This window comes from Pseudoalteromonas sp. PPB1 (assembly GCF_015356275.1).
Classification (GTDB): domain Bacteria; phylum Pseudomonadota; class Gammaproteobacteria; order Enterobacterales; family Alteromonadaceae; genus Pseudoalteromonas; species Pseudoalteromonas rubra_D.
In genome coordinates, this window is record NZ_JACEQV010000008.1 from 115,343 (window position 1) to 164,352 (window position 49,010).

45 protein-coding genes (1 of these 45 cut by a window edge) are annotated in these 49,010 nt (G+C 48.3%); 31 read left to right on the top strand and 14 right to left on the bottom strand.

From position 1 onward, the window contains the following. The 5 genes from IY568_RS10275 to IY568_RS10295 all read left to right on the top strand — a co-directional run. Nucleotides 1–177, top strand: partial view of a flavin monoamine oxidase family protein gene (locus tag IY568_RS10275; protein WP_138537371.1) — the final stretch only. Its footprint begins 1,734 nt before the window's first position; 177 of the gene's 1,911 nt are visible here — the last part of the coding sequence; its start codon lies beyond the left edge, outside the window; the stop codon is at nucleotides 175–177. A gap of 331 nt (nucleotides 178–508) precedes the next feature. Further along, entirely contained in the window at nucleotides 509–1,198 is a 690-nt protein-coding gene (locus IY568_RS10280) for a DUF3313 family protein (RefSeq protein WP_125558844.1), read from the top strand. Nucleotides 1,199–1,210: 12 nt separating this feature from the next. After that, complete coding sequence (locus IY568_RS10285; RefSeq protein WP_228553263.1) at nucleotides 1,211–2,278, top strand: efflux RND transporter periplasmic adaptor subunit; 1,068 nt, start codon at nucleotides 1,211–1,213, stop codon at nucleotides 2,276–2,278. Next, entirely contained in the window at nucleotides 2,275–5,331 is a 3,057-nt protein-coding gene (locus IY568_RS10290; protein ID WP_138537373.1) for an efflux RND transporter permease subunit, read from the top strand. The genes IY568_RS10285 and IY568_RS10290 overlap by 4 nt, the downstream gene beginning before the upstream one ends. A gap of 159 nt (nucleotides 5,332–5,490) precedes the next feature. Continuing rightward, complete coding sequence (locus IY568_RS10295) at nucleotides 5,491–5,976, top strand: DUF3016 domain-containing protein (RefSeq protein ID WP_194867491.1); 486 nt, start codon at nucleotides 5,491–5,493, stop codon at nucleotides 5,974–5,976. Between the two features lie 27 nt (nucleotides 5,977–6,003). Here the strand turns inward: IY568_RS10295 and IY568_RS10300 are convergent, their stop codons facing one another. Further along, nucleotides 6,004–6,297, bottom strand: a complete 294-nt coding sequence (locus IY568_RS10300; protein WP_010383718.1) for a hypothetical protein — start codon at nucleotides 6,295–6,297, stop codon at nucleotides 6,004–6,006. 72 nt (nucleotides 6,298–6,369) lie between these two features. Between IY568_RS10300 and IY568_RS10305 the strand changes: the two genes are divergently transcribed. Continuing rightward, entirely contained in the window at nucleotides 6,370–6,567 is a 198-nt protein-coding gene (locus IY568_RS10305; RefSeq protein WP_040644570.1) for a hypothetical protein, read from the top strand. A 55-nt stretch (nucleotides 6,568–6,622) separates the two neighbouring features. Here the strand turns inward: IY568_RS10305 and epmB are convergent, their stop codons facing one another. Beyond that, nucleotides 6,623–7,642 (bottom strand): EF-P beta-lysylation protein EpmB, encoded by a 1,020-nt coding sequence (gene epmB / locus IY568_RS10310; RefSeq protein ID WP_194867492.1) that lies wholly within the window; start codon nucleotides 7,640–7,642, stop codon nucleotides 6,623–6,625. 41 nt (nucleotides 7,643–7,683) lie between these two features. Between epmB and efp the strand changes: the two genes are divergently transcribed. Together efp and epmA are read left to right on the top strand one after the other, a co-directional pair. Further along, nucleotides 7,684–8,250: an elongation factor P gene (efp, locus tag IY568_RS10315; RefSeq protein WP_010383714.1), complete on the top strand. Its 567-nt coding sequence runs from the start codon at nucleotides 7,684–7,686 to the stop codon at nucleotides 8,248–8,250. A 104-nt stretch (nucleotides 8,251–8,354) separates the two neighbouring features. Next, complete coding sequence (gene epmA, locus IY568_RS10320) at nucleotides 8,355–9,353, top strand: elongation factor P--(R)-beta-lysine ligase (protein WP_194867493.1); 999 nt, start codon at nucleotides 8,355–8,357, stop codon at nucleotides 9,351–9,353. Nucleotides 9,354–9,373: 20 nt separating this feature from the next. On the opposite strand, the gene IY568_RS10325 is transcribed toward epmA, so the two are convergent. The 3 genes from IY568_RS10325 to IY568_RS10335 form a co-directional block, all read right to left on the bottom strand. Continuing rightward, a complete protein-coding gene (locus IY568_RS10325; protein WP_228553265.1) occupies nucleotides 9,374–10,591 on the bottom strand; it encodes a methyl-accepting chemotaxis protein in 1,218 nt (405 codons plus the stop codon). A 120-nt stretch (nucleotides 10,592–10,711) separates the two neighbouring features. Next, the gene (locus tag IY568_RS10330) at nucleotides 10,712–11,434 is read right to left on the bottom strand and encodes a glycerophosphodiester phosphodiesterase (RefSeq protein ID WP_194867494.1); all 723 of its coding nucleotides are present in this window, start codon (nucleotides 11,432–11,434) and stop codon (nucleotides 10,712–10,714) included. Then, nucleotides 11,431–12,294 (bottom strand): DMT family transporter, encoded by an 864-nt coding sequence (locus IY568_RS10335; RefSeq protein WP_125558855.1) that lies wholly within the window; start codon nucleotides 12,292–12,294, stop codon nucleotides 11,431–11,433. Before IY568_RS10335 ends, IY568_RS10330 begins: the two co-directional genes overlap by 4 nt. Before the next feature lie 232 nt (nucleotides 12,295–12,526). On the opposite strand from IY568_RS10335, the gene IY568_RS10340 reads away from it, so the two are divergent. The 3 genes from IY568_RS10340 (at nucleotide 12,527) to rlmB (ending at nucleotide 18,012) form a co-directional block, all read left to right on the top strand. Beyond that, nucleotides 12,527–14,707 (top strand): ATP-binding protein, encoded by a 2,181-nt coding sequence (locus tag IY568_RS10340; RefSeq protein ID WP_194867495.1) that lies wholly within the window; start codon nucleotides 12,527–12,529, stop codon nucleotides 14,705–14,707. A 66-nt stretch (nucleotides 14,708–14,773) separates the two neighbouring features. Further along, nucleotides 14,774–17,269, top strand: coding sequence for a ribonuclease R (gene rnr / locus IY568_RS10345; RefSeq protein ID WP_194867496.1), 2,496 nt, complete (start codon nucleotides 14,774–14,776; stop codon nucleotides 17,267–17,269). Nucleotides 17,270–17,271: 2 nt separating this feature from the next. After that, nucleotides 17,272–18,012 carry a 23S rRNA (guanosine(2251)-2'-O)-methyltransferase RlmB gene (rlmB, locus tag IY568_RS10350; protein ID WP_010383706.1) on the top strand — a complete coding sequence of 247 codons (741 nt, stop codon included), beginning with the start codon at nucleotides 17,272–17,274 and terminating at the stop codon, nucleotides 18,010–18,012. Between the two features lie 34 nt (nucleotides 18,013–18,046). On the opposite strand, the gene yjjG is transcribed toward rlmB, so the two are convergent. The 3 genes from yjjG to IY568_RS10365 all read right to left on the bottom strand — a co-directional run bounded on the left by yjjG (nucleotide 18,047) and on the right by IY568_RS10365 (nucleotide 20,245). Continuing rightward, nucleotides 18,047–18,742 (bottom strand): pyrimidine 5'-nucleotidase, encoded by a 696-nt coding sequence (yjjG, locus tag IY568_RS10355; RefSeq protein WP_194867497.1) that lies wholly within the window; start codon nucleotides 18,740–18,742, stop codon nucleotides 18,047–18,049. Continuing rightward, nucleotides 18,739–19,272 (bottom strand): inosine/xanthosine triphosphatase, encoded by a 534-nt coding sequence (gene yjjX, locus IY568_RS10360; RefSeq protein WP_194867498.1) that lies wholly within the window; start codon nucleotides 19,270–19,272, stop codon nucleotides 18,739–18,741. Before yjjX ends, yjjG begins: the two co-directional genes overlap by 4 nt. Nucleotides 19,273–19,345: 73 nt before the next feature. Next, nucleotides 19,346–20,245, bottom strand: coding sequence for a phosphoribulokinase (locus IY568_RS10365; RefSeq protein WP_010383702.1), 900 nt, complete (start codon nucleotides 20,243–20,245; stop codon nucleotides 19,346–19,348). 170 nt (nucleotides 20,246–20,415) lie between these two features. Between IY568_RS10365 and IY568_RS10370 the strand changes: the two genes are divergently transcribed. The 9 genes from IY568_RS10370 (at nucleotide 20,416) to IY568_RS10410 (ending at nucleotide 27,466) form a co-directional block, all read left to right on the top strand. Continuing rightward, a complete protein-coding gene (locus tag IY568_RS10370; RefSeq protein WP_194867499.1) occupies nucleotides 20,416–21,279 on the top strand; it encodes a hypothetical protein in 864 nt (287 codons plus the stop codon). Between the two features lie 85 nt (nucleotides 21,280–21,364). After that, complete coding sequence (gene galE, locus IY568_RS10375; protein ID WP_194867500.1) at nucleotides 21,365–22,381, top strand: UDP-glucose 4-epimerase GalE; 1,017 nt, start codon at nucleotides 21,365–21,367, stop codon at nucleotides 22,379–22,381. Nucleotides 22,382–22,589: 208 nt separating this feature from the next. Further along, nucleotides 22,590–23,603 (top strand): tRNA dihydrouridine(20/20a) synthase DusA, encoded by a 1,014-nt coding sequence (gene dusA / locus IY568_RS10380; RefSeq protein WP_125558865.1) that lies wholly within the window; start codon nucleotides 22,590–22,592, stop codon nucleotides 23,601–23,603. 174 nt (nucleotides 23,604–23,777) lie between these two features. Then, nucleotides 23,778–24,443: a PspA/IM30 family protein gene (locus IY568_RS10385; RefSeq protein WP_125558867.1), complete on the top strand. Its 666-nt coding sequence runs from the start codon at nucleotides 23,778–23,780 to the stop codon at nucleotides 24,441–24,443. A gap of 59 nt (nucleotides 24,444–24,502) precedes the next feature. Continuing rightward, nucleotides 24,503–24,709, top strand: coding sequence for a PspC domain-containing protein (locus tag IY568_RS10390; RefSeq protein ID WP_125558869.1), 207 nt, complete (start codon nucleotides 24,503–24,505; stop codon nucleotides 24,707–24,709). A gap of 8 nt (nucleotides 24,710–24,717) precedes the next feature. After that, the gene (locus IY568_RS10395) at nucleotides 24,718–25,041 is read left to right on the top strand and encodes a hypothetical protein (protein WP_125558871.1); all 324 of its coding nucleotides are present in this window, start codon (nucleotides 24,718–24,720) and stop codon (nucleotides 25,039–25,041) included. A gap of 139 nt (nucleotides 25,042–25,180) precedes the next feature. Next, nucleotides 25,181–25,693 (top strand): copper chaperone PCu(A)C, encoded by a 513-nt coding sequence (locus IY568_RS10400; RefSeq protein WP_125558873.1) that lies wholly within the window; start codon nucleotides 25,181–25,183, stop codon nucleotides 25,691–25,693. Nucleotides 25,694–25,701: 8 nt separating this feature from the next. Continuing rightward, a complete protein-coding gene (locus tag IY568_RS10405; RefSeq protein WP_125558875.1) occupies nucleotides 25,702–26,700 on the top strand; it encodes a DUF2333 family protein in 999 nt (332 codons plus the stop codon). Nucleotides 26,701–26,704: 4 nt separating this feature from the next. After that, nucleotides 26,705–27,466: a TIGR04219 family outer membrane beta-barrel protein gene (locus tag IY568_RS10410; protein ID WP_125558877.1), complete on the top strand. Its 762-nt coding sequence runs from the start codon at nucleotides 26,705–26,707 to the stop codon at nucleotides 27,464–27,466. 62 nt (nucleotides 27,467–27,528) lie between these two features. On the opposite strand, the gene IY568_RS10415 is transcribed toward IY568_RS10410, so the two are convergent. Next, entirely contained in the window at nucleotides 27,529–28,410 is an 882-nt protein-coding gene (locus tag IY568_RS10415) for a TIGR03899 family protein (RefSeq protein WP_125558879.1), read from the bottom strand. Then, nucleotides 28,407–28,937 carry a hypothetical protein gene (locus tag IY568_RS10420; protein WP_125558881.1) on the bottom strand — a complete coding sequence of 177 codons (531 nt, stop codon included), beginning with the start codon at nucleotides 28,935–28,937 and terminating at the stop codon, nucleotides 28,407–28,409. Before IY568_RS10420 ends, IY568_RS10415 begins: the two co-directional genes overlap by 4 nt. A 184-nt stretch (nucleotides 28,938–29,121) precedes the next feature. On the opposite strand from IY568_RS10420, the gene IY568_RS10425 reads away from it, so the two are divergent. Next, a complete protein-coding gene (locus IY568_RS10425; RefSeq protein WP_194867501.1) occupies nucleotides 29,122–31,308 on the top strand; it encodes an EAL domain-containing protein in 2,187 nt (728 codons plus the stop codon). 63 nt (nucleotides 31,309–31,371) lie between these two features. After that, complete coding sequence (locus tag IY568_RS10430) at nucleotides 31,372–33,561, top strand: YgiQ family radical SAM protein (RefSeq protein WP_125558885.1); 2,190 nt, start codon at nucleotides 31,372–31,374, stop codon at nucleotides 33,559–33,561. Nucleotides 33,562–33,605: 44 nt separating this feature from the next. On the opposite strand, the gene IY568_RS10435 is transcribed toward IY568_RS10430, so the two are convergent. The 3 genes from IY568_RS10435 to coaBC all read right to left on the bottom strand — a co-directional run bounded on the left by IY568_RS10435 (nucleotide 33,606) and on the right by coaBC (nucleotide 38,462). Beyond that, a complete protein-coding gene (locus tag IY568_RS10435) occupies nucleotides 33,606–36,365 on the bottom strand; it encodes an alpha/beta hydrolase family protein (RefSeq protein ID WP_194867502.1) in 2,760 nt (919 codons plus the stop codon). Nucleotides 36,366–36,515: 150 nt separating this feature from the next. Continuing rightward, nucleotides 36,516–37,106, bottom strand: coding sequence for a nucleoid occlusion factor SlmA (slmA, locus tag IY568_RS10440; RefSeq protein ID WP_010383685.1), 591 nt, complete (start codon nucleotides 37,104–37,106; stop codon nucleotides 36,516–36,518). A gap of 156 nt (nucleotides 37,107–37,262) precedes the next feature. Next, nucleotides 37,263–38,462, bottom strand: a complete 1,200-nt coding sequence (coaBC, locus tag IY568_RS10445; RefSeq protein ID WP_194867503.1) for a bifunctional phosphopantothenoylcysteine decarboxylase/phosphopantothenate--cysteine ligase CoaBC — start codon at nucleotides 38,460–38,462, stop codon at nucleotides 37,263–37,265. A gap of 126 nt (nucleotides 38,463–38,588) precedes the next feature. Here coaBC and radC point away from each other — a divergent pair, with 126 nt between their 5' ends. The 3 genes from radC (at nucleotide 38,589) to rpmG (ending at nucleotide 39,945) form a co-directional block, all read left to right on the top strand. Continuing rightward, the gene (gene radC / locus IY568_RS10450; RefSeq protein ID WP_194867504.1) at nucleotides 38,589–39,263 is read left to right on the top strand and encodes a RadC family protein; all 675 of its coding nucleotides are present in this window, start codon (nucleotides 38,589–38,591) and stop codon (nucleotides 39,261–39,263) included. A 277-nt stretch (nucleotides 39,264–39,540) separates the two neighbouring features. Further along, entirely contained in the window at nucleotides 39,541–39,777 is a 237-nt protein-coding gene (gene rpmB / locus IY568_RS10455) for a 50S ribosomal protein L28 (protein ID WP_010383680.1), read from the top strand. A 12-nt stretch (nucleotides 39,778–39,789) separates the two neighbouring features. Further along, on the top strand, nucleotides 39,790–39,945 hold the full coding sequence (rpmG, locus tag IY568_RS10460; protein ID WP_005493124.1) for a 50S ribosomal protein L33: 156 nt from the start codon (nucleotides 39,790–39,792) through the stop codon (nucleotides 39,943–39,945). Between the two features lie 438 nt (nucleotides 39,946–40,383). Here the strand turns inward: rpmG and IY568_RS10465 are convergent, their stop codons facing one another. Continuing rightward, nucleotides 40,384–41,304 carry a manganese-dependent inorganic pyrophosphatase gene (locus IY568_RS10465; protein ID WP_125558893.1) on the bottom strand — a complete coding sequence of 307 codons (921 nt, stop codon included), beginning with the start codon at nucleotides 41,302–41,304 and terminating at the stop codon, nucleotides 40,384–40,386. A gap of 222 nt (nucleotides 41,305–41,526) precedes the next feature. On the opposite strand from IY568_RS10465, the gene IY568_RS10470 reads away from it, so the two are divergent. From IY568_RS10470 to IY568_RS10495, 6 genes are all read left to right on the top strand, one after another. Beyond that, a complete protein-coding gene (locus tag IY568_RS10470) occupies nucleotides 41,527–43,152 on the top strand; it encodes a DKNYY domain-containing protein (RefSeq protein WP_194867505.1) in 1,626 nt (541 codons plus the stop codon). 86 nt (nucleotides 43,153–43,238) lie between these two features. Further along, on the top strand, nucleotides 43,239–44,432 hold the full coding sequence (locus tag IY568_RS10475) for a cation:proton antiporter (protein ID WP_194867506.1): 1,194 nt from the start codon (nucleotides 43,239–43,241) through the stop codon (nucleotides 44,430–44,432). A gap of 98 nt (nucleotides 44,433–44,530) precedes the next feature. Further along, on the top strand, nucleotides 44,531–46,276 hold the full coding sequence (locus IY568_RS10480; protein ID WP_194867507.1) for an alkaline phosphatase: 1,746 nt from the start codon (nucleotides 44,531–44,533) through the stop codon (nucleotides 46,274–46,276). 228 nt (nucleotides 46,277–46,504) lie between these two features. After that, nucleotides 46,505–46,825 (top strand): hypothetical protein, encoded by a 321-nt coding sequence (locus IY568_RS10485; protein WP_194867508.1) that lies wholly within the window; start codon nucleotides 46,505–46,507, stop codon nucleotides 46,823–46,825. A 674-nt stretch (nucleotides 46,826–47,499) separates the two neighbouring features. Continuing rightward, on the top strand, nucleotides 47,500–47,793 hold the full coding sequence (locus IY568_RS10490) for a hypothetical protein (protein WP_194867509.1): 294 nt from the start codon (nucleotides 47,500–47,502) through the stop codon (nucleotides 47,791–47,793). 286 nt (nucleotides 47,794–48,079) lie between these two features. Then, nucleotides 48,080–48,838, top strand: coding sequence for a hypothetical protein (locus IY568_RS10495; RefSeq protein ID WP_194867510.1), 759 nt, complete (start codon nucleotides 48,080–48,082; stop codon nucleotides 48,836–48,838). Nucleotides 48,839–49,010: the final 172 nt, after the last annotated feature.

Sequence of the window (49,010 nt, forward strand, 5' to 3'; positions counted from 1 at the left end):
AGTGAAACACAACCCAACTTCTTCATTGTTGGTGATCAGCTTTCGTCTTTACCTGGTTGGCAGGAGGGGGCTATTGCCGCGGCACTAAATGCGCTTAATCGCATGGAGCGCCCGGATTTAGCGATCCCGCATCTGGCATGTTTACCAGATACGCGTTTGATTGTTGAAGGCGTTTAACTCGCATTCCAATCCATAATATGGATGCGCGAGCCTTAGGTGGGAGGAGACTCAGGGTCCCGGACTTTGGGTTCGCGCTTTGTGAATTGCAAGAGCTGGGGACAACAAAAATGACTAAAGGCTGTGCCATATCATTCGTCCCCAGATAAGGAAAAGTGGCGTGGTAATTTGAACCATTATTGGTAATTGTTGCCACACACTGGCAAAAGGCTGCTATTTTTAAAAGAGGCTCATGACCCAGCTGTGAAAACATCATTTAACACCTTAGATCAGACTGTTGCGCGGGACTGATGTATTAAGTACAGACTGAATATCAAACGGAGACTTGGCGATGCGTCACATTGCGATCTGGGCTATCCTGGCCCTGTTCATTACCGGTTGCGCCAGCACCCAGCAGACAACACGCTCAGGGTTTTTACCCGATTATCAGCGTTTAAAACCCTCTGATACGTATCCCGATACCGCGTTGTACGTATCGGAACAGCTTAAAAATGGTGCTTTGAAACAGATACGCACCATTTACCTGCCACATTTTGAAGTATGGCTGCAACTCAATGACGAAGCCAAAGTTTCGCTCAGCCCGGCAGATGTGGCCAAATTAAGTATCTATATGCAGGCCCAGCTGCAACAAAAGCTCTCTGTGCATTATCAGGTTTTGCTTGAGCAGCCACAGGTGCTTGGTCCGGATGTACTGACGATCCGCGGTGCGTTTACGCAAATTGAATTTGCACCGAGTGAAATGGAAGTACGCGACTTTATTCCGGTTCGCCTGGTATATAGCGCCGGCAAAAGTGCCTATCTGATGGCAACCGAACAGTCAGAGGTTGTGACATCTGTGTCACTGGAGAGCATGTTTTATTTGGGGGACAGTCAGGAACCTGTTCTGATGATGTCTGCCCACAAAGCGGTAGAGTCAGTCGTAAAGCAAAATGGCGATGAAAATGCCCAGGCTGTAAAAGCCGTACTCGACGTCTGGATAGATAATTTTGTTACAGCAATCAGTAAATCAAAAACGATATAGTGGTGATCACCTATGATAAGAAAGCACACCTTCCTTTTAGCCGGCGTTATGGCGACTGTTCTGTCCGCGTGCTCTGAGCCACAGACCACGGCTGATAAAGCACCACAATTGCGGCCAGTGAGAACGATCGAGCTCAGTGTTAATAATTTTGGGCCGCTTCAGGAATTTCCGGCTGTGGTTGATGCAGCCAGCACCGCTGATCTGTCGTTCAAAGTGTCTGGAGAATTGACGCACTTGAATGTAAAACAAGGCCAGGAAGTGACGCAAGGAGATGTGATAGCAAAGGTAGATGATACCGACTACAAACTAGCGGTGGAGGAAGCGCAAGCGGCTTTTGAAAAAGCAGAAGCCGATTTTAAGCGGGGTGAGCAACTGATTGTGACCGGGACCATCAGTCAGTCAGATTATGATCTGCTTAAATCGCAATTTGCCAGTGCCAAAACGAAGCTGGCCAATGCCAGAAACAACCTGAACTATACCCAGCTCAGGGCGTCATTCTCGGGGATTGTTGCGCGCACACATGTTGAACAATTCGAAGAAGTGCAGGCCAAGCAAGTCGTGGCGACTTTACAGGACATAGAGCATATTAATCTGAAGGTAAATGTACCGGAAAGTATTATGATCCACGTCAGCAAAGACACACCGAAGCAGGTATTTGCAGAATTTGCGGCGATAGAAGGCAAGCGCTTTGAACTGACTTTTGTAGAGGTCAGTACCCAGGCCGATGAGGTGACAAAAACCTATGAGGTCACGCTCGGCATGTTACCTCCTCCCGGATATAACATTTTGCCGGGAATGACGGCCAAAGTCATGGCCAGTGCACCCAGTGAAGCGTTATCCCGCCTCTATTTGCCTTTATCTACGGTGCTGAAAGACGACAAAGGCCACTATGTGTGGACGGTTACCTCGCTCGGTGACGGCAAAGGTAAAGTGACCAAAACGCCGGTGCAGATTGGAGAGGTCTCTTCGCTGGGCTTCCCGGTGATCTCCGGTGTGACAGCAGGCACACACGTGGTGACCGCAGGTATGAGTAAAGTGACCGATCAGCAGGTTGTGAAATTCCAGGGAGGTCGTGAGTGAACATCACCCGATTAGCATTAGAGAATAATCGCACAACCTGGGTTTTGATTTTTGCCCTGGTGTTTTTCGGCATCGTGGCGTTCAATAAGATGCCTAAAGACTATGATCCTGGCTTTATTATCAGAACCGCACAGGTTGTTACTTACTTTCCCGGTGCAAGCCCGCAGCGGGTTGAAGAACTGGTAACCGACAAAATTGAAAAGGTGGTACAGCAAATTCCGGAGTTGGACTTTGTTAAAAGTACTTCTAAAACCGGTGTTTCGATCGTCAGTGTTAATATCAAAGAAAGCTACAAGGAAATGCGGCCTATCTGGGATAATTTACGCCGCAAGATTGAAACCGTCGAAAATGACCTCCCCAGCGATGCGCAAAAACCCATAGTAAACGACGAATTTGGCGATGTGTTTGGCGTTGTCATCGGGCTGACTGCGGAGGGTTACTCCTATCGTGAGATGGAAGAAGTGGCCGAGCAGGTCAGAGATGAGCTGCTGAGGTTGCCGGAAGCCGCAAAAGTCGACATTTTCGGTGCACAGGAGCAGCGCGTCTTCATTGAATTTGAAAATGCCAAACTAGCATCACTCGGGATTTCGCCCGGACAACTGAAAGATCAACTGGCAGCGCGCAATATTGTTAATCCAGGCGGCTCCATTTTTATTGATGATGAAACCTTGGCGCTTGAGCCCAGTGGTAACTTTGAATCGGTGGAAGACATTGCCGGTACCATCATTAATATCACAGGGTCAGAGCAGGTGATCCTGCTCAGTGATATCGCCCGGGTGTACCGCGATTATGTCGACCCAGCAAAGGTTAAAGTGCGAGTGGCAGACAAAGAGGGGATGACGATTGCCATTTCCATGCGCCACGGCGGTAATAACCTGCTGTTGGGTGAGCAAGTACTCGATGCGATCCATTATCTTGAATCTGTTTACCCGATAGGGGTGGACTTTAAGCTACTGTCATTTCTACCGCGAGAGGTTGAGCAAAAGGTTGATGATTTTGTGTCGAACCTGATCCAGGCGGTACTGGTGGTGACCGTGGTGATGCTGTTCAGCTTGGGCTTGCGAACTGGGTTGATAGTCGCCAGCCTGATCCCAATGAGCATGGTATTCGGCATACTGGCGATGTCCTTTTTTGACATCAGCATCGATCAGATCTCGCTGGCTGCGCTGATCATTGCGCTGGGCATGCTGGTTGATAACGGGATTGTGATGTCAGAAAGCATCATGGTGCAGATGGAACGAGGCAAGTCCGCGGTTGATGCTGCGGTTGACTCGGCAGATGAGCTAAAAGTGCCGCTGCTGGTGTCTTCGTTGACCACAGGTGCTGCGTTTTTACCGATTTTTCTGGCAGAATCCGCCACGGGAGAATACACCGCATCCCTGTTCAAAGTGGTGACTATTACCTTATTGTGCTCCTGGTTACTGGCAATGACTATGATCCCCATGCTGTGTGTGCTGTTTACTCGGGTTAAATCCCAAGCCGCCAATTACGATGCAGGTATCTATTTAACTTATAAACAGATCCTGATGGGGCTGATTAAGCATCGTTGGATGACACTTGCCGGGTGTGTATTGATGTTTTTCCTGGCATTGCAGGGATTACAGTTGGTGCCTAAGTTGTTTTTCCCGCCCTCAGACCGAGACTACTTTAAAGTCGAATTGGAGCTACCCATTGGCACACGCCTGAGTGCGACTGAAGCTATGGTTAAAGATATGGAAGCCTTCTTACTGCGCGACCTCAAAGTCAACGAAACACGCGAACAAGGGGTCACCGATTGGGTGTCGTATGTGGGTAATGGTGGTCCCAGGTTCCTGCTGACGCATACGCCGGAACCGGCCAGCTCAAACTATGCGTTGATGATAGTCTCGACCACCTCATATCGGCATATTGATGAGCTCATGGCAAAAATCGAGACATATGCATTACAGCGTCATCCCGATTTGCTCATCAAGCAGCGTAAGATAGAAAACGGCTCACCCATCGATAACCCGGTTGAAGTACGCTTATCTGGCAGTGATATCGACGTGCTGACGGGACTGGTCAATGAGCTTAAAGCACAAATGCGCAACACACCGGGATTGAAAGCCGTGAGTGACGATTGGGGTTTGCCAATCAAGAAATTACAGATCAAAATCAATCAGACGCGCGCGCGGCGTGCGGGTGTCTCCAGTAAAGACATAGCAAGTTCACTGCAAACCGGTCTCAGTGGTCTGGAGCTTACCCGTTATCGCGAAGGGGATGAGCTTATTCCGGTCACTTTGCGTTCGGTGGCTGCTGACAGACAGGATATCGGTAAGCTGGAAGCCATGGTGGTGTATTCTCAGGCTTCGGGTAAATCGGTGCCGCTGAAGCAGGTAGCTGATATTGAAGTGGTGTGGGAGAATGCCCAGATCTTGCGGCGCGACCGCCTGAAGTCGGTCACGGTGGGCGCTCAGCTGGACGGTATCACCGCTGATGAAGGCTTTTCTAAACTTAAACCCTGGCTGGAGGAGCAACAAAAATCCTGGCCGTTTGGTTACAGCTATGAGCTGGGTGGTGAAGCCGAATCTTCTGGTAAAGCGAATCAGTCTATCGCTGAGAAAATGCCAATAGCAGTCTTCATTATCGTGATTTTGTTGGTCGGTCAGTTCAATTCATTGCGTAAGTCGGCCATTGTGCTGACAACGGTTCCTCTGGGCTTTATTGGGGTGGTTGCCGGGTTGCTGATTGGGCAGTCATTTTTTGGCTTTATGACCTTACTGGGGATCATCTCATTGGCAGGCATTGTGATTAACAACGCCATTGTATTACTGGAGCGGATTAAGTACGAGTTGGATCAGGGAGACGACCCGGTCCTGGCGATTATTCAGGCCGCGCAACAGCGCATGCGTCCTATTTTGCTTACCACAGCCACGACTGTATTGGGTCTGGTGCCGCTTTACCTGGGTGGTGGAGAAATGTGGGAGCCTATGGCACTGGCCATTATGGGGGGCTTGTTGTTTTCAACTATACTGACATTAGGCGTTGTGCCCGTGTTATATGCGCTGTTGTATCGCATTTCGGTGAAGTCGTAACGCACGAGATAGATACCAGTCCGCTAAAGTCAGTGGATTGGTATCAATTTGTCGTCAAATGTTACCTTTCATTGCGCGTTCAGCAAAAAATGCAGACTATTTAGAGGTTGAATGTATCAATGCGACCGCAGATGGGTTGGCAATCGTGAGGAGAAGACCATGAAATGTTTACATGTAATTACGCTAGTTTGCTTGAGTCCGTTGGCTGCGCTGGCAGGAGAAGCGAATGTCACGTGGCGAGACTTTAATGATTATCGTGATGTGGTACCGGCCAATGAAAGTAAAGCGGGCTATCACAAACGGATTGCCTCACAATTTGAAAAACACCTAAGTAAGTTGATGGCCAAGGCACCTGATGGCTACCAGCTAAATATCACTTTTGATGATATTGATCTGGCGGGTGATGTGCGCTTCAACATGCATGATATTCGTATCGTGAAGCCCATTTTCTTCCCACTCCTTAAGATAAGCTATACGCTGACCGATAATAACGGCGCGGTTGTGGCACAGGCGCAGGAGAAGGTGCTGAAAGATCTGTCTTTTATGGATCGGGTGAGAACGGGACGAGACAGTGAGTTTTACTACGACAAACGACTGCTAAGTGCGTGGTACAAAAATGAGATTGCGGCAAAAGAGCAAGGATGATGCTGCCATTGCCGAACTTACATGCACTTACTTGAAAGTCGCAAGTAATTGGATCAGCTGTTGTAGCTTGAAGACTGCCTTTTTCAGTTGCGCCTCGTCTAGCTGCTGCGCCTGACCCAATGCTTCGACGTCCGCTGCAACATCAAGCACGTAAGGCTTGAAACGTTTGGCGGCAAAATCAAAGCCGGCGTCTTCAGGAAATAGCGCCTGGAATTTTCCGTGACCTTGCTGCTGTAGTTCGTCTAATTTTTTATCTGCATCAAGTGCTTGACGGTAAACGAGTTTTAGATTTTCATTCAGCTTTTCGATAACGGCTTGCATATTTTTCCTAAAGACTTACGGGAATTGGCCGATATTGTACTTGGATCCATCAATCTTGTCAGGTATAAGCTTATGAATATATCCGGAAGTAACCTACCTGCTATGTCTGGGACGGGGCAAAGCGGCGAAGTAATGAGCGCGCAGCTAGCCAAAAAGCAGCAAAAAGCAGATGGACAAGCCGCCCTGGCCTTAATTGAGTCTGCTGGTAATTCAGCACCAGCAAAATCAACCACGGCCACTATGGGCAACAATATCAACGTCTACGTGTAGGCGCTGATAGATTGCGCCCGACTTGAATATGTAAGCATTTTGCTTATGTGCAGTATCAGGCTGGGCTCAGTCCCAAATCAATCGGCGTCTTACTTGGTTCGCCGCCGATTTCTCTTACCAATTTGGGTACCAAAAACCCGGGGAGCGCTTCGAGCAAGTCATGCATGAGCGAAATAGCGGTTTGCTCCGTCACATCAAAGTGACTCGCACCTTCCACTTTATCCAGCACATGCAGGTAGTAAGGTAATACATCCGCGCTAAATAGCGCTTCACTCAGTGCTTGTTGTGCATCCAGAGTGTCGTTAATTCCTTTCAATAAGACTGCCTGGTTTAACAACATCACCCCAGCGCGTCGCAGCTTTTGCATGGCCGCTGAAAAGTGCACATCTATTTCATTGGCATGATTAATGTGGTTGACCAGCACGGGTTTCAGGCGACTATGACTCAGGGTTTCGCACAGTGTATCTGTCACTCTGGCTGGGATCACCACAGGTAATCGGGTGTGTATTCTCAGGCGTGTCAGATGGGGAATATCACAGAGCTGCTCAAGCAGCCAAGCCAGCATGTCATCTTTGGCCATCAGCGGATCGCCACCACTTAAAATGACCTCATTTATCTCAGGGTGTGCATTCAGATAATCGAAAACTGGCTGCAAAGCGCGCTTGTTGAGCTGATTATCCTGATACGGAAAATGGCGACGAAAGCAGTAACGGCAGTTTACTGCACAGCCGGTTTTCAGCATTAACAGCACTCTGGAACGGTATTTATGTAGTAGCCCGGGCAGCGCAGCCTGCTGTTCGTCGAGCGGATCTTTGTTAAAACCGGCTTTGGCCAGGAATTCCTGATGCTGAGGGAGCACTTGCAGCAGTAAGGGATCCTGTGCATCTCCATAACGCATTTTAGCGATGAAGGGGCGTGGAACTCTTAGTGGAAACAAACGTTTAGCGGCTAAGTCCTGTTCACTAAAATGGTTCTCCAGGCCAACCAGCCTGAGCAACTCATCCGCACTGGTGACGACATTCGCCAATTCTTTTTGCCAGTTAGTCTGCAAATTTACTTCATTTATTTGTATCATTAGCGGGTTTATTACTCGAAATACAAAGATTAGAGGATACGATGGCGAATTATAGCACCAACGAATTCAAGGGCGGCCTAAAAATTATGATCGATGGAGAGCCTTGCTCCATCCTGGAAAATGAAGTGGTCAAGCCCGGTAAGGGCCAGGCGTTTAACCGCGTTAAGATCCGTAAGCTGATCTCAGGTAAAGTTTTAGAGAAAACTTTTAAGTCTGGTGAATCGGTTGAAGGTGCGGACGTCATGGACACAGATCTGGCTTATCTGTATACAGATGGTGAGTTCTGGCACTTTATGAACAACGAAACCTTTGAGCAGATCGCAGCTGATGAAAAAGCATTGGGCGAAGCGGTAAAATGGTTGGTTGAAAACGATGTATGTACTATCACGCTTTGGAACGGTAACCCCATTGCCGTTACTCCACCTAACTTCGTAGAGCTGGAAATCACAGAAACAGATCCTGGCCTGAAAGGCGATACAGCCGGTACCGGTGGTAAGCCTGCGACACTGAGCACAGGTGCTGTGGTACGTGTACCTCTGTTCGTACAGATTGGTGAAGTGATCAAAGTAGATACACGCAGCGGCGAATACGTGAGTCGTGTAAAGTAAGCTTATATACTTTGTGGCCTGGCTGCTCTTAAATCGAGCAGGCCGGGACCTATAAGCCACCTACAGATCCCGGCCCTTGCCGGGATTTTTTGTCTGGAGTTATTATGAGTCATTCAGCGCCTGATCCGGTCTCTGATATTGTTTGGGCACCCAGTGCCAGTATTGATACTTTGCGTCAGCGTGCCGGGATCCTCGCTAAAATTCGCACTTTCTTCGCTGAGCGTGAGGTATTGGAAGTCGAAACCCCCAGTCTGTCACAAGCTTCGGTGACGGATGTACATCTTGCGTCGTTCGCAACCACCTTTGTCGGCCCGGGTCACGCCACTGGCACGCCGTTATATCTGCAAACCTCACCTGAGTTTGCCATGAAGCGCCTGTTAGCGGCGGGCAGTGGCGCAATTTACCAGGTTGGCAAAGCCTTTCGAAATGAAGAATCTGGCCGACATCACAACCCTGAGTTTACGATGCTGGAATGGTATCGACCCGGGTTCGATGAGTTTAGGCTCATGGCGGAAGTCAATGACTTGATGCAGGCCATCCTGGATTGCCCTGAAGCCGAGTCAATGAGCTATCAGCAGGCCTTTATTACGCATCTGGGCCTGGACCCGCTGAGTGCCTCAATGGAGGAATTGAGGCAACTGGCCAGCCAGCGCGGCCATGCGCACGTTGCTGAGCAGGAGCAGCAGCGCGATACGCTGTTGCAATTGCTGTTTTGTATGGAGATTGAACCTTTGATTGGCCAGCAGGCGCCCTGTTTTGTCTACCATTTTCCTGCTTCTCAGGCTGCGCTGGCACAACTCAATGATAAGGATCCCAGAGTCGCTGGTCGGTTTGAACTCTATTATCGTGGTATGGAGTTGGCCAATGGCTTTAACGAGTTAACCGACGGCGTTGAGCAAAGTGCCCGCTTTGATGAAGATAATGCGCAGCGCATAGCGATGGGGCTGGCCCCTGTGGCCAAAGATGCGCGCTTTTTGGCTGCGCTGACACAAGGATTACCGGCCTGCGCCGGCGTTGCATTAGGGGTCGATCGCCTGGTGATGCTGGCGACCGGAAAGAAACAGCTTAAAGAAGTGATAGCATTTGACGTCGACAGGGCGTAAGCCGGGACCTGAGCAGGCCCTCAGACGAAGCGTTTGAGTTCCTGCTGGGTTTGCGTGGAGCGCTGCTGTGCATCCTGACAATCCTGTAATGCTGCATCAATCTGTGATTTGGCGGATTGGCCGAGCTCAACAATGCGGTGTACTGACTCGTGGGTGTGCTGCTGAGTTGATTCAAGCTGATGGACGGCACTGACAATTTCTTCTAACTGGGACTGGTTGCGCTCAAAGTCCTCAGACATATCGGCAAACCCCTGAGAGGTGGTGCGGATGGCCTGTTCTGCAGAGCTGGAATGATCTATCAGTTGTTCTGATTCCTGATGAGTCTCGCCCACTAACACATCCATTTGGTTAATAAAATCACTGATCTGACGGGTGGCATCGTTGACTTTGACCGACAGATTGCGCACTTCATCGGCCACCACGGCAAAACCACGACCCGCTTCTCCAGCCCGAGCTGCTTCAATGGCGGCATTGAGCGCTAACAAGTTGGTCTGATCGGAGAACTCTTCGACCATTTTCAAAATACTGCGAATGTTCTCACTGTTTTCTTTTAATCCGGCAACGGTGGATGAAAAGCTGCCCAACAGGTGGGTAATTTGTTGAACCTCTTTAACCAGGGTACTCAACGATTGTGAAGAGCCACGCACAAAATGCAGACTTTCTGTATTGGCCTGATAAACCTGATCGGTGTTGTGCACTATGCTTTGCAGGCTATGCGTAACCTGATCGCTGGCTGCGATAATGGTGTCGCCCTGATCTATTTGTTGACTACCCAGTAAAGCGGTTTGCTTCATGGAGTCGGTGACCTGCTGATTGCTGCGGTTCGCCGCTTCGGCGCTTTGATAGGTCGCAGCCAGCAACTCGCTCAGATGCTGCGTAAAGGTATTGTATTGCTCGCTGAGGTCACGGAATTCGTCATACGTGAATTGTGGCAGTCTGGCAGTGAGATCGCCGTCCTGACGGTTGATCTGTTCTAGCGTGTCGCGCATAGCCTGTACTGGGCGGACAATCAGGTAGCGCATATAGAAAAAGGTGAAGATAAAGGCGCCAACCGATATCAAAGCCAGTAACCAGAAAACCCCGGTAGAGCCACTGTGCTCAGCCAGTTCACTGTGCAGCCACACTAATGTGATGATTTGAAAAACTAACAAAAACCCCAGATTGCCAAAAATCTTGCGGGTCAGGGTGAAGAACAAAGATTCTTCGATCAAATTATAGATGCGCATGTACAAACTCATATTAGGCTCTTCACTGTGCCGTTTAGCATACAGTATAGAGTAAACCTGGCAGGTGCAACTGTTTACAGGTTAAGCAATTTATTTTAGCAAGCGGCATAATCCAGCATATGGTCAGCTCTGTCAATCGACCTCAGATGTATGGTTGAGTTGTTGTTGCACGACCATTTTTGCGTAACAGGGGTAGTTACTGAATATGCCGTCTACGCCATAATCTAACATTAATTCAATGTCTTTTGCTTTATCGACAGTGTAAGCCAGGACTTTAAGGCCGCGTTGTTTGGCATCCTGAACAAACTCATGGTTAATGAAGTTTTTGTCCATATGGATGCTTTCAGCATGAAGTTGCTGGGCAAACTGAGCAAATGTAAGCGGAATAGAAGCGGTCAGTGCCCCGATCCTGACCCAGGGCAGCTTTTGCTTGAGCCATAACAACTGATGGTGATCAAAAGAGGACAAGAGCAGTTGATGGCGAGCTATCACCCCACGCTGTACATTGTCTTCTATGGTGGCAACAAACTTATCCAGGCTGAAGGTGTGTTTGAGTTCCAGGTTAATAGTGGTTTGTTGGCCGATTGTATACAGCACTTGTTGTAGTGTCGGTACGGGCTCGTTGTTACTGAGTCTTAATAGAGACAGCTGCTCACGACTGGTTTCGTTAACCTTGCCCCGGCCGTTGGTGGTGCGATCCAGCCAGGTATCATGAATGATGGCGTAATCATCCAGACAACTTTGCACATCGAGTTCTATGCCGTCGACGCCCACCTCCAGTGCAGCCTGAATGGCGCTGAGAGAGTTTTCGGGGTAATTTCCACTGGCACCTCGGTGTGCAAAAACCTGGATCATAGCTTATTCCTTGTGATCGACCACGTCTCATAGCAGGCAGCACTGACTACCAGTATGCCTCCTGCCAGCGTGGAGAGTGTTATGGTTTCTGCCAACAGCATATAAGCCAACACGGTCGCATACAAGGGCTGTAAGCAAGAAATCAGCCCCGCGGTAGTGGCTGATAAGTAACGCAAACTGGACGCAAATAGCGCATGGGGGATTGCAGTAAAAATACACCCAGCCAGGACAATCAGGAACAGGTTTTCAGTACTTAAATCGGAGGGGGGCACTTCAACAAAGGCACATAGCATGAGGCTGGCAACCAGGGTCTGATAAAACATGGTGTGTGGCCCGCCGTAACTGGAAAAAAGTTTCTTCTGAAGTAAATTTCTAAGTGCAAAGAGTGCCCCGGAAAACACTCCGGTTGCTATGCCCAAAGTGATTTGATTACCTGGATCGCTGCCCGGCACCAGTAAATAAATACCACACATTACCACCGCCGCTGTAAAGATATCTTTGCGTTTAATGTTACCTTTGAAAAAAAGGGGCTCAAGCAGCACAGTGATCACCGGATATGTAAAAAAGGCAATGACCCCGACAGCTATCCCGGCCATTTGCATCGCAGCAAAGTAAGTCACCCAATGTAGCCCGACACAGACACCCAACAGTACGACAATGGCGTAGTCTTTGGTTTCCCTGAGTTTGAATACACTGCCTTTAAACTTGAGAATGCACGCCAGAGTGATAAAGGCGATGGCGGTGCGATACACAGTGATGTCCAGTGCAGAAAGAGAGATTAACTTGGAAAATAACGCGGTACCACCAAACAGCAGCACTGCCAGATGCAAATTAATGAGGGAGGATTGTTCGGGACGCATAGCGAACTCGGTAAGTTTTTCATCAGCTTATCATGTTAGGCGGTTGTCGCTAAAGCCTTATGACAGCCGAAAAGATGATCCGATACGTTGGATCGGCTTGCTTTAGTGTGATTTTTTAAGCGTAAAGGGTGAGGTGTAATCCCGTGTAATGTCAGATGGATTAGATTTTGCTTCCGGCTAGCATAAAATTAATACTATACTAGTAGTTCTTTACGACGATGTTTGATGCGGTATGGGCGATCCGAAACAACTTTTACAGATCCTGGCTTTGACGTCATGCGTGTGTGCGCTGTTTATGCTGGTTAACTGGTTTATTCATCGCCGTTTGCTGGGAACCCGTTTATGGGCCAGCTTTTCAGTCTGTACTGCATTTGGTTGCATCTTCATCGCCTCATTTTCTTTGTCCGTGACCTGGACCATTTTTGTCTCAAATTGTCTGATATTTATTGGCTTATATTGTTTGAGTCGCGGCAGTGAACAGTTTTTCTCAGTCCCCCGGTTGAGCTGGCCCTGGTGGCTACTGGCAGGGATCTTTTTTCCGGGCTACGTGTATTACACATACCTTGACGCTAATTTTATCGCCAGGGTGATTTTAAATTACATGGGCTGGGCGCTGAGCATGATTCTGTGCCTGCGCGCTTTGTGGTTGGGTCAAAGGCGTCAGTGGCAAAGTTTTTCGCCAGCACACTGGGCATTTGCACTGGCCTGTGTATGTCTGTTTATCGTGTTTACGGTGCGTTTATTGATGCTCCATCATTACACGCAGCATGACAGCCTGATTACCAATAACTGGGTAAATCAGTTTTTCTCCGTGTCCGTTATCGTTATGCCTCTGATTTTGTGTTTTTCCTTGTGCTTACTGTGCAGCGGGCGACGTGAACAGGAATTACATGAATTGCGCCATCGCGCAGAACTTGCTGCGCAGCACAAAGAGCGCTCTTTGACGTTACTCAGCCACGAACTCAGAACGCCCTTAAACGCCATCGTTGGTCATGCGGAGTTACTTAAACGGGCACCCAGGGAACCGCAGCAGCATGGGCAGTTTTGTGATGTGATTATTGCCACCGCCATGTCGATGTCGGATCTGGCAAATCAAATTTTGCTGCAGGCGCGGGGGGCTGTGCCCAATACCATAGTGGAGCCAGTCAATCTCGCGACACACCTGAAGGAGCAGATCCGCTTTTTTAGGCCTCTGGCGGAGAAAAAACACCTGAAACTAACCCTGACAATACAAGGCGTTGATGCCAATCTGCTGGTCATGATAGACAAAGACCCCTTCACTTTGGTGATTAAAAACCTGCTTTCTAATGCCATTAAGTATACGGAACATGGCTCGGTTGAGCTGATCGTTTTTGGTTACGCCCTGAGTGCCAACCGTCATCAACTGCGGGTTGCCGTGAAAGATACAGGTATAGGACTGAGTCGCGCTCAGCAACAACAGGTCTTTGAACCTTTTGTCACATTTGGTGCGCCGCGCGCTATTGCAGATAGCGCCGGAGTAGGCCTGGCCTTGTGCAAGCAGCTACTGGAAAACATGGGGGTCGATCTGGAAGTGCAAAGTGAGTCTGGGCAGGGGAGTGAATTCTTCTTTGAAATGCAGGTTAACTCGCAACTCGGGGAGCAACCAGACACTTTCGATAGTAAGCCAACGACACTCGGAGATATGTCTGTACTCGTCATTGAGGACAATCTCCTGAACCGGGAAGTAGTGCGTGGTTATCTCGACAATTTAGGGCTGGATTATCAACTGGCGGAAACCCTGGCGGATGCGGAGCAGCTACTATTGCAAGCTCAGTTTGATGTGGTGCTGTTAGACATGCATTTATCGGACGGCCATGGCTTAGAATGGTATCAAACACGCTTTACGGATCTTGCACTGACACACTCGCCTGTTGTGATGGCGCTGACTGGCGATGTAGATCAGCAAGCGCGGCAGGCTTATCAGCAAGCCGGAATTTTCGACTGCCTGGAAAAGCCGTTGCGTGTCACTGCATTAAGACAGGCGCTGGAGCGCATTGTAAAACAGAATAGCAGCGGCCTGGCAGCAACGGAGGCTGCATACGTAGATTTGACCTTTGTCGAGCGTCAGTTGAGTGAATCTTCTGTGCGCGCTGAGTTTGCCTCACGGCTCGTATATTTGAGCGATCGTCTGGATTATGAGTTTGCTCAGCTTCGTGGACTGGCTGATATTCAGTCCGATGATTCATTGCGAGAAAAGCTCTTACAACTGGAGCACGAAGTAGAGCAGTTGGGGTTATATGCATTGCGCCAGGCATTGCACCAGACTCGCCGTCGTGCCGCACAGGAGCGGGATATTGACTGGTCTGCATTGCATCAATTTGCCAAGCAAAGTGCCTCGGCACTGCAATCTTGTCATCAACGTATGAATGCCAGAGTGCTTGAAAAAGCGTAAGGTTAGGTGGGCCATTGGCTGGATTTGCGTTAGAATACAGGTATAACTTCTCTACATACTCAGTGAATGTCTAAACAGGATCCTTATCTCAGCCGAGAACAAGAAAAATACGATAACCCGGTGCCCAGCCGTGAGTTCATTCTTGACCATATTCAAAAAAGCAATAACAAAACCAATTTCAATCAGCTTTGTCAGGACCTTAAAGTCTTCGAAGATGAACGACAAATTGCCTTTAAACGGCGCCTCAGAGCCATGGAGCGTGATGGTCAGCTGTTTTTCAACAAGTTCAAATGTTACGTGATCCCAACGGATGATGGCCTGGTCAAAGGTCGGGTAATTGGACATCGTGATGGCTTTGGCTTTTTGGAGGTGGAAGGCGAAGCTAAAGACTGGTTTATCACTAAGTATCAGATGGACAGAGTATTGCACGGTGATTGGGTGCTGGCGAAAGCAGGTTCCCGAGGCTCAGGTGGTAAAGTGGATGCACGCATTGTGCGGGTGCTCGAAAAAGAACGTGCACCGATAGTCGGGCGCTTCTTTGTCGAACATGGCATGGCGGTAGTCGTACCTGAAGATCCACGCCTGACGCAGGACATTATTGTGCTGCCGGGCAGCGAAAATGGTGCCCGTCATAACCAGATGGTTCAGGTTCAGATCACCCAAAGCCCCAGCAAGCAAATGAATGCGGTGGGTAAGGTGACCGAAGTACTGGGTGACCATATGGCGCCGGGTATGGAGATTGAGGTCGCGTTACGAAACCACGAAATCCCTTATGAGTGGCCGCAGGCGGTGCTTGATCAGGTCGCAGAGCACGGGGAATTTGTCGCCGAGCCGGATAAACTTGGCCGGGTTGATTTACGCGATCTGCCACTGCTCACCATCGACGGGGAAGACGCCCGAGATTTCGATGATGCGGTTTACTGTGAACGCAAAAAGTCAGGTGGCTGGCGTTTATGGGTCGCTATTGCCGATGTATCGCACTATGTGTCTAAAGGCAGTGCACTGGATAAAGAAGCCATCTCTCGGGGGAATTCAGTGTACTTCCCTGAGCAAGTGGTGCCTATGCTGCCCAAAGTCCTGTCGAATGGCTTATGTTCTTTGAACCCGCAAGTGGACCGTCTCTGTATGGTGGCCGAAATGACGGTGTCCGAAGCGGGCCGTTTGTCAGGTTACCGTTTTTACGAAGCAGTAATGAATTCTCACGCACGTCTGACGTACACTAAGGTTCATGCGATGTTGCAGGGCGATGAAGTCTTGCGCGAGCAATATAGCGCGCTGTACCCACACATTAGCGAGTTACACCAGATGTATATGGCCCTGAAGTCTGAGCGTCAGGCGCGTGGTGCCATCGAGTTCGAAACCCTGGAGACGCGTTTTGTCTTCAACGCACATCGTAAAATTGAGTCCATCGTACCTGTGGTGCGTAATGATGCCCATAAACTGATCGAAGAGTGTATGATCCTAGCCAATGTGTCGGCGGCACGGTTGCTGGAAAAACACGAAGCCAGTGCGCTGTTCCGGGTCCATGATCAGCCTGATCCGGAAAAGCTCAGCCAGTTCAGGTTATTCTTGCAAGACTTAGGGATCGAAAGCACCCTGGGCCATGAGCCAACGCCTTTGGAGATCACTGAAGCCCTGGCTGGCCTGGGCGAGCGCCCGGAACTGGAGCTGATCCAGACCATGCTATTACGCTCGATGAAACAGGCTGTATATCAACCGGATAACATTGGTCACTATGGTCTTGCGCTGAAGGCGTATGCACACTTCACCTCGCCCATTCGACGTTATCCGGATCTGGTGGTGCATCGCGCGATTAAAGGGATCCTGGCGGAGCAGGGACAACAAGTGTCCGGTGCTTATGTGTATGAAAGTGATGAAGCGGATCAGCTCGGTGAGCAATGTTCAATGACAGAACGTCGCGCCGATGATGCGACTCGTGAGGTAGCGGACTGGCTCAAGTGTGAGTTTATGCAAGATCACGTGGGTGATGAGTTCACTGGCGTGATTTCATCGGTCACCAATTTTGGTTTGTTTGTTAGGCTCGATGAGTTACAAATCGATGGCATGATCCATGTCAGTAACCTGGGTCACGAATATTTCCATTTTGATGGCGCGAAACACTGCCTGATTGGGGAGCACAGCCGGAGTGTCTTTAGACTCGGTGATAAGCTGAGTGTGGTCGTCAACTCCGTGAGCCTGGATGAACGACGTATTAATCTGGCGCTGGCCGAAGAGGCGGTGCCAGACCGGTATGCCAGACGGCGTCGTAAAGCGGCGACAGAGAATGCCGGAAAAAGTGTGCGTGCGCAGTTGAAAGACGGCAAGATCCCGAGCAAAGATAAAAAAGACAGTAAAGCAGACAAAGACGCAAGACCCGCTAAAAGCGACGGCAAAAAACCGAAAAAGGCTAAGAAGACCACACCTAAAGGAAAGGCTAAAAAAGCCAAACAAGCTGACACTTTGACCGGTAAGAAGAAAACCAAGAAAAGTGCCAGCAAAGCTAAGGCAAAGCGTCCTGGTAAAAACGCGCGTAAAAGAAACAAATCGAGTGCGGGAGCATAACTTTGAGTAATGAATTAATTTTTGGTTTCCATTCTATTGAAGCCATTCTATCCACCACCCCTGAGCGCTTTTTAGAGATCTATGCTCTTAAGGGACGAGACGACAAACGTCTTAATGCGGTCGTCAATGAAGCACGCAAGTTTGGTATTTCCGTGCAATTTATGCAGCGGAAAGCGTTGGATAATAAAGCCAATGGTGAGCAGCATCAGGGGATCATTGCCAATGTAAAAGCTGCCCGTGTACTCAATGAGCGCGACCTGGATGAGATCTTAGCCAGAGAATCGACGCCGTTCTTTTTAGTCCTTGATGGTGTGACAGATCCACATAATCTCGGTGCCTGTTTGCGCAGTGCCGATGCCGCTGGTGCGCACGCACTGATTGTACCCAAAGATAAGTCTGCCAAGCTAAATGGCACGGCCCGCAAAGTGGCGTGTGGCGCAGCGGAAACCGTACCGTTGATCCAGGTGACGAATCTGGCCCGCACGCTCAGGGATATCAAAGAAGCGGGTGTCTGGGTCGTTGGGACCGCAGGTGAGACAGACACTGAATTGTTTGATGCCAGTCTTACCGGTCCTATTGCTGTGGTAATGGGTGCTGAAGGCGATGGCATGCGCCGTCTGACCCGCGAGCACTGTGATGTGCTGGTAAAAATTCCGATGGTTGGTACTGTATCCAGTCTCAACGTGTCTGTGGCCACCGGGATCTGTTTGTTTGAGGTGTTGCGTCAGCGCAATGCGCAATAACCTTCTGGCTATACATTGAGTGAAAAAGGCAAGCTTAGCTTGCCTTTTTTGTTTCCGGGTCCAGCAATAGCGCCTGTAGCTGCGCCAGGCTATCAACGACGTAAGTGGGTGTGATCTCCGGCGGGCACTTAGCGCCTGGGTGGCGTAACCAGCAACTGTCGATGCCAAAGCGATTGGCTCCCAGTACATCACTGGCAGGGGTATCCCCGACCATTAGCACCCGAGACTTATCAGGCGTTCCCAGCAGTGATAAAGCATGCTCGAATACGCTCGGATCGGGTTTGGCCACCCCCACCTGTTCAGAAATTACGATGCTGTGAAAGTAGTCTTTAAACCCGGTATGGGCCAGACGTTTCTCTTGTAAGGCAGTAAACCCGTTGGTGATGATAGCCAGCGTTGCTTTGCCTTGCAGGGCATGCAGCAGATCAGCGGCACCAGGCAGCGGATTACACAATTCTGCCATGGCATCAAGAAAGCCCAAATTGAGGGTTTCAGCGGATACATTCAAACGTTCAGCCCAGAACTGAAAGCGTGTTACTTGCAGGGTTTTGGCATCTATTTCGCCGTTCTGATACTGCACCCACAAAGGCTTGTTGATGCGCTGGTATTCGGTGTTATCGGCTTCGCTAAACGTGACATCATAACGTGCGAAGAGGGCCTTAAGGCCCAGAAAGGCGTTGAAACTGAACAGGGTTTCATCGGCATCAAATAGAATATGGGAGTATTTCATGAATATAGCTCTACGTGGTTAAAGGGGGCCATCGCCAGCAACAGAGCCTGGGTGTAGGCACTTTCCCGGGTTGCCAGATTATTGGTCAGCAACCCAATTGCGCCACCTTTTTGTTTAATGTTGTTGGTATCGAACATGCGGTCCATGACATGACCTAATTCTTCTCCTGCCAGCAGCGCATCATAAATACGTTGTGGTAGTGGTAGGTTAGCACTGCGGCCAATGCTCTCAGTCTGGCCATTGGATATGACGACAAAGGCAAACGTGGCAGGGCCATAGGAAAACTGATGGGCACCGCCTTCCATTGCACAATAGTAATCAGCGGCGTGCTGGTCAATCAGGTATTGCACACGATTTTGGGCACCCAGCAGCGTATCGGCTTCCCCCAGTGGCTGATCGGCAACCCCGCTTGGCGCGGATAAGCCCTCACACTGAATATCGTGTTGTGGAAAATACTGCGTGAATATCTGCCTTGCGGCATTGATTTTAACCGGGTTCTTAGACCCGACAAGTATCTTAATAACTGCCATTTGCGATGCCCTGAAAAATCGCTAGTGTAACGACCCCATGAAAAGCCCGCAAGCGGTGAAGTGTAAGCAGTCGTTAAACGGGTAAGTCCAGCGGGACAATCTGCTCCAGAGCTCGTTTTTTTGTAAGTAAGTCTTTGATCAATGGAGTTAATACCAGCTCCATGGCCAGGCCCATTTTACCGCCAGGCACGACCAGGGTGTTAACGCGAGACATAAAGCTGCCCTGGATCATCTGCAGGTAATAGGGGAAGTCGACATCTTTGATATCCCTGAAACGGATCACTACGAAGCTCTCATCCAGCGAGGGGATGTCTTTGGCACTAAAGGGGTTAGAAGTATCAACGGTAGGGACGCGTTGAAAATTAATATGGGTACGTGAAAACTGGGGCGTAATATGGTTAATGTAATCATCCATACTGCGCACGATTGAGGTCATAACGGCCTCACGAGAATGGCCTCTTTCGTGCGTATCGCGGATCAGTTTTTGGATCCACTCCAGGTTAATAATCGGCACCATGCCAATCAGCAGGTCGACATGATGGGCGACATCATGTTCTTCGGTCACTATGCCGCCATGCAGGCCTTCATAAAACAGCATATCACTATTGCTATCGAGTTCCTGGTAAGGCGTAAAGGTGCCGGGTAGCTGGTTATACGGTACGGCATCATCAAAGGTATGCAAATAGCGCCGGACCTGGCCGGTTCCGGTCTGACCATAAGTCGCAAATAACGCTTCTAGCGCGGCAAAGTCATTGGCCTCCTGACCAAAGTAGCTCAGGTGTTTACCTTCTTGCAGGGCTTCGCGTTTGAGCTTGTCCATTTCAGGGCGAGTATAACGATGAAAGCTATCACCTTCGACGATCTCAGCTTTGGCGTCCAGGCTGCGAAAAATGTGCTTTATCGCGGCCGTGGTGGTTGTGGTGCCGGCACCGGAACTTCCCGTGATCGCGATGATTGGATGCTTTGCAGACATTTTGTCCCCTTACCTGGCTCAGACGGACTGAGCGTAACTTCCGATTAACACCTTTCGATGTTACTCGATAAGGGAAAATTCGCAAGGCATTTCGCGGTGAGTTGCATTGTGATGATTGAGTTCCTGCTGTCGCTCGGTATGATAGCTGAAAAAACAAGGAATATAACACAATGACACTGTTGCAAAAGATCATCGCCACTGGGTTACTATGGGGCATTATGGGGACACTCAAGGCGATGCCGGCCTCGCAGTTGTGGTTGGCTGAAGAGCAATCCGGCTCATTGTCGGTGAAGCCAATCAGCGCGGCTGATGGTTATCACAACCAGCCTTTGGTTGTCGACAATGGAGTGTATTTTACCCAACAGGTAAAGAGCCCGAACGGGGGCCAGACCGACCTGTTTTTTTACGATTTTGCCACGCATGAGGCTCGAAACCTGACCAATACGCCGGTGTCGGAATACTCGCCCACGATATATCCCTTTGACGATGGCCTCTCTGCTGTGGTCGTCGAAGCCGATGGTTCGCAAAAGCTATGGTTTTATCCATTTTCGGAGACACAATCACCACGGCGTGTGTTTGAGCACATTGCTCCGGTCGGTTATCACGCTTGGGGTAGGGATGAGCAACTGGTCATGTTTATTCTTGGTGAGCCGCACACTTTACAATTCACCGATTTAAAAGGGCATTTACCCAAATTGGTCGCCAGCGATATCGGTCGCACACTGGCCTATAATGCTACGCGGAATCTATATAGTTTTACTTATACCTCACAAGGTCAGCAATGGTTTGCCAGCTTCGATGCACAAACTCAGGCGGTGACACCGCATTTTGCATTACCAAGTAGCGTACATTATTACACTTGGTTTGATGACAATACGATTGCCTATGCCATTGCCGGTCGTATATATACCCGACATCTGGATAACCCTGATAAGGTCTTGCTTTGGCGAAATTTGTCAGCCTATTGCCCTGGAACGATTTCACGCTTGAGCAAGCAAGGAGCGCGATTGGTATTTGTGTGTGACCAGGCATAGCTAGGGTCGCCATCGAGTGCAAAACACTGACACACTGGTTGGGATCAATTACAATGGACACAGATATATTTTTAGGAAAATTACTATGACCGTCTTAGTTACCGGTGGTGCCGGGTATATTGGTTCGCATACCGTGCTGGAGTTGCTTAGTGAAGGCAAGGAAGTGATTGTTGTCGATAACTTATGTAATTCCTCCCAGCAGTCTTTGCAGCGTGTAGAGGCATTAACTGGGCGTACCGCGACGTTTTACCAGGGCGATATTTGTGACAAAGCATTTCTCGACCGAGTTTTTGCACAGCACCAGATAAAGCAGGTGATCCACTTTGCGGGATTAAAGGCGGTAGGTGAGTCGGTGCAGAAGCCGGTTGAATATTACCAAAATAATGTCCAGGGAACGTTAACCTTGCTGGATGCGATGCGCGATGCTGGCGTATTTCAGTTGGTATTTAGTTCTTCTGCGACAGTGTATGGCGATCCGGCCAGCTTACCTATTCGTGAAGATTTCCCGGTGGGAGGGACGACTAACCCGTATGGTACCTCTAAGCTGATGGTGGAGATGATCCTACAAGATTTAGCTAAGTCAGATACTCGCTGGGCATTTGCGATTTTGCGTTATTTCAACCCAGTAGGAGCGCATATATCTGGTCAGATAGGGGAAGATCCCAATGGTATTCCGAACAACCTGTTGCCTTATATTGCACAGGTTGCGGTGGGTAAGTTAGACACGCTGGGTGTTTTTGGGAATGACTATGACACACATGATGGCACGGGGATCCGTGATTACATTCATGTTGTAGACCTTGCCATTGGTCATCTCAAAGCGTTGGACAAGATTGCTGCTCAGGTAGGGACGCATATTTTTAATCTGGGTACAGGTAATGGTTATTCGGTGCTCGACATGGTTAAAGCGTTTGAAAAAGCGGCAGGTAAACCCGTGAATTATGAAATTAAACCGCGTCGTGATGGCGACATCGCGGCCTGTTATGCGGCACCTGAAAAAGCGTTTAACGAGCTGGGTTGGCGAGCTGAGCGCGGCATTGATGAAATGATGCAGGACACCTGGCGCTGGCAAAGCCAAAACCCGCACGGATATAAAGGGTAACCCTCAAAAAGCGGCCTGTTTTGGCCGCTTCTCTTTTCAAGGCATCATCGCTGGATGAAACTCCCCGCAACAGCGTGTATAATTCTCGGCTTATCTATTTTGATGACCACAAGCTGTGCCTTACTTGCAGAGCATGGGCTGGGATGTGGTTCGGTTATTGACGCTGGTAGCGGTTTGGAACCGCTCAATCGGGCGTTTCAGAGGTAGTATGACAAATACAGATAATTCAGGCACAAGCGCAGTAAATACAGGCGATTCAGCGTTTCGTCGCTTTTCCGTTGCACCCATGTTGGATTGGACGGATCGCCATTGCCGGACCTTTCATCGTAAGCTAACTAAGCATGCGGTACTGTATACCGAAATGATCACCACTGGTGCCATCATCTTTGGTAAAGGCGATTATTTGCACTTTGGTGAGCACGAAATGCCAGTGGCACTGCAATTGGGTGGATCTGATCCCAAAGCCTTAGCTGAATGTGCTAAGCGTGCTGAGCAATACGGCTATAATGAAGTGAACCTCAATGTGGGTTGTCCATCAGACAGAGTACAAAATGGTCGCTTTGGCGCCTGTTTGATGGCAGAGCCTGAGCTGGTGGCTGAGTGTGTTGCTGCAATGAAGAGTGAAGTCTCCATACCGGTTACGGTGAAAACCCGGATTGGTATTGATGAGCAGGATTCGTATGAGTTTTTGACTCGCCTGATCGACGCCTCAAAAGCAGCGGGCTGTGATGACTTTATTATTCATGCTCGTAAAGCCTGGCTACAGGGTTTAAGTCCTAAGGAAAATCGTGAGATTCCGCCCCTGGATTATCCGCGCGTGTACAAACTTAAGCAGGATTATTCGGATCTGCACATCAGTATCAATGGCGGCGTTAAAACCATTGAAGAATGTCAGCACCATCTGGCACATCTGGATGGCGTGATGATAGGTCGTGAAGCCTACAGCAACCCGTTTATGCTCGCTGAAGTTGACTGTGCTCTGTATGGCGCTGCAGCGTTTACCCAGACCCGTCATCAGGTGGTCCGCAGTATGTATGACTATATTGAAGCAGAGATGTCGAAGGGGGCTAACTTTTGGCATATTGCCCGCCATATGCTGGGGATTTTCCAGAACCAACCTGGGGCACGCGGCTTCCGCCGTCACTTGTCGGAAAATGGCCATGGTAAAAGCGCCGATATCAGTGTCATGGAAAAAGCGCTGACCTTTGTTCCGGAACTATAGTTCTTGTTTTGGTCAAAAAAGCTAACTATGCGCTTTTTTGACCAACCTCTCTTTCTTACTTCTCTTCCCACCTTTTCAATTTTTTAGCTAAGCTTTTGATTTGTTTGGCATTGAGAATTCTGGCATAAACCTTGGACTAAGTTAATCAACATTAGCTTACTCAAGGAGCCTGTCATGGCCTTAATCGATCGAATTGAAGATTTAATCAAAGCCGAGTTCAATGCGTTGCTCGACAAAGCAGATGATCCCAAGAAAAATCAGCGTCAGATACTGACTGAGCTGGAAGAGGCACTGACAGAGTGTCGCAGTACTGTGGTACAGGTGATCTGTGAACAAAAAGCGTTGGTGCGCCGAGAGCAAGCGGTGAATAAAAAAGCTGAACAGTGGCAGCAGCAGGCTGAGTATGCCTTGCAAAAAGACCGCGAAGATTTGGCCCGGGCTGCACTGATGGAAAAACAAGCATGTCAGCAGGCGCTGCAACAAATTGAAGAAGAGGCAGCACAGCTGCAACAGGTCTACGACAAATTAGAGCAAGATGCACAATCGCTGAGTAATAAACTAGCCCAATTGCGACAAAAAGAGGCGCAGCTGGCTCGCCGGGAGCACACTGCCACCACTCAGCTGAAAGCGCGCAGTGTGGCTGGTCAACAGTCGATAGCGGCAGCCCTCACCCGCTTTGAGCATTTGGAGCGTAAGGTTGAACGGGTAGAAGCTGAGGTAGACAGTTATGAACTGGTCAGTAACGAGCAAGCACAGTGGCAGGCACTGGAGACCCTCGCTCGAGAAGAGCAGGTGGACAAGGCATTGGCTGAATTGAAACAAAGAAATCAACCGGCTTAGGCATTTGCAACACAGGTAACTGAAGCGTACCCGGTGTAGCAGCAATGAGGAGAACTCTGATGACAGAACATGATACTTATTACAATACAACACGCTCGCAACCACCCCGTAAAAAACTGGGTGGGGTATGTAGCAAGCTGGCAAACAGACTGGATATGCCAACCTGGTTGGTTCGCCTAATCACAGTGTTGTTGGCATTAAAAGCACCTGTGTTAGTTGCGATGGCGTACTTTATCGCCTGGATAATGCTGTCGGAGCGTACTTAGGGGGCATTATGAAAGCGGCATTGATCTTATTGATTGGCTTGGTTGTGTTATCGGCGTTTTCCTGGGTGTCCTCTCCCTTGGCCTGGTTTAGTGTGCCAGAGGTCATTTTGGATGTGAGTTGGGTCGGGATTGAAATGCTTAGCCTGTTTGTCGCGATGATCGCCGTTTTTGCCTTACTGGCATTGCTGAGCATAGGATTGTTTGGCGTGATATTAGTTGTGCTCATTGGGCTAGTGTTAGCATTACTATTTAACTCGGTGCTGATTGCCATTCCGCTATTGTTTCTGGTTGCAATAGGCTGGTTGGTGAGCGATAAGCAGGCGCTATGTTAAGGCGTCTGGCCAGAGGTGCTGTATTAAGGTGTAGCACCTTTGCGAGTGCGTGCGGCTGTAAAGAAATGGTGATGAAAGCGCGTTAAACTAGGGGCAATGTGGTATAGTAAACGGACTATACTCAACAAGGAAAGCGCTTATGATCAAAAATTTAGCCTTTTTTATGCTGTGTTCATTGCCTTGGATGTCACAGGCACATCCGGACCACACGCATGGCGAATCTCATCACCATGCGCACGCCGAACAGGGCGTAGTGCAACTGACGCACGCAACACTGCGTGACTTTTTGCCCGCGGCCAGCTCTACTGCCGGTTACTTCACACTTGCCAATAACAGCCAACAAGCGGTGACACTAGTCAAAGCTGAAATTGAAGGGCTTGGGCGAGTGGAGGTCCACGAACACGCACATGTTAATGGCATGATGCGCATGCAAAAGATAGAAAAACTGGAGATTGCGCCTAACAGTCAAGTTGAGTTTAAGCCTGGTGGCTATCACCTGATGGCATTTGAGCCGACCAAACCATTAAAAGTAGGCGAAAATCGTAAACTTACACTATATTTTGCTGATGGCAATCGCGTCTATGGCTTGATTGAAGTGGTGTCGCTTAAAGCGCAGATGCATAACGCGAAAAATGGACATCAGCATCACTAGGAGTATTGATGGATCACAACACACACAATCACATGGGTAAGATTTGGGCTGGCCTGGTCGCAGTATTGCTGCTGGGGTATGGCCTCGCAATTTACTGGAGTGTTGAGCCCGACCAGTTCGATGTGGTCGGCAGTGCTAAACGTCATGCTGAGCAATCAAATACCCAGCTGGTGACGGGCTATGTGACGACCCATACTTTAATCACAGTATCGCAAACTTTACTCGATAAACCCGGTGGTTATTTGTCTAATGACGTACTACCACCCAGTGTGATGATGGATAACATGCCGGCATGGGAATATGGTGCGCTTGAGATGGTGCGCGATATGGCCTTGTCTATGCGCAAAGATTTTAGTCGCTCTCAGTCGCAATCGACTGAACATCCCAGCCTGAAAAAAGCCCAGCCACAATTTAACATTAGTTCCACGGCGTGGTTATGGCCCAGTGCAGAAGGGGAGTATCGTACTGGTATTGCTCACCTTAATGATTACCTGCTACAAATTTCCAACCCGGCCGATCAAACTAGTCAGTTTTATGCCCGTGCGGATAATCTCAGAGGCTGGCTAAAAGAAGCGGAAAAACGGATGGGGAGTTTAAGCCAACGATTGAGTGCCAGTGTCGGTCAGGATAGGCTGAACACCGATCTGGCAGGTGACAGTGCTGCTAATCAGGCAACCTATGCGGCGAATCACCATGAAGTGAAAACATCATGGTGGAAGATTGATGATGTATTTTATGAATCTCGCGGTGCCACCTGGGCCCTGTTACACTTTTTAAGAGCGGTAGAATACGACTTTGCGGATGTGCTCGAGAAGAAAAATGCAAAAGTGAGCCTGCAACAGATTATTCGGGAACTTGAAGCCACACAGGAGACCGTGTGGAGCCCGATGATTTTAAATGGTAGTGGTTTTGGATTGGTAGCCAATCACTCACTGGTGATGGCGAACTATATTTCCCGAGCCAATGCGGCTCTTATTGAACTCAGTGAACTTTTAGCGCAAGGATAAATAAATGAAAAAGTACTGTTTAGCGGCAGCCTTATCTCTGGCCTGCCTCGCACCTGCAGCACAAGCAGACACTCTGTTAGGTCTGTACCTAGGTGGTGAAGCGTGGGGCGCAGAGCCTGAAGGTAGCTTTGCGAACAAGGGTAATCAGCAAGACTTTGACTTTTCTGATAAAAACTTCTCAAGCTTCTACGCCGCGCTTGAGCACCCGGTACCACTCGTCCCGAACGTTAAGCTCAAATATACCGAGTTACAACTAGATGGTTCTGCGGTACTAAATGAAACCTTCGACTTCGGTGATAAAAGCTTCACCGTGGGCGGTACGGTAAATACCGTGGGTGATTTAGACCACATGGATTACATCTTGTATTACGAGCTGTTTGATAACGATTTGATTTCGTTCGACTTTGGTTTAAATGCTAAGCATTTTGATGGCGAGATCAGCGTAACGGGTTTTGCCAATGGTGAAACCACTACAGAGACTGTCGACTTTTCAGGTTTTATCCCACTGGGTTATCTGAGAGGGGAAGTGGGTTTGCCACTGACCGGGTTGAGTGTGTTTGCTGAAGGCAGCTTGCTGGCAATTGATGACAGTAAGATCCAGGACTTCCAGATTGGGGTCGCCTGGGAGTTCATCGATAATATGGCTGTCGATGTAGCAGTTCGTGCGGGTTATCGTTCTATGGTCGTCGAATTGGATGACGTTGATGACATCACTACAGATATCGATGCATCAGGTCCATTTGCTGGCTTGCAGGTGCACTTCTAACTAGACCGTTTAGCAGGAATGTATCAAGGGGCTATTTGTTGCTTTGATACATTCCCCATTCTTCAGGTACCCCAGGTCAGGGTAAACTCCTCTTCCAGAGCTTTTGAAAGTAATTGCCTGTAGGTCTTATTGACAGGTGTATTGATCAGCTTTTTTAGCTCATCGCCAGTTTGCGTCAGTTTGTAATAACTCAGCACCAGATCGTTGCTGTTGGCTTCGATGGCAAGGTGTTTACCCTGATAGGCGAGCGTCAGCGACTGGCCCTTTTGCAGGTTGGCAGATTCAATCTCTTGTCGATAAATGAGGTTAATGTCCATTAGCGTCAGAATATGAGGAAAGCTCAACCCTGCCTGAGCCAGATTCAGTGATTCTTTTGTGCCTTTTCGAAGTAAATCAAACAGCGAAGGCTTTTTATAAAAGCCCAGTAAAATTAAATAACTGTCTTCTTTCTCAAGGTAGCCACATAAGGAGGCACACCGCTGCAGGGCATCCGCTTCCTTCTGTGTCATCTGTTTCAATGTTTGCAAGCTTTTGATTGAAAAGGTGCCCGGTGCGATTGACTCACCAACCAGGATTTTCGCCCAGAGTTTCTGCATGGCGCTATTGGCAATATCTTCTGCCAGGGCAATAAAATGCTCCAGCCAATCGGGGTCCGGACGCCCCCGGCTGGTAACATCCGGGCACAAGGTCAGTGACATCCCCATAATGGACTCGATATTGCGTTGTTGTGCAATACGCTGCAATTGATTGCGTTTCAGTGCGCGTTTGAGCACCCCATGTTCACTGCGGACAATAAATTGATTTTGATTGGGGTTAGGCGTTTGCGCAAAGCGTCGGTCTTCGGATTGAATCGCAGCTTTGGGCTGTTTGATCATGGCATATCCCAGTTTCTCTTCGATAAGAAGGGCTAAACTGGAACGGGCCTGGGCATTTTTTATTGTCATACCGCTCCTTGTGCGCGCAGTTTTAACTGGCTGATCAGCTGGTTCATCATTAATTTGAGTTGTTGTTCTGTATAATAGGCCGCAAAACGCGCATAGAGTCCTCCGATTAACGGTGTGTGGTTCTCACCTTGGGCGCTGAGCTGCAGCTCCAATATATCGGCTTGTGGCTTGAGTAATAGCTCGATATGTGCGACATGCTCAGCATTGAATCTGAGTTGTACCGTTACGTGCTGTTGGCTCAGGCTCAGTACTGTGACTTCTGCCAGCCCCCAGGGGTGTTGCAATTCACCATACCCTCCGACCTGGCTGGCGTTAGTCAGAAAGAGCAGCTGTAAATCGGCTTGCGGCGTCAATAATCCTTGCCAGTGGTTGGCATCTAAATAGGTTTTTACCGTTTGCAGGTCATTGATGGTGATCCGTTGTGTTGTCTGCGCCCGGTAGTCAGAGGGAAGTAAAGCGGTGACCACAACCAGGCCGAATATCAAAACAATGCTGAACGTGAATGTCCGAAAAATTGTTGCTGTCATAACCTGCATAGAGCCGCTATATTATTTAGTTAACGAGCACAAGTTGTTGAACATCGACTATAATATTACTTGAGTGTTAACGGGTATGGATCTTGATAGTAAAAACCTATCATAATTTAAAAGATAACACATAGGCAAATATGCCATGTGCGCAGAAACTAAGTAGTTGAACATAAGGTTGATGATGGCGTCAGAACAAGAAGAGTTTTTGTTTGCGGATCAAGACTCAACGCATGACTCACAAGAAACGGTCAGCGCGTATTGGGATGTACTGGTTGTGGACGACGATCCGGAGATCCATTCGGTCACAAAACTGGCTTTATCCGGCGTAGAGTTCTGGGGGCGCGCGCTCAAATTTCATCATGCTTATTCGGGCAAAGAAGCACTTGAGGTTTTGTCACAGCATCCCGAAATTTGCATCTTGTTACTCGATGTCGTGATGGAAAGTGATGATGCGGGTCTGTCGGTGGTAAAGAAAGTGCGTGATGAGTTCGGTAACTACGCCGTGCGAATTATTTTGCGTACAGGGCAACCGGGCTATGCCCCCGAAGAAAAAGTCATTCGTGAATACGACATCAATGACTACAAAATGAAAACCGAGCTGACCCGTGGGAAGCTGGTTACCTCTTTATTGACGGCCATTCGGTCCTATCAACAAATCTGCGAGCTCGAACAACAAAGTGTGGCATTGACCAATATTCTGGAGGCATCTCATGCGATCCTGGGCCACACGGATATGCCCTCTTTTGGTCTGTCTGTGGTCAACCAGTTGGCTAAGATCCTGGGCTCAGAGCCACATGGTCTGGTGGCTGGTGCGATAGAGAAAGACGCAAAGGTGCTGGTCTTCGGCGGTACACAACCTTATTTAGCACACATTGGCCAGGGGTTGGAGCAGATAGATAACGGCAGAGTGATCATGCAAGTACAAAACTGCTTTGATATGGATGCTCATCAGCAAACCGATCACGACGTGACCTTTTTACTACAAGGTAAAAATCGCCGTGCCGCTATTTATCTTGAACTGGCAGAGCCACCCAATGCGGCGCAGATGCAGTTTGCAGAAATCTTTTTAACCAATGTCAGTGTGGGCCTCGATAATATTAAGCTGATCAATGAACTGCGCGATGTTGCCTATAAAGATGCGCTGACCCGTCTGCCGAACCGGGCAAACTTTGTCGATCAGATAGCCCAGTATTATAAACCAGAGCAAGATCAGCTGGTATTCGTGTTGATTGATATTGCGCAGTTTTCGGATATCAACAATGGCTTAGGCCAGGAAGTGGGCAATTTGCTGCTATTGGCTGTTAAAGAGCGCTTGCAGCAGGAATGCCCACAGGGAGAATTATTGTCGCGTATTGGTGCTGATGTATTTGGGGTACTGTTACCCAAGCAAAGTTTCGACGAAACCCTGTTTTTAGACGCGCTCACTGTGCCCTATCAGGTTGGTGAGCATGTACTGACAATGCATTTTCATATTGGCGTATGTTGTCAAATTGACTTTTCACCACAAGGCCTGGAAACCTTGAAACTGGCTTATATTGCTCTGAACCAGGCAAAGCAAGGGCGCCAAACGCTCAACTGGTATAGCTCTGATCTGGAAGAAAAAATGGCCTGGCGATTAGGTTTGATCCGCCAGCTTCGACAAGATTTTGAACAAAGAAAGCTAGAGGTCTGGTATCAACCTCAGTTGTGTTTACAAACCATGACGGTAATTGGGTGTGAGGCCTTATTGAGGTGGCCCACCGGCAAGGGGGATTACATTTCGCCTGCGGTATTTGTGCCCTTGGCAGAAGATGCCGGGCTGATTGTCGAAATTGGCCAGTGGGTGCTGGAGCAGGCATGTATGATGCAGAAGCAGCTGAGTTCACTGGGGCATGATATCAGTGTGGCCGTCAATGTCTCTGTGCCGCAGTTTAAGGTCTCCAATTATGCACAGCAGGTTAAACAAACCATTCTGGATCATGATGTTGAGCCACAAAAAATTGAGCTTGAAGTCACGGAAAGCGTGGTGATGGATGAAATTAATACTGTGGTACATACTTTGAGTGAGCTGAAGTCCTTTGGGGTGGAAGTCGCTATTGATGATTTTGGCACTGGCTTCTCTTCATTGAGTTATTTACAAAAGCTGCCACTTGCCAGACTTAAAATTGATCGGGCATTTGTGAAAGGGATCCCGCACGAAGACTCAGGCGCTATTGCCGAGCTGGTGATTTCCTTAGGCCGCCATTTGGGCCTTAAAACCATTGCTGAGGGTGTGGAAACGCAAGAACAAGCCGATATTTTGCGTGCATTGGGATGTAATGAAGTACAAGGGTTTTTCTTTGCCAGACCTATGGCTGAAGCCGATTTACTGGCGTATTTGAAAAGCTAGTACTGGGAAGCTATGGTGCTTTTTAGTATAATCCGCTTCTTTTTTCAGCATTGAGCCGTCATCATGAATGCGTTACAGGCCGAGCGCCCGCTTTTTTCTTACCCCAAGTACTGGGCCGAATGTTATGGTCCAGCCCCGTTTCTTCCTACCAGCCGCGCCGAGATGGATGCGCTGGGCTGGGATAGCTGCGATATCATCATAGTGACCGGTGATGCCTATGTGGATCACCCCAGTTTTGGTATGGCAGTGATAGGCCGGGTGTTAGAAGCGCAGGGCTTTCGTGTCGGGATCATCGCGCAGCCGGACTGGTCCAGCAAAGACGCCTTTATGAGTCTGGGCAAACCGAACCTGTTCTTTGGTGTGACTGCGGGCAACATGGACTCGATGATAAACCGCTATACAGCGGAAAAGCGCATTCGTCACGATGATGCTTACACGCCGGGCAATGTCGGTGGTAAACGTCCGGATCGTGCTGTTGTGGTATACAGTCAACGCTGTCGCGAGGCCTACAAAGACGTACCTTTGGTGATTGGGGGGATTGAAGCCAGTTTGCGTCGGATTGCACACTATGATTATTGGCAGGAAAAAGTGCGCCGCAGTATCATCTTTGATGCCAAAGCAGACTTACTGATCTACGGCAATGCCGAGCGCCCGTTGGTTGAGGTGGCGCATCGTATCGCGAATGGAGAATCGATTGATACCATACAGGATGTGCGCGGCACCGCGGTGATCCGTAAGGAGCCGTTGCCTGAGTGGCGCGGTAGCGACTCAACGGCAATCGATAAAATAGGCAAAATTGATCCTATCCCAAACCCTTACGGCGCTGATGATGTTGGTTGTAGTAAGTCAGAATTTGTACAGGCTGAAAAAGCGCAGGATGCAGCTCAGGCTCAACCTATTATGGTGCAACCTCCCCGCCTGAAACCCTGGGAAAAAGTCTACGTTAAGTTGCCTGCTTATGAGCAGGTGAGTGTCAATAAACCGCTATATGCGCATGCATCCAGGATTTTGCACCAGGAAACCAATCCGGGTTGTGCCCGGGCCTTGTTCCAGCGTCATGGCGATCGCAGTGTGTGGGTCAACCCTCCTGCTTATCCGCTTGAAACGGACGAAATGGATGAGGTCTTTGGTTTGCCATATCAGCGCATTCCTCACCCAAGCTACGGGGAAGAAAAGATCCCGGCCTACGACATGATCAAAACATCGGTGAACATCATGCGCGGGTGTTTTGGTGGGTGTAGTTTCTGCTCTATTACTGAGCATGAAGGGCGCATTATTCAGAGCCGATCTGAGCAGTCGATCATTGATGAAATTGAGCAGATCCGCGATAAAGTGCCTGGATTTACCGGCGTGATTTCAGATTTGGGTGGCCCGACGGCCAACATGTATAAGTTGCGCTGTAAGAGTAAAAAGGCGGAAAGCACCTGCCGTCGGCTGTCGTGTGTGTATCCGGATATCTGTAAGCACATGGACACAGATCATACTCCGACCATAGAACTATATCGCAAGGCACGTGACGTTGAAGGGGTGAAAAAGATCCTCATCGCCTCGGGTGTGCGTTACGACCTGGCCATTGAAGATCCGCGTTATGTCAAAGAGCTGGTAACCCACCATGTTGGCGGTTATTTAAAAATTGCGCCTGAGCACACTGAGCAGGGACCTTTGTCTAAAATGATGAAGCCTGGCATGGGCACCTATGACAAGTTCAAAGAGTTATTTGATAAATACTCTAAAGAAGCGGGTAAAAAGCAGTATCTGATCCCTTATTTTATCTCAGCACACCCGGGCACCAAAGATGAAGACATGGTCAACATGGCGCTATGGCTAAAAGCCCATGACTTTAAATTGGATCAGGTGCAAAACTTCTATCCGTCACCGATGGCAAATGCAACCACCATCTATCATACCGAGATGAACTCGTTGCGTAACATCAAAAATAACAAAGAAGTGGTGGCTGTGCCTAAAGGGGCGAAGCAACGCCGTCTGCATAAAGCCATTTTGCGTTACCACGATCCGGCTGGCTGGCCGATGATCCGCGAGGCCCTGAAGAAAATGGGCAAGGCGAATCTCATTGGTCGCGGGCCACAGTGCTTGGTACCTGAGGCCGGTCGCAGCGAAGGCAAAGGGAGTACCCGACGCAAACCGGGCACGAAAGCGCTGACGCGCCACAGCGGCTTTGGCCAGTTTAATCAGGCCAATACCAAGCCCAGAGTGGGCAAGAACAAGCCCTCAGGCCGCGCAGCAAAACGCTAGCGCCTAAAGTAAAGAAAAAGCCGCTATGTAGCGGCTTTTTTAATTTAATCACTGCTCTCTTTGCGATAAGGGATCCCTGACTTGATCCAGTTGGCAGCAGGTTTACCCATCAGGTAGTGATCAAAGTAGTCTTTCATGCGAACAGAGTAGTCCACCTGATTCGGGAATTGTTTCAGGTGGTGCGGCTCGCCTTCGTACTGTAAGAAGATAGCATCTTTGTTGTGACGGCGCAGTGCAAGATAGTATTGGATCCCCTCCTGCCATGGTACTGCGCCATCTTTGTCACCAAACATCAACAGAATGGGTGTGTTAACCCTGTCAGCGTAGAACACCGGCGAGTTTTCAATATACAGCTCAGGTGCTTCGGTCAGTGTCTTGCCGATGCGGCTTTGCCCGGTTTCATACTGGAACTGACGTGCCAGACCTGATTTCAGACGAATGCCACTGTAGGCCGAGGTCATATTCGACACCGGCGCACCGGACACCACGGCTTTAAACATATCCGTTTGAGTGACGGCAAAGGCGCTTTGGTAGCCTGCCCAGGAGTGTCCCTGAAGGCCAATTTTATCTGGATCGGCAATCCCTAAATCAATGAGCTTTTGCGCCGCGTTCACTAAGGTTTGGGTGGATGAGCGGCCCGGATAACCAATTTCGAAGCGAATGTCTGGCAGGAAGATGGCATAGCCGTTAGAGGTAAACATCGGCAAGTTAGGTCTGTGATTTAGTACCATATGTGGGAAGTCGTACATACGCTGACTCATATAACGGTAGAAGTAGAAGACTACCGGTACTTTTTTACCTGGCTGATAGTCCGCAGGCTTGATCAGCACCCCTTGTAAGGGCTCGCCATTATAACCCTGATACTGTACCAGTTCCGGCTTTTGTCCCCACGCAAAGGTGCTGAGCTGAGGATTCAGGTTGGTGATTTGATGACGCTGACTAAAGGTACTGTTGGTTTGCCACAGATCCGGAAATTCATGGTAACTCTGTCTGGTAAAAAGCAGCGTATCCGTTTGTTTGGCTTTTTCTAGTAAGCTGTATTTTGCTTCACCTGAAGTCAGGGTGGTTAGTTTGCCTGTGGCCAAGTTGAGCCTGGCAATGTGTGTTTGTTTGTTGGCAAGGCTATGTGCCGACAGGTAGACCTGTTCATCAGCAGCGAAGCCGACAAAGTCTTTATCCAGTTTGATCACCCGGTATTGTGTCTGGGTTTCCTTGCCTCGTGTCAGACGTTTTGCCTGAGCCGTTTTGCTATCAAAGGCCCAGATATCGAATTTACTGTAGGCATACAGTGTACTGCCATCTTGTTGCCAGCCTGCAAATCCGTATCCTGGATTGGGTTCTGGATAGTCGTGACGGTCATCTGCAAACAGTGCGTCGCGAACGGCCTTGCTAATGGCGGTTTCTTTTTGTGCATGCAGATCTTTAAGCCAAAGCTGATCATTCAGGAAATAGGCTGCATGCTGACCGGTTGGCGATAGCGTCGGACGATTCGAGCTCTCTTTGACGATAAAGCTGCGTGCACCAGTGGCAACCTGTACGGCATAATAATCCGCATAGAAGCCTTTATACATGATCTGTTTCAGGTATGGCTGATCATTGCTGGCCAGCAGGAAGTCGGCTTCAGGATTTAAGGTAATATCACGGGCTGTTTCATCACTTAGCTGGGCAACACGCTGGCTTCCCAGGTGATAAACTGCCTGATAGTTGCGTTCCCGGTTAGTTTCCTCCCAGGTATTAATCTCCCGGGGTTTAATCTGGGCATCCTCATTATGCCAGACCTTCAGGCCTGATTGAGCCATAATAGTATCAAGGTCGGTCAGTGATGCCTGATCCTGATATTTTTTCTCGTCAGGTTTTGTGGAAAGTAACGGGCGGTTCTCAAAATAGAGCCGCTCTCCTTGCTCTGACCAGCTTAATGCGGCAGATTTTGCACTATACCAGCCCTGCGGCTGAGGCACTTGTGTGAAGCGATCTACTTTGGCATCCCATAGCCGCACTTGATAAGCACGGCGGCGTGTATCGTCATTGACATAATTGCCTTCGGTAAAGGCCACCAGTGATGAGTAGGGGTGCCAGGCGATCGCGGACAAAGTGATGCCAGGCTCTTCTATTAATACGCTGGCCTGTGCCCGGCTCAAATCAAAATACTGAATTTGGTTATCAGCACCGTCTTCGCTATGCTGGCTCATGAGTACGCCATATTCCGCGGGGCTCAAGGCATAGCGGCCAACCTGCTCAAACTGATACTGCTGCTGTGAGGTTAAATCCACAATCACCAGAGGATAGGTTTTGTCTTTCTTGTCTGCCGGGAGCGCACTGTCGGTGTTTTTCTCTGCTTTATCTGATTTATCGGCTTCCACATCCTGTCGATAGGCCAGCCAGCGGCCATCGTCGCTCAGTTGATAGTCTTTAACAGCGTCAAAAGTGCGTTGTTCACCACTGTGCGTATTGACCAGCACCAGCGCGCGCTTAAGCTTTTTACGCGCTTTTTTGTCTGTGGTTTCTGACGTCAGCAGGCTTGGAACTTGAGTGAAAGCAGCCCAGTTGCCCGCACGATTGAGGCGGGCTTTGGTGCCGCGTTCGACACTGGCAATTAATTTCTTGCTACTGAGGTCATACACCTGTCCTGTGCTGTCTCCCCGATAGGGTTGCGCGCTTAGTGCGACAAATCGCCCGTCTTCTGACAAGACCCGGCCCTGGGCGTATTTAAAGTCAAATACATCATTGAATTCCAGGCTGGGTTTGGCTGCGAGGCTGGTTGCTGAAAACAGGGCGGCCGTGAGTAAAGATTTGGCAAACGTCATAATATGATTCTTGTTCGATAGGAATTGTAACTTTGTAACACTTTTATCTGAGAGACTAAACTGTGCTGCGTTGGGTGTGAGAAAAAACTGGATAAAGCCAGGCGGGCTGTGCCCACCTGACAAGGTTTGCAATAATCTGCAGCAAGCGGGTTACGCCAGCCAGATACGCTGTAACTCTTGCCAGTGGCTGGCAAAGTTGGCCGCTGGCTTGGCTTTAAAGTCACTGCGCACAAACTGGTTCATTTTACCTTCAACATAAGCTAAGAAAAAGTTCGCCAAAGCCGCTTCATCACTGGCAAAGGTTTTGCCTTCGCGCAACTTACGTTCACGGAGCACTTGTTTGAATTGAGTTTCGAGTTTTTCGAACAATCCCTGAACACGTTCGCGCAACCTTTCCTGCTCACCCTGAAGCGCATCTCCGGTCAGAATACGGGTGATCCCAGGGTTCTTTTCTGAGAAAGTGAGTAACAGCATCAGGATATTGTAGATACGACTTTGGGTTTCTTTTTCGTTTTCCAGGATTAAATTGATCCGTGACAGCAAAGTGTCTTCAATAAACTCGATCAGCCCCTCGAACATGCGGGCTTTACTTGGAAAGTGACGATACAGTGCGGCTTCAGATACGCCGACTTCTGTCGCCAGTTTGGCGGTGGTAATACGCTGCCCTGGACTGGTTTCAAGCATTTGCGCAAGGGATTGAAGTATTTGCTCTTTGCGATTACTGCGTTTAGTCGCTGGCATGAGGTTTCCTTTATGATTATCGTTATTTTAGTAGGAGCGGGCTCAATAGTGGCCTGTCGCTGTGCTCGCCTGAGCGACTACTTACAGAGCCCTAAACTCAATTATCTGGCCATGTTAATGCTTTATTCAGCTTCTTTCCAGTCTTTTAACATGAACTTAATTAAGTTTACCGGCAATTGCTTTGACGACAGTAAGTGCTAACTCCGACTTACTTGCCAGTGGTAAAGATTGTTGCGCATTATCCCAAAACAGGGTCAGCGCATTGTTATTAGCATTAAAGCCAATCCCTTCCTGGCTGACATCATTGGCGCAGATCATATCTAACCCTTTGTTTTTCAGTTTGCCTTGTGCGTATTGGGCCACATCTTGCGTTTCTGCGGCAAAGCCGACGGTATAGGGCCGGTGTGCTTTTAGTGCAGCAACGTCAGCAATGATGTCCGGATTTTTCACCAGTGTCAGAGTCATTTCATCGCCCTGCTTTTTAATTTTTTGCTCGGCGATATCTGCGGCACGATAATCCGCAACGGCTGCACAGCCAATGAAGACATCTGAACCGGGCGCCAGTGACATCGCGGCCTGATGCATATCCTGTGCACTGCTTACAGCGTGCACTGTACAGCCATGTGGCGGTGTGAGTGTGACCGGGCCTGAGATAAGATGTACGTCAGCGCCCAGCGCCAGTGCGGCTTCAGCCAGTGCATAGCCCATTTTGCCAGAGCTGTGGTTACTGATATAACGCACCGGGTCGAGCGCTTCACGGGTTGGGCCTGCTGTGATGGTCACCGTTTTACCGGCCAGTATAGGGGCTTCAGGGGTGAGTGCATCTAACGCCAGTGACACCAGTTGATGGGGTTCCAGCATCCGGCCTTTGCCGACATCTCCACAGGCCTGCTCGCCCTGGCCTGGTCCCCAAATAGTTACGCCCCGAGCTGCTAGTGTGGAGAGATTCGCTTGCGTGGCAAGGTGTGCATACATTTGCTGATTCATAGCGGGTGCAATGGCAACTGGGGCAGGGGTTGCCAGCAACAAGGTTGTGAGCAGATCATCGGCAATGCCTGCGGCCATTTTGGCGATGATATTGCTGCTGGCTGGTGCGACTAAAACCAGATCGGCCCACTTGGCCAGCTCGATATGGCCCATGGCGGCTTCGGCTGCCGGATCAAGCAGAGAATCTGCGACGGGTTCGCCCGATACCGCTTGCATGGTCAGAGGAGTAATGAACTGTTTTGCAGATTCAGTCATGACGACTTTGACGTCACAGTGATGGTCTTTTAATCGTCGTACCAGTTCGGCACATTTATAGGCGGCGATCCCACCGCTGATCCCCAGAAGAATACGCTTGTGTGTTTGGCTCATGCTCGGCCCCTGCAAATTAAAACTAGCGCTAAGATAACATAGCCCACCCCGGGTTTTGAATTATTCTGCCAGCTGTCTACACTCAGAAAGTCACAGTGACGTGACGGATACCAACAAGGAGGAAACATGCAGTTGATGGCAATGCCTAAAATGCAGCGGCCCAGAGAGCGCCTGCTAAGCAGTGGTGCCAGTGCACTCAGTGATGCTGAGCTACTGGCTATTTTCTTACGCACCGGGGTTGCGGGGATGAATGCAATTGAGCTGGCTCAGTCGCTGATTGATCAAAGCGGCTCTTTGCAGGAGTTAATGAACGTAACGTGCAGTGAGTTTTGCCAATACAAAGGTGTTGGCGAAGCCAAATATGTGCAGTTGCAGGCGGTACTGGAGCTTAGCCGGCGTTATTTATTGGAAGACGTGGTACGTGATACGAAGTTTGGTTCACCTCAGGCAGTCAGCGATTATCTTAAAATACAGCTTAAAGGGCTGCATCATGAGGTTTTCATGGCACTGTTTTTAGATAACCAGAATCGTCTGATCCGTGATGAAGTGTTGTTTTCCGGCACCATTAATGCTGCCAGTGTCTATCCGAGAGAAGTCGTGAAGGCGGCGCTGAAGTACAATGCTGCTGCTTTGATTTTTGCCCACAACCATCCCTCCGGGGTCGCCGAACCCAGTGAAGCTGACAGGTTGATCACCAATAAATTGCAGCGAGCGTTGGCGCTGGTGGATATTCAGGTACATGATCACTTAATTGTGGCTGGTAGCTGTTGTCTTTCATTTGCGCAAAGAGGGCTGTTGTAGCAGGGGAGGAGCCGTATTTGGCGTGTTTCAGCGCGCTTTCCCAGCATAAATTAAAAATAGTTTAATTTAAATGCAGTTTTTACTTTCCTAAGCGGCCATGGATCATTATAATTGGCCGCTATCAAATTTACCAATGAGCTGATTAGGATATCATCAGATCCTTGAACTCTGCCTGTAAATACTGTATAAAGAGCGCCCTTTGATTTTACCCTGGGCACACAGTTTGAAGGCCTAAGGGGAAATTAAGCTCGAGCGAAGTTATTGGAGATATATAGACATGTCTAAAGTCTGTCAAGTTACAGGTAAGCGCCCGGTTGTTGGTAACAACCGTTCACACGCGCGCAACGCAACTAAGCGTCGTTTCCTACCTAACCTGCAAACACACCGTTTCTGGGTTGAAAGCGAAAAGCGCTTTGTTACTCTACGCACTACTACTAAAGGTATGCGTATCATCGATAAAAAAGGCATCGACGCGGTATTGACTGATATCCGTGCTCGCGGCGAAAAAGTATAAGGAGCTTAAATCATGCGTGATAAGATCCGTCTAGTTTCTACTGCTGGTACTGGTTATTTCTACACTACCGACAAGAACAAGCGTAACATGCCTGAAAAAATGGAGATCAAAAAGTACGATCCTAAAGTACGTAAGCACGTGATCTTCAAAGAAGCGAAAATCAAGTAATTCGTTTTCAGATTTGAAAAACCCAGCTCAGGCTGGGTTTTTTATTGCCTGCCTTTTATGCCTGCCAATATATCCTGCTGGTGGTTCCAGCTCAGTCGCAATTTTTGCCGCTGCTTTGAGCTTTGCACTGAGTTTAATGCTGGTTAGCAAACTCACACATTTGCAGTCTGTGGTTGTGGTCCGTTATGTGGTTGCTAGCTTTGCTCCGCAATTCTCTTGCGCCAACTGGTGGGGTGCAGTGTCTTATCGGATCAGCGCTCAGAAATTTGACTCGTGGACCCTGAGAAGCCTGGCCAACACCATGTGTGCAATTTTTTTCTATCAGTGTCAGGGGAAGTTTAGCAATACGAAAGGGCATACATCGCCTGCTGCGCACAGCAACCGGGCAAAAAAAGCCCTGACTGGATCAGGGCTTTTTTGGGATTTGTTTAGCAAGGTTTATGCGAATGCATCTTGCAGTGGTGGAACGACCTGCTTTTTACGGCTCAGTACGCCATCCAGCCACACTCGGCTATTTTCAGGTGTGACCTGATAGGCGGTTGCCACAATGCTTTCGTCGTCAGAGGCGATCAGCATTTGTGAGCCTTCTTGCATAATGTCGGTTAATAGCAGTAATACTGAGTGACGGCCACCTTCTTCTTTCAGCTTGGCAATATCGGCTTCTAGATCGGCTTTGATGTCATCGAATACTGACAGGTCAATGACCTCCAGCTGACCAATACCAACCAGGTTGCCATTCATGTTGAAGTCTTTAAAGTCACGCATGACCAAATCGCGCGCCGGTGTGCCTTCTACTGCTGATTTTACTTTGAACATTTCCATGCCCAGAGCTTTAAAATCTTCGATGCCCGCGATTTCCGCGAGTGCTTCCACACATTTAATGTCTGCGGTGGTGCACGTTGGTGATTTGAAGATCACGGTATCGCTCAGGATCGCACACATCATCAGGCCAGCGATCCCCTGTGGGATTTCAACGCCATAGAAGTCGTACATCATTTTTATGATGGTATTACTACAACCGACCGGACGGATCCAGCACTCAAGCGGGGTTGAGGTAGTCAGATCACCCAGTTTGTGGTGATCAACCACACCCACTACTGTGGCTTCATCGATGTCGTCTGGCGCTTGTGTTTTCTCTGTATGGTCAACGATATACACTTCTTCGCCAGCGTAGCTAAGCTTTAATTCAGGGGCTTCAAAGCCAAAGCGGTCAAGGATAAATTGCGTCTCAGGAGAGACATCGCCCAAACGTGTTGGGATCGCTTCTTCACCGATTTGATTCTTCAGGTAAGCCAGTGCAATTGCACCACAAATTGAATCTGAGTCTGGGATCTTGTGTCCCACTACAAACATTGCCATTGACGGTTCTCCAAAAAAATTTGTCGCCATTCTAGCAAAAATTAACCACAAGATAACAGTATAAGCTGGGCTAATCGCAGCTTTTTCAAGTCAGACCTGGGTGTGATAGTCGATTGTGAATAGAGAGGCCTTTATACAGTGGACCTTAAAAGGGAATGTTGTTTCGTTTGGGAGAAACCATGAGTAAACTGACATCATCTCGTGACGCTCAGGGTACCTGACATGACTAATCGACTGCTACTCTTGCTGACAGCCCTTATGCTTGTGGGTTGTAACACCACGGCACCTGAACGGGGCTATATCGTCAATACTAAGACCAATCAGGTTCTATATGGAGACAGGATAGGACCGGGTGGGCAAACCTCGGTTACTCGGTCGCTCAACAATGTTGATCCGGCCACTTTTGAGGTGATCGATCGTTTTGGCTATGCCAAAGACAAGCATCTGGTGTTTAAATCCGGGGGTTCTATCCCGTTCGCAGATCCCGCTACTTTTCGTAAACTCTCACAGTATTATGCGGCAGATAAACGGTATGTGTATTTCAAGGGGGAAATTGTCCGTGGTGCGAATCCCGATAATGTGCAGGTAATCGACGACAAGTGGAGCTATCGGGGCTATTTGCTCAGTGATAATAAGGTTTATCTGGGAACAGACAAAGTCTTTACCCCTTGTGATATAGATACGTTTAAGGTCTTCGACGTCGGTGGATTTGCTAAAGACCGAGAATGCGTCTTTTTCGAAGGGGAGCGCGTGACAGGTGCGTCAGCAAAATCATTTCGAGGGTTGTACATTGACTATGGGGCCGATCACCAGCACGTATATTACCAAACTAAAAGAGTTAAAGGGCTTAATGTAAAAGACTTTCGTAAATTAAGCGCTGAGTATGCGAAAGACAAAAAGCACATTTATTTTCACGAGCAGCTGACTACTATTTCACCGGAAGGATTCAAGACGTTTGATGGTGCATACGCGAAAAATGATCAACACGTCTTTTACCAGGGGAATATTTTGCAGGGGGCCGATCCTGACACGTTCAGAGTGTATTATTTTGGGGTGATGGCCAAGGACAAATCATACTGTTACCACAAAGGAAAGCGCACAGAGTGCGAAAAAAAGGATGAGTCATTGTCACAGCAGGAGCGTCAGGAAAACGGACTCAAGCGGTTTCTTGAGATACAGAATAAGTCTTTGGCGAAGAATGCAAAAGAGCTGCCTGCGCGTATTCGAGATCTGAAATTGGCCCTGAATCATCGCTATCTGACCCCGGATAATGTGAATGATATAGACTTGAGTAAACTCCCCATAGGTTTCCATTTTAGATGGATTGATACTTCTTTGGCTGACCGGAGCGTGATGTATGAGCTACGCAGTATGGAGAATGACATCGCTACTTTTGCATTGCACTCAAATAACTTGAGGGGAGCGCTTTTTGAGAAACGCTCTCGTGACGGTAAGGTATTGAGTGACTCAGAGATGAAATTAAGTGCCGCCTTTAGTTATCAGTATACGCCTGGCAAGTGTCTCTATAAATTGGGAAAGTGTGAACAGGAGATAACCCCTTTAGTGACGGCAGATGCACTGACAAACAGCTTACTTCAGTTGTCACCTGAAAACCCTCAGGGGAAATTGTACCTGAATGAACAGATTGAACTGGTCAAGCTTCAGCAACACGCGCCTACTGGCGGACCGTATCATATCAGTTATGACGATGGGGTTTGGACCCGGATTGATGAGCGAGGAGATAAAGAACTCTTTATGTTTGATGAGTTCGGTTTACCGGTGTTGCATTTTCGTGAGCAAGATGGCCAACCCGTTGATTTGTGGTATCGCAAGTTTGAGCCAAAATGAGGCTAAGTTGCAAGTCCGCCTGTGTAATAGGTGATAAGTAAACCTATTATCTACTCGTGATTATAACATTGCCAAGGAGGCGTTGAGTGGAAACAACCTATCTGGTGCTGGCCTGGCTGGGGCTGGCCATTTTTCTCTACTCCATTATCATTCGTCAGTTGCAACGGGCTGAATTTACCGGACCAATGTGGTTCGTGCTGTTTGGTTGTGCCCTGGGTTGGTATTTTCAGGACTCGCTGGCTCTGAAGGTGGGCACGTTGCGCGAGTTTTTGCCTTTGGTTGAATTGATCCTGGCTATTTTTTTGTTTTCTGATGCGGCAAAAACTCGGCTCAGGGTCTTATTACATTCCTATCAACTGCCCTTGTTACTGCTGCTTGCGCTGCCGTTGACTATGGGGGTTGCGGCGCTTGGCGCTTATGCGTTGTTGTCTTTGCCCTGGTTGAGCTGTTTTATTCTGGCGATTATGCTGACTCCCACTGATGCGGCCTTGTGCCAGAGCTTTATTCAGGAAAAGCGAGTACCGGCTCAACTTCGTGAGGCCATTAATGTTGAAAGCGGCCTGAATGATGGCCTATGTGTACCGGTTTTTCTGTTTTTACTGGGTAGCAGCCTGTATACCCAGCAACCCGCCGAGCGCTCACTGGCAGCGTTATTTTTGCACGAGGTGGGTCTTGCTTTTGTTGTTGCGTTATTGTTAACGGTTGTGGCTGTATACCTGATAAAATTGACCTATCGTCATCATTTCTTTGCTGCTAAAAGCAGTCCGTTTTTATTTGTTGGCATTGCTATAGCTGTGTTTTCTGTCACGCAATTACTCGGTGGCAGCGGGTTTATCGCGGTGTTTATCAGTGGTTTGTTGTTTGATTATGGCTTTCGTGATGATCTTAAAGACAAGCTGATAGAAGAAAGCGAACAGATAGCTGAGCTGGCCGCTTATATTTTGTGGGTTATCTTTGGGATCAGTGCCAGTATTTTGCTGTTTACGACGTTTGACTGGCGGATATGGGCATATGCTACGCTGGCTGTGGCCGTATTTCGGTTCTTTCCCGTAATTTTGTTATTATTGGCTTCCGGGCTGGGCTGGCGTGAGCGCGTGGTGCTTGCCTGGTTCGGGCCGAAAGGGCTGGCTTCTGTTGTATTAAGCCTGATGCTGCTAGGCTCAGATCTCCCTCACAGCCTTTTCATCACTAAAATTACGACTGCCACTGTGTTGCTGAGTATCTTTATTTTCGGTGTGAGCGGTCACCTTGCAGGAGCTTTTTTGATTAAAAAACAATAGTGCCGGAACAAAAAATGTCACTCAGGTGAAATAAAAAAGTCATCAAGTGTCCCTAGACTGTGCCGCGGCTCAGATGATTACGTTTTAGGAACACTACAATGAATAAAAAGCTATTAGCAGTGGCGGTATCTGCCGTCTTATTGACCGCATGTAACGATGACGATACCAAAACGGTCGAAGTCGTAAAGGAAGTCGAAGTTGCAAAAGAAGTGGTTAAAGAAGTCGAAGTCGTTCAGGAAGTTGAAGTAGTTAAAGAAGTTGAAGTAGTTAAAGAAGTTGAGAAAGAGGTAGAAGTGCCTCCGACGCCTGTCACTCAGGTTAAGAATGTTATCTTGATGATTGGCGATGGTATGGGTGCTCAGCAGGTGGGTTTACTTGAAGAGTATGCTCGTCGCGCACCTAACTCAACATATAATAACAAAAACAACCAAACTGCTCTGTCCAAACTTGCTGCCGGTGGCCATCTGGGCTTATCTCTTAACGCACCTCATGGTGAAAATGGCAGCCTGGTTGTAGACTCGGCGTGTTCTGCAACTCAGCTGGCAACTGGTAAAGCATCGGGCTCAGAGATGATTGGCCTGGATGACCAGGGTTACGTTATTGAAACAATCCTTGAAAAAGCGAAAAAAGCTGGCAAAGCGACAGGCTTGGTATCTGATACCCGCTTAACACACGCAACGCCAGCGGCGTTTGCCGCGCACCAGCCACACCGTTCATTAGAACCTGAAATTGCTGTTGAAATGGTAGAAAGTGGCATGGTTGATGTTATGTTGTCTGGTGGTGCACGTGTCTTTATCCCTTCTGATATCAAAGAAGATGCTGCTGATCAGAAAATACTGGCGGATCTGGGCATGCCTGCCAGTGTCTATAAAAAATCTAAGCGCAGTGATGACCGTAATGTTGTTGTTGAAGCGAAAGACAAGCATGGCTATGCGCTGGCATTTGATAAGGCGCAATTAGCGAAAACGGATACCAACAAACTGCTTGGTTTGTTTGCCAACTCAGGTATGGCGGATGGTATTGCTTACAGAGACTGTAAAGCAGATGACAGCTGTACACAGCCGTCTCTAAAAGAGATGACGGTTAAAGCGCTGGATATTCTGTCCAAAGATGAAGACGGCTTCTTCCTGATGATTGAAGGCGGCCAGATTGACTGGGCAGGCCATGCAAATGATGCCGGCTGGATGCTGAATGAACTACTGAAGTTCGATGAAGCGGTTGAAGCTGTTCATGAGTGGGCGAAAGAGCGCACTGATACGCTGGTATTGGTCACCGCTGACCATGAAACTGGTAGCTTTGGTTTTAGTTACTCAAGCCATAACAAGCCAGAGGGCGTTATGTTGCCAGGTGATGGCATGCAAGGCGCTGAATATAAGCCGAAGTTTAACTTTGGTGGATTAGGCATCCTGGATACTTTGTATGCGCAAGCGGGCACTTTCTACGATGTACTGGGTGAAGTGAATGGTGACTATAACTATAGTGATGCGACAGATCAGCAATGGAAAACAGCCATTGAGAAGTACACGCCATACACAGTGACATTAGAAGAAGCGGCAAAAGTGAATGCGTCTGACACTCTGAATAGCAGCAACTACCCATTGCCTAAATTTGAAGACTTCTCTGACTTCTATGTCTATGACACTGAAGACTTTACAGCAAAAATTGGTCGTGTTGTGGCGAAGCAGCAAAACGTAGTATGGGGCACTGGTACTCACACAGCTGCACCAGTACCTGTCTATGCCTTTGGTCCGCAAGGTGTTACTGAGCAGTTCTCAACATTACAGCACCATGTTGACATCGGCACTAAGATGATTAAAGCACTGGGCTTGGCTGACGCTGAGTAAGCACCGGTTTTTAAGGATAATCCATAATAACAAACATAAAAGATCGTCAGATCTTATTGGGCCACAGCATTGCTGTGGCCTTTTTTGTTTGTCTGGCTTGTGGATGTCATGCGTTACTTTCAGGCAAAAATGAAGTTTCAATTTTTACAGTGGTACTCTATTTTATTGATATTAGGTACAATATTTATTGAAATTATTTCGTAACTTCTAAAGATAGGATCAAAAAATATGAAAAAAATATTGTTACTGCTAACAGCATTGTCCACTTTCAGTGTTAGTGCTGGTGAAGTATGGCGCTGGAATACCAAAGTCAAAGCGCTAAGAACCTATGGTGGAGGGTTTTCCCAGTACGCTTGCTTCACCATAGAGGCAAGCGCCCCCTCTCTTTGCTTTGATTTAGAGCAACCAGGCGGAAAAGAAAAGTATTCCACTTTGCTAACTGCCAAGGTAGCGGGTCTTCCTGTCGATGTTTCATACTATGATGACCGAAAAGTGCCCGTTAATTTTTGGTTCTCAAACCAGCTTGCTTTCAACATCTGGCTCAGATAAGCCGTTGCAGTAAGTGTAATCCCCTAGAAGCAGTGCTTTACGCTTATGAAATGCGGGCCAAGTTGAGCTCAATATCTACTTCTTAAATTGGCCCTGCTTGCAGTAAATGGAGCACTTCCGCGTATATCCGCTTCATTTTTGTTTGTCTGAAAAAATTGCAGACACCTATTCAACATTGCAAGTTTGATGGAGTGGGCAATCTGAACTGACGCGACCTGAGCTGATTTGTACTCAAATTAGTAAAGTCTCGAGCACATAGTGAATTCAAGTAAAGGTGACTGATGTGGGTGTTCTTTTTATGGTTTCTGTAATTTTAACAGTCTGCCACAGTGCTGTTAAGTTTTACGATTTGGTTCAAAGTTATCGTTATATCTACATGATTCAGCTTGGCGCGTTTTTTACAAGTTTTTCTGTTGCTGAACGTTTCTTGAGTGAAAATGATGAACACTTTATCCTGGGATGTATAGGGTTCCTACTTACTATTCTCAATTTGTATTTAATGTTCTTTAAGAGGCGAAACTAGACTGTGTCGCGTGAAGATAAGAGTTATATGGACAGTCACCTAAAATTGGCGTGCGGATTGTACGCTATGTTTTGCGTCCTTGGAGGATAACTATATCTAAATTATACTAAGAGTCCCTGGGGCTTGTTAAAGGTGGTGCAGGAGTTAAGGTTTGACAGATTTAGTATTTTTTATAAGTTTCTTTTTTGTAATGGGCATATCGATAAGGGGCTATTTTCTGGCTAGTAGGCTGAGGGATGAGCTGGATATAGAAAAGGGCACAATGGAGCTTTATTATTTGATTAACTCAGAAGCATTGGGTAACTCCAAGCAATCATTCCTCAAGCTTGATAGTAGCAAAAAACTGGCTTTATACCGCTCTTGTATAAAAAACACGAGGCTTTCCATGGTTGTTATATTTTCTTGCACACTTTTCGTAATGCTCGCAGAGGCTGGTGGTTGGTAGTTGAGTGGTTTTACTTTCATTGCAAGTGTGAGATTTCCCCTTATCCGTGGGCGCTTTTAAGATTTAAAACTAAAGGTATTGTAACTGTACCACTGTGATTATGTTGCAACCATTGGACTTTCGTGTGGAGCTTAATCGTGGAGCATGGCTTTACTTACAACAAGGTTCGCATTGTGCTCAGTTGCCTGATTTCAGATAGTAAGTGTGACATTTTTGGAGCACATGGAAGAGTGAGCCATTGCTGAAAGTGATATGCTCTTTTTATTGAGACAAAAAGGAATAAGCTGTGCAGTTTGGGTTTTTAATGCGTACTTTGGGTGGTGACTGGATTAGAACAGGAATGAGTTATCGGGGCTTTTTTACCCCTGCTATTTTTTATACTGTATGTTCTTTATTCGTGCTTCATGTACATGCGTTTGATTTGAATGTTTCGATTCCTTCAAAAACGCTTTGTCAGAAATTGGAAGAAGGTGGGGCTCTGGATCAGAAGGCGCCTGATTTAAACCGACCACACATGAATGATCTTTTTATAAGTCAATTGAATACCTTTGGTCGATGCCTTTATAAAAAAGGAAAAGAAAAGGAGGCGATTGAGTTTTGGCTACTTGCGTCGTCTTATGGCTCTGAACATGGCGCTGAACTTGCCGGCAGTTACCTGTTTAATCACGCCAGCAGCGCTACAGAGCTATTGTCGGCGATGTCAATTTTGAGAGGGATGGGCCGGTCAAATACAAGGGCGCTCAATCGGTTTCATATTCAATCAGCGCTGGCGATACTAAAAGGTGAGTATCTTAATAAAAGCAATAAACTGGCACTGTACAACCTTTACACTGCGATGAAAAATGGCTCTGCTGAAGCCGCCTATCTTATTGCATACTTTAAAGAGACAGGGATTTTTCCAAATAAAAACAAGCAATACGCAGAAGAATATTGGATAGCGATCGGAGACAAGCTACTTGGGGAGTCTGCATATAAAGTGTTTACCCATGAGGCGATATTGAGTGATTTGTATGGGGCGTCACTAAGGCAGCTAATAGAGAAATAGGGCAAAGGCCGTTTGTAATGTATTTAAAGGATAAATTAACGCTGGTAGGCCTGGCTGTCGGGGCAATTGCTATGGTTGTATATTGGGGCTTTATGGAAAGTAGAGAACCTGTTTCTTCCACTGGTACGCTGCAGCAATATGAATGCAGATATTTTGGGGGAAAGGGTAAAAA

Bases quoted from the DNA above. Each gene is read 5' to 3' on its own strand.
- IY568_RS10280 (WP_125558844.1), top strand. From the start codon at position 509: ATGCGTCACATTGCGATCTGGGCTATCCTGGCCCTGTTCATTACCGGT.
- IY568_RS10285 (WP_228553263.1), top strand. From the start codon at position 1,211: ATGATAAGAAAGCACACCTTCCTTTTAGCCGGCGTTATGGCGACTGTT.
- IY568_RS10295 (WP_194867491.1), top strand. From the start codon at position 5,491: ATGAAATGTTTACATGTAATTACGCTAGTTTGCTTGAGTCCGTTGGCT.
- IY568_RS10300 (WP_010383718.1), bottom strand. From the start codon at position 6,297: ATGCAAGCCGTTATCGAAAAGCTGAATGAAAATCTAAAACTCGTTTAC.
- IY568_RS10305 (WP_040644570.1), top strand. From the start codon at position 6,370: ATGAATATATCCGGAAGTAACCTACCTGCTATGTCTGGGACGGGGCAA.
- epmB (WP_194867492.1), bottom strand. From the start codon at position 7,642: ATGATACAAATAAATGAAGTAAATTTGCAGACTAACTGGCAAAAAGAA.
- efp (WP_010383714.1), top strand. From the start codon at position 7,684: ATGGCGAATTATAGCACCAACGAATTCAAGGGCGGCCTAAAAATTATG.
- epmA (WP_194867493.1), top strand. From the start codon at position 8,355: ATGAGTCATTCAGCGCCTGATCCGGTCTCTGATATTGTTTGGGCACCC.
- IY568_RS10325 (WP_228553265.1), bottom strand. From the start codon at position 10,591: ATGAGTTTGTACATGCGCATCTATAATTTGATCGAAGAATCTTTGTTC.
- IY568_RS10330 (WP_194867494.1), bottom strand. From the start codon at position 11,434: ATGATCCAGGTTTTTGCACACCGAGGTGCCAGTGGAAATTACCCCGAA.
- IY568_RS10335 (WP_125558855.1), bottom strand. From the start codon at position 12,294: ATGCGTCCCGAACAATCCTCCCTCATTAATTTGCATCTGGCAGTGCTG.
- IY568_RS10340 (WP_194867495.1), top strand. From the start codon at position 12,527: ATGGGCGATCCGAAACAACTTTTACAGATCCTGGCTTTGACGTCATGC.
- rnr (WP_194867496.1), top strand. From the start codon at position 14,774: ATGTCTAAACAGGATCCTTATCTCAGCCGAGAACAAGAAAAATACGAT.
- yjjG (WP_194867497.1), bottom strand. From the start codon at position 18,742: ATGAAATACTCCCATATTCTATTTGATGCCGATGAAACCCTGTTCAGT.
- yjjX (WP_194867498.1), bottom strand. From the start codon at position 19,272: ATGGCAGTTATTAAGATACTTGTCGGGTCTAAGAACCCGGTTAAAATC.
- IY568_RS10365 (WP_010383702.1), bottom strand. From the start codon at position 20,245: ATGTCTGCAAAGCATCCAATCATCGCGATCACGGGAAGTTCCGGTGCC.
- IY568_RS10370 (WP_194867499.1), top strand. From the start codon at position 20,416: ATGACACTGTTGCAAAAGATCATCGCCACTGGGTTACTATGGGGCATT.
- galE (WP_194867500.1), top strand. From the start codon at position 21,365: ATGACCGTCTTAGTTACCGGTGGTGCCGGGTATATTGGTTCGCATACC.
- dusA (WP_125558865.1), top strand. From the start codon at position 22,590: ATGACAAATACAGATAATTCAGGCACAAGCGCAGTAAATACAGGCGAT.
- IY568_RS10385 (WP_125558867.1), top strand. From the start codon at position 23,778: ATGGCCTTAATCGATCGAATTGAAGATTTAATCAAAGCCGAGTTCAAT.
- IY568_RS10390 (WP_125558869.1), top strand. From the start codon at position 24,503: ATGACAGAACATGATACTTATTACAATACAACACGCTCGCAACCACCC.
- IY568_RS10395 (WP_125558871.1), top strand. From the start codon at position 24,718: ATGAAAGCGGCATTGATCTTATTGATTGGCTTGGTTGTGTTATCGGCG.
- IY568_RS10400 (WP_125558873.1), top strand. From the start codon at position 25,181: ATGATCAAAAATTTAGCCTTTTTTATGCTGTGTTCATTGCCTTGGATG.
- IY568_RS10405 (WP_125558875.1), top strand. From the start codon at position 25,702: ATGGATCACAACACACACAATCACATGGGTAAGATTTGGGCTGGCCTG.
- IY568_RS10410 (WP_125558877.1), top strand. From the start codon at position 26,705: ATGAAAAAGTACTGTTTAGCGGCAGCCTTATCTCTGGCCTGCCTCGCA.
- IY568_RS10415 (WP_125558879.1), bottom strand. From the start codon at position 28,410: ATGACAATAAAAAATGCCCAGGCCCGTTCCAGTTTAGCCCTTCTTATC.
- IY568_RS10420 (WP_125558881.1), bottom strand. From the start codon at position 28,937: ATGACAGCAACAATTTTTCGGACATTCACGTTCAGCATTGTTTTGATA.
- IY568_RS10425 (WP_194867501.1), top strand. From the start codon at position 29,122: ATGGCGTCAGAACAAGAAGAGTTTTTGTTTGCGGATCAAGACTCAACG.
- IY568_RS10430 (WP_125558885.1), top strand. From the start codon at position 31,372: ATGAATGCGTTACAGGCCGAGCGCCCGCTTTTTTCTTACCCCAAGTAC.
- IY568_RS10435 (WP_194867502.1), bottom strand. From the start codon at position 36,365: ATGACGTTTGCCAAATCTTTACTCACGGCCGCCCTGTTTTCAGCAACC.
- slmA (WP_010383685.1), bottom strand. From the start codon at position 37,106: ATGCCAGCGACTAAACGCAGTAATCGCAAAGAGCAAATACTTCAATCC.
- coaBC (WP_194867503.1), bottom strand. From the start codon at position 38,462: ATGAGCCAAACACACAAGCGTATTCTTCTGGGGATCAGCGGTGGGATC.
- radC (WP_194867504.1), top strand. From the start codon at position 38,589: ATGCAGTTGATGGCAATGCCTAAAATGCAGCGGCCCAGAGAGCGCCTG.
- rpmB (WP_010383680.1), top strand. From the start codon at position 39,541: ATGTCTAAAGTCTGTCAAGTTACAGGTAAGCGCCCGGTTGTTGGTAAC.
- rpmG (WP_005493124.1), top strand. From the start codon at position 39,790: ATGCGTGATAAGATCCGTCTAGTTTCTACTGCTGGTACTGGTTATTTC.
- IY568_RS10465 (WP_125558893.1), bottom strand. From the start codon at position 41,304: ATGGCAATGTTTGTAGTGGGACACAAGATCCCAGACTCAGATTCAATT.
- IY568_RS10470 (WP_194867505.1), top strand. From the start codon at position 41,527: ATGACTAATCGACTGCTACTCTTGCTGACAGCCCTTATGCTTGTGGGT.
- IY568_RS10480 (WP_194867507.1), top strand. From the start codon at position 44,531: ATGAATAAAAAGCTATTAGCAGTGGCGGTATCTGCCGTCTTATTGACC.
- IY568_RS10485 (WP_194867508.1), top strand. From the start codon at position 46,505: ATGAAAAAAATATTGTTACTGCTAACAGCATTGTCCACTTTCAGTGTT.